Genomic DNA, 57,006 nt, shown 5'->3' on the forward strand with positions numbered 1-57,006 from the left:
TGAAGATCTCTTCGTCCAGATGGTAGTCGAGGTTCTCGAACGGCACCGACAGGATGTGGCGGTCCATCAGGTGCCGCAGTCCTTCGAGGTCGGCCTCGGCGGGCCGGGTCGCGCCGATACGGCGCAGGTACTCCTCCATGATGTCGTCCAACATCACTGTCTCCTTGTGTGTAAAGGGGGATCGGGGTGTGGGTGCGGGGTCGTGCGTGAGTAGCGGGGTCAGTGGGCCCGGCCGTGCTGCGGGCCCTGCCATGTGAGCAGTGACAGGCCCATCGCCATCCCGCCGCCGAACGCGGCGAGCAGGACGAGGTCGCCGTCGGCGAGCTCACCGGAGCGCGCGGCCAGGTCGAGGGTGACGGGCACCGAAGCCGCTCCGGTGTTGCCGAACTCCTCGTAGCTGACGCGCGTCCGTCCGTCCGGGACGCCGAGTGCGGCCGACATGTCGTCGAGCATCCGCCCGTTGGCCTGGTGCGGCACGAAGTGGGCCAGGTCCTCGACGCGGTGGCCGGCGTCCGTGACGAACGCGGAGATGGCCGGGACGACGTTGGTGTTCACGAAGTCGCGGACGCCGCGGCCGTTCATGGTGAAGTACTGAAGCCCCGCGGCGAGGGTCTCCGCGGTGGCCGGGAACCGGCTGCCGCCGCCGGCCACCTCGATCAGATCACGGTCGGCCGCGAAGCTGGCCAGCCGCCCGGCGACGAGGCCGCGTCCCTGACGTGCGGGGCCGATGACCACGGCGCCGGCGCCGTCGCCGAAGAGGACGGCGGTGCGCCGGTCCTCGGGGTTGAGGATGCGTGAGTAGATGTCCGCTCCGATGACCAGCGCGTACCGGGAATCGGCACCCTTGAGCATCTGCTCGGCGGTGTTGAGGGCGAAGAGGAAACCGCTGCAGACGGCGTTGACGTCGAACGCGGCGGTGCCGGCGGTCGCGCCTAGCCCGTCGGCGACCACACAGGCGGTGGGCGGCTGCGGGTAGTCCGGAGTCGAAGTCGCCACGATGACGAGTGCGAGCTCGGAGGCCCGGACCCCGGCTGCCTCGAGCGCCGCCCGGCCGGCCACCACGGCCAGGTCGGAGGTGGCCTCGTCGGGCTTGGCCCGGCGGCGGTTGCGGATGCCCGTCTTGCCGCGGATCCAGGAGTCGGTGACACCGGCCCCGGCCCCCACCTCCGTGTTGTTCACGACGTGGGACGGAAGGCAGGATCCTGTGCCCAGGATCGCTGTGCCGGAAGACGGCCGGCCGGACCGTGCAGTGCCCGTAGTGATCATTGTGTGACCCTTCCTTGAGAGCTCGGGTCTCCCCGCGCAGCAGATGCTTCCCGGGTCGGAACACACGGGCAAAGCACGGCCGGCGAACCCGTCAGGTAGTCGGGGAGTACGTCAGATAGGAGCCCTTCGCCTCCTGCGGAACGGCGAGCGGATCCGGGGTCAGCAGACCCGAGACGACGCCGGCGATGATCGGGACGCCGTTCTGGGTGAGCACCGACTCGGGGTGGAACTGCATGGACGCGAAGTGCTCTCCACGCAGCGCGTGCACCTCGCCGTTCTCGGGGTCGCGGGCGATCTCGACCATGCCCACGCCGGCTGCCTCGGCCCTGTCCTCCTCGCTGTGGGCGGCGAACGTGTTGTAGAAGCCGACGCGTTCGCGCCTGCCGAACAGGTCGATGTCACGCTGTACTCCCTGGTTGGGCACGGCCCTGCGGACCAGGTCGAGCCCGAGCTCCCGGCTGAGCACCTGGTGGCTGAGGCAGATCGCGAGGAACGGCAGCCGCTCGTCGAGCAGCCTGCGTACGGCGCTCCGCAGATGGGCGATCTTGGGATGATCCGGGTCGCGCGGATCGCCCGGTCCAGGGCCCATCACGACGAGGTCGTGGCCGGTGAGGTGGTACGCCTCGTCGTAGCGGCTGACCGTCACCTCCAGCCCCAGCGAGCGCAGTTGATGTCCGATCATGGAGGTGAAGGTGTCCTCCGCGTCGACCACGAGGACCTTGCGGCCGGTGAGTGCCTGCTGCTCCGGGGTGCGGGGCGCGTCCTCGTCCAGCCAGAATCCGGAGATCGTCTCGTTGCGCCGGCCGAGCGCGCCGAGGACGTCGGGGTGGGCGGCGAAGCGGGTGGGCCCGTCGGCCTCCAGGGCCGCGATGAGACCGGCAGCCTTGGCCCGCGTCTCCGCGACCTCGGACTGCGGGTCGGAGTGGCGGACCAGGGTGGCACCGACACCGATCCGCACCCGGCCGCCGGCGTCGATGTCGGCGGTGCGGATCAGGATGGAGGAGTCGAGGGTACGGCCGCCGTCACCGTCCCGGCCGATCAGCGCGAGAACACCGCTGTAGTAGCCGCGCCCACGTTCCTCGTACCGCCGAATGACCTGGCAGGCACTCTCCAGAGGAGAGCCCGTGACGGTCGGTGCGAACAGGGTCTCGCGCAGGATCTCCCGGGGATCGGCGTCGGTACGGCCCTCGATGAAGTACTCCGTGTGGGCGAGCCGGGCCATCTCCTTGAGGTACGGGCCCACCACCCGGCCGCCGCGCTCACAGATCCGGCCCATCATCTTGAGCTCTTCGTCCACGACCATGTACAGTTCGTCGGCTTCCTTGCGGTCGGCGAGGAAGTCCATCACCTCGGGCAGCACGGGTCCGGAAGCCGGGTACCGGTAGGTGCCGCTGATGGGGTTCATCACGGCGGTCCCGCCGTGCACGCTGATGTGGCGCTCGGGCGTGGCGCCCACGAGGGTGCGGTCGCCGGTGTGGACCAGGAACGTCCAGTACGCGCCCTTCTCCCGCTCGAGGAGCCGCTTGAAGAAGGTCAGTGCGCTGTGCGGGGTGTAGTCGGTGATGTCGAGCGTGAAGGTGCGCTTGATGACGAAGTTGGCGCCCTCGCCGGTGCCGATCTCGTCCGCGACGACCCGGCGCACGGTCTCGGCGTAGGCGTCGTCGGACACGTCGAAGTGACCACCGGTGGTGTGCAGCGGACCGTCCGGCATGCGCTCCCTGGCGGTGGCGAGGTCGACCGTGGACTGTCCGGTGATGCTCAGAGCCACCAGGTCGGCGTCGTCGTGGGTGCAGGCGTAGCCACGCTCGGCGATCTGCCGGAACGGCACGAGCGCGAGCACCTCGTGCCGGGGTGTGCCGTCCGGCTCGTCCGGCTCCGGGAGCGGTATGCCCGCCAGTGCGTCGGGCGTGGAGACGTCGCCGACGAGTACCTCCAGGACGTCGCCGTTTCGCTCAGGCCGGTGCAGCAGGGCGAAGGGCGGGGGCTCGGGGCGCAGGATCCGCTCGAACAGGTCGGCGGTGTCCGGCCCGTTCTCCGGGGTGCCGGTCATGCGAATACCTCCTTCGCGGTGGTGACCACCGCACAGCGCCGGGCCGCGTACTCGACGGCCGTCCGGTGGTGGCTCTCGTTGAAGTCGGCGACGGCGTCGGCGACGAGGAACGTCTCGATGTCGTGGCTGAAGGACTCGACGGCGGTGGCGAGTACGCCTACGTGGGCGTAGACGCCGCACAGGATCAGCTGGTCCCTGCCGTGGAAGCGCATCCGGGTGAGCAGGTCCGTCTGGAAGAACGCGCTGTAGCGCCACTTGGTGAGCAGCCAGTCGCCGGGGCCCGGCGTGAGCGGCTCGACCACCTCCCGGTCGGCGGGGGCCGGACGCATGCCGGGTCCCCAGAAGTCCTTGAGGAGGCCGCGCTGGTGCTCGCTCATGCCGCCCGGCTGCGCCGTGTAGGCGACGGGTACCCCGAGTTCGGCCGCGCCGCGCCGCAACACCGACGCGTTGTCGATGAGCTGCGTGCGCAGCGGTTCGGGGAAAGGCCCCAGGAAGTAGCGCTGCATGTCGTGCACGAGCAGCACCGCGCGAGCGGGGTCGACGTTCCACTGCGCCGTGTTGGCGGGGAGGTCTCCCGGCGTCGGCAGCGGATACGCCTCGATGGTCGGTAGGCCGGCCATGGTGTCCTCGTTTCCTCTCTCGGTACGTGTGCGTGCTGCGTGTCTGCTCGGTGGACGCGTCTCAAGCGCCCAGTCCGGCGCCGCCGTCGACGGTCAGCGTGTGCAGGGTGATGTGGGCCGCCTCGTCCGACAGCAGGAACGCCACGGCGTGCGCGACGTCCTCGGGGCGGGCGAGTTTCCGCAGCGGTATCCCCACGCGGAACGCGTCGGGGCGGCCGTCGATGGTGCCCCGTGGCCCGGAGGCGTCCCGCCACATCGAGGAGAGCATCGGGGTGTCGGTGGAACCGGGGGCGACGATGTTGCAGCGGATCCCGTACCGGGCGACCTCCAGGCCGAGGCTCTTGGTGAACATCTCGGCGGCCGCCTTGGACGCGGCGTAGGCCGCCATTTCGCTGCGCGGGGTGGCGGCCGCATTGGAAGCGACGGTGACGACGGCGCCGCGGGCACGCGGCACCATCCGGTTGACGACGGCCCGGGACAGATGGAAGACGCCGGTGGCGTTGACGGCGAAGGTACTGTTCCAGTCGTCGTCGGACAGGGTGCTGACCTCGCCGAGACGCAGTACGCCTGCGGCGTTGACCAGGAAGTCGATGGCGCCGAAACGCTCCTCGACGGCGCCTACGACCGACTCGACGTCCGCGCTGTCGGTCACGTCGGCGGGGAACGCGGCCGCGGGAAGCCCGTCGGCGGTGAGTTTCTCCACGCTCTCGCGCAGCCGCTCGGCGTCCCGGTCGACGGCGGCGACGGTCACACCGCGCTCGCCCAGGACCCGGGCCACCGCGGCGCCTATGCCGCCGGCGGCTCCGGTGACGACGGCCAGTTTGTTCTCCATTACGCAGTTCTCCTTAGGTTCGCGACGGAGGGAAGCCCGGGCAGGAGGACCGGTCGAGGTCACTCGCGCCAGGCGGAGACCACGGAGACGGCCTGTCCCGCGTTCAGCCGCGGGTCGCAGAAGGTCGCGTACGCGTCGCCCACGCGGTCGGCGGAGGCCTCGTTGGGCACGCACTCGGTGACGGCGTCGGGGGTGGTCTCCAGGTGCAGACCGCCGGCCGTACCGCCGTTGTCGGTGACCGCGTACTGGAAGGCGACGACCTCGCGCTCGATGGTCTCCACGAAGCGGGTCTTGAAGCCTGCGGGTGTCGAGACGGTGTTGCCGTGCATGGGGTCCGTGAGCCAGATGACCGGGTGTCCTGCGGCACGCACCGCCCGCACCAACGGGGGAAGCGCCTCGGCCACGGTGTCCGCGCCCATGCGGGCGATCAGGGTCAGCCGTCCCGGCTCCCGCCGCGGGTCGAGCCGCTCGCACAGGTCGAGCAGTTCGGCCGGTGACATCTTCGGGCCTACCTTGCACGCCACCGGGTTGACGGTCTCGGCGAGCAGCGCGACATGGGCGCCGTCGGCCCGCCGGGTACGCTCACCGATCCACGGCCAGTGGGTGGAGGAGAGCAGCAGACCGTCGCCCTCGCGCCGCAGCATCGGGATCTCGTAGTCGAGCAGCAGCGCTTCGTGGCTGGTCCAGACCACGGGGTCGATGGCGGTCTGCCCGTCCTGGCGGCGCCAGCCCAGATGGCGCATGATGTCGTCGGCCGCCATGTAGCCGGTGAGCAGCCGCAGCGGGTCGGGCCTGCGCCCCTCGGGAGTCGGTTCCGGGCTGTTCACCATGTGACCGCGGTAGACCGGCAGTTCCACACCGTCCACCTGCTCGGTGTTGTTGGAACGCGGTTTGCCGAACTGTCCGGCCACCCGGCCCACGCGCACCACCGGCTTCCCCGTGGCGAGGCGCAGTGCGCCGGCGAGCAGGTCGAGTACGGCGGCCTTGCGGGCGACCGCGCCGGGGTTGCAGTCGTCCGGGTCCTCGGCGCAGTCGCCGGCCTGCACCACCAGGGCCTCCCCCGCTGCGACGCGGGCGAGCTGGGAGCGCAGCGTCCGGACGCTGTCCGCGCTCACGAGCGCGGGCCGGTTGGCCAACTCGGCGCGGACACGCTGCACTTGGGGAAGGTCGTCCCACTGCGGCTGCTGCGGGGTCGGTCTGGCCTGAAGGTCCAGCAGGACGTTGTCCACGGTTGTCTCCTCCATACGGGTGCGGTGTGCGGATGTGGTCGTGCGGGGTCGGGAACACATCGAGGGGACCTCGAGCGCCGTACGGCGGTTCGAAGATGCCTCGGAGTGCCGTACGGGCGGTTCGTATGCGGCTCGGAGCGCCGTACGGCGGGCCCCGGGCCGGGTGGGGCGGGCTCACGCGCGCGGCAGCCGGCTGACGAAGTCCCAGAACCTCAGATGCTGGAGCTGCGGCGTGACGGTCGCGGTCACCGAAGGGCCGCCCAGGATCAGCGTGCTGGGACTCTCGGGTGTGAACCGGGGCCAGTCGGGGATGTTCCGCGTGCACGGACGGGAGGTGCGGGCGAAGGCCGCGACTGCGTCGACGAGGATGTCGGAGAGCAGCCGTTCGACCGGCCCGTCACCGAACACGGCGGCGAACTCCGGCAGTCGATGGGTGCCGAACAGGAACGGCGAGGTGGCCTCGTGCGGCGTGCCGAAGTGCGGCGCCCGTGCCGGGTGGGCGAACTCCATGGCGTACCACGGTGTCGTCCCCTCGCGGGCGTGCCGCTCCGCGAAGCGGACGATCTGGTGCCGGAACATCAGGTCGCCCCAGACCTCGGTCCACAGCGCTCGCGGGTCGGTCGGCAGTCCGGCGACGGCCGCGGCCTCCCGGTAGGCGGCGACACAGGAGTCGGCGAGGCCTCCGTCCGCCTCGGGCACCGCCAGCCGCATGACGTCAAGGACGGCCTTGCGCAGGGCGAGCGGGCCGTCGGGCGCGGGAGCGGGCTGCGGGGAGGCGGGTCCGGTGTAGAAGGACCCCTCGGTACGGGTGTGCACGGACAGCACGGGCAGGTTCACGGTCGGCAGTTCATGGGCGTAGTCCGGCATGGTGCGCCCGTCGACGACCGGCCCCCGGTACCAGCGGCCGCTGCCGACGATTCGGTCGTCCGGGTCGCCCGCGAAGATCTCGTGCCACGCTCGGCCGAGCGCGTCCGCCGGGACCGCGCGCAGTCCGGCCACCGTGCTGCCGAGTCGCCTCGCCAGGGTCTCGTAGACCGTGCGGGCATCGTCCGGTGTCAGCGAGGTGGCGGGAGCCAGCGCATGGCTGGGGCTGATCGGCACGATGCGCCGGACCAGTTCACGCACCTGCGGCAGCAGGGCCAGCTGCCAGGTGGAGGCGCCGCCCGCGGAGGTGCCGCACAGGGTGATGTTGCCGGGATCTCCGCCGAAGACCGCGGCGTTGCGGTGCACCCAGTGCAGGAGCGCCAGCTGGTCCTGGAGCCCCCAGTTGGCGAACTCGCCCGTCACGGGGTCGGTGAGGTCCTCGTGCAGCCCGAACCCGAAGACTCCCAGGCGGTAGTTGAAGGTGACGACGACAAGGTCGCCGCGGTCGGCGAGGCGGGTGGCGTCGTACGCCGGGAGGCTGCCCGCTCCGGTGGTCCAGCCGCCGCCGTGGACGTAGACCAGAACCGGACGCGAGCCCTGCGTGCTGGGGGTCCAGACGTTGGCGTACAGCGAGTTCTCGCCACTGGCGGGCGACGGGCGGTTCGGCAGGGGCTGCTGCCAGGAGGCGAGCGCCGGCCGTACGGCCTCCCGCACGCCTCGCCAGGGCACCGGCGGCCTGGGAGAGGCGAAGCGCAGCCGGCCGACCGGCGGCCTGGCGTACGGAACACCACGGAAGACCGTGACACCGTGACCGCGTTCGCCGGCGACGAGACCGGCCGAGGTGCGCACCACCGGACGGCCGCCGGCCGACGCCGGCGGCCGGGTCGCGGCCGCCTCACGGGCAGACCGCGGTCCAGCGGCGATCTGTAGCTTTCCAGCCATCGGAGCTCCTCGACACTCGGGCGGTTCGGTTTCCGCCGATCGTGTGTCGGGAGCTCTGAGGCAGCCAACGGAGCCCGGGCAATCCGTCAGATGGTGCCGTCAGTACGTCAGGTCCGGGATCCTCCGCTCCCCGGACCTGACGCAGCGACGTCGGCTCATCCGACGGGCAGGGTCATCAGTCCTAGAATGCGCCCGCGCCGGGGCGCTTGCCGCACCGGTTCAGGCAGTGGCCCGCGCCTCCTGGTCGTGAGTCGCCACCAGGGTGCTGCCGGCCGTTCCGGAGAGCACCTCGACCGCGTGAGCGGCCGAGGCGAGGGTGGCGTGGCGATGCCAGCCGCTGAAGGAGCGCCCGGAGAAGTCGCTGATGCCGACCTCCTCCGCGATCTGTGCGTAGTCCCGGTCGACCTGGCGGGTGAGCCGGGCCAGCCTCAGGAGCTGAGCCGGGTGGGCGCCCGCGATGTCGCTGAGCCAGAGCTCGGCCGGCCAGCGGCCCCCGCTCTCGCCGATGCCGAGCAGCACCATTTCCCGGGCGGGACGGCGCGCGGATCCGGGCCCCGCGGGCATCTCCACCCGGACGCAGGCGGCGAGTCCGGTGCGGGAGGCATCACTTCGGCCGCTCGCCTGCTGGATCACCGGATGGCGCAGCGGGCGTGCCACCGTCATGATCTGGTATGCCGTCAGGCCGGGCCTGATGCGCGGCAGGCCGGGGTCGGTCACGGTGAGGCGCTCCCCGGGGCCGATGCGCAGGAGCATCGGTGCCCCCGCTGCCGAGAGACGGCGTACGGTGCGCGCGAGATCCGCCTCCCGGGCGTCCATGACGACCGGCCGGGTCGGCAGTCCCCACCCCTTGGTGATGCCGATGTACGCCTCGACGGCGCACTGGTCGAGGGTCTCCGGCAGCGCCGTGTCGGGTATCGACGCCTGGCGCCGGCGCATCTCGTCCTCGAGCCAGGCATCGGGCAGGTGCAACCGCCAGTTGACCGGGGTGCTGCTCTCGTCGGACACGGCCCAGACACCCACGGCCTGCTGCGCGTTCATGATCTGGCCGCGGAGGGCGCAGAAGCGGCGGTCCACGCCCACCGAACTGTCCCCGGCCTTCGGGATGACCAGCGGCCTCAGCACGTGGGCCCGGGTCGGGGAGATCTCCTCCATGTGCCGGGCCAGAGCGCGGCGCACCGGGGCCCAGTCCCAGGTCGAGCCGCTGATGAAGTGGTGCAGGCTCTGCTCTGCCGACTCGCCCCCGAAGAGGGACGAGATGTTACGGATCGACTTGCGGCCCTTGACCCCGAGCAGGCCCTGGACGTACTCGACGCCCTTGCGGCGCTGGTCCCTGCGCGGCAGGGAGGCGAAGAGCACCGAGCCGAGCTCGGCCAGGACGGTGGCCCGGTTCTCCGTGTGCACGGTGCCGGGCCAGTCGCCGTCCGCCGTCCAGTTCTGCGGTCTCATCGTTCGCATCGCAATCCACCTCGCCGCTCATTCCGGTTATCGGCCTGCGTAACGCTCTTGCAGGAGCTTCGACCGGCCCGTCCAAGGAGCCGCCAAGCGGCGGGAAAGAGCCAGGTCAGGTGGTACTTCAGGGACTCTGTGAAGCCACCGGGAGGAAGCCGGTTGAAGACCTGGGGCGGAAGGCCTCCGATGGGACCGCACGCGAGGGGACGGACGAGGCCGCTCGCCGGCCGGCACCAGGCGTGACGGGGGCGGGGCGGACCGCGCCGGGTGCGGTGCCCGGCCGTGTCCTCCCGGCGGCGCGCCGGGCCGGGCCCGCGCCGGTACCCGGGACCGTCTCCGGGTCCCGTGCCGCAGCAGGGCGCTACCGCCCCGCGGGAATCCGAGGAGCCCTCAGTCGAGCTGCCGGGCCGGTGTCCGCCACCGGCCTCCCGGGCACCGGACCCTGCGGCTCGCCCGCGTCGATCCCGTCACGCCGCCTCGGTGTTGTGACGGAACCGGACTTGTTGCCCCGCACGCCCCAGGGCGGGCGGGATGCACCAGCCGAGACCGAGCACGGGGCGGTCGTCGGCGGCGTCGGTGGCCGTCTCCCGGGGCGCCGGCGGTTCGATCTCGATCCCCGCCGGCACCACCAGCCACGCCGGCGCGAGCTCCTCTTCTGCAGCACCCATTCCGTTTCCCCTCATCGGCTCGGTCGTGACCGGATGGGCCCGGTCACGGTCCCAGCGTCGGGCCGGCCGATCAAGGCAGGGCGAAGAGGCGGTCAAGCCCACGGCCACCGCACGCCCGTGCCTCACCCCGTGGCCGTGAACCGGCCGGAGCCGGAGCGTCCGGCCAGGGGCAGGACGCGGGCGTCCGACGTCTCCTCCCGCGCTGTCGCCATGCGGATGAGGTCGTGGACGCGGAAGGTCATGGCCGCGGCCGTCGCCGCCTCTTCCTGCTCCGTCGCTATCACCACATGACGGTCCAGCAGCCGGCCCACAACGGACTGCGCGCTCCAGGTGTCGCAGTCGAGCAGCTCGCCGGCCCGCGCGATGTCGAACGGGTCGGGTGCCGCTGCCGCGAGGAGGTGCAGCGCGCGGCGCAGCGGCGGGGCGAGCCGGGCGATGGCACCGGTCGCCCTGGCGAGCGCGTTGCAGGCGTCGTCGCGCAGTTCGGCCGCCAGCTGGTTCTCGTCGCGCAGGCCGAGGGCGAGATCGGGGAGCGTCCACATCGGACGGACCGCGAACTTCTCGCCCACCGCCCGCAGCGAGAGCGGGAAGTTGCCCATGAGCTGCACGACCTCCCGCAGCGCCTCCGTGTCCCCTCCGACCCGCGAGGCGCCGGCCACGCGGGTGAAGAGGGCGGCCGCGTCGTCGGTGGTCAGCGGCGCCAGTGACAGACCTCGGGCACCGGTCAGTCCGGGCAGCCTGATCCGGGACGTCACCAGGACCAGGCTCCGGGTGCCTCCCGGCAGCAGGGGCAGCACCTGGTCGGTGCCCGCGGCATCCTCCAGCAGCAGCAGCAGCGAGCGTTCCGAGCTCCAGTCGCGGAAGACGGCGGCGAGTTCGTCGACCGGCCCCTGGGGGTCCAGTTCTCCCGCCGCGCCGGCGGACTTGAGCAGCGCGCGCAGCACGGAGCCCGGTTCACGGGGTTCGTCCGCGCCGTCGTGCAGCCGGGCGTGCAGCTGGCCATCGGGAAAACGGTCGCGCAGCAGGTGTGCGGCGTGCACGGCCAGGGCGCTCTTGCCCACGCCGGCGGGGCCGAGCACGGTCAGCACCCGGGGGCCGGGCTCGTCAAGGCACTCGGTGATGAAATCGAGTTCGCTCTCGCGTCCTACGAAATCGGCGGTGGGCAGCGGCAGTTGGGACGCAACGGCGGGTGCGGTCCCGGCCCGGCGGGACGGCGCGGCGGACCGCGTGGGCACGGCCTCGACGGGCGCCTCCGCGCCGAGCACGGTCCGCTGCAACTCCTGGAGCCGTTCCGACGGCTCGATGCCCAGTTCGTCGACCAGGCTTCGGCGCAGCCGCGTGAAGGCGTCGAGGGCCGCCCCGCGCTGACCCGCCCGATACGCGGCCGTCATCAGCTGGGCGGTGAACCGCTCGTTGAGCGGATGGTCGGCGGTCAGCTTGCGCAACTCCCCCACCAGGGCCCGATGACGCCCGAGTTGCAGCTCCGCGTCGATGCGCAGCTCCAGTGCTCCCAGCCGGCTGTCTGCCAGATGGGCGATCTGCGCGGCGAGGAGCGGACCGGCCTCCAGGCCCGCGAACGGCTCGCCGCGCCACAGCCCGAGCCCTTCGCGCAGGAGTCTGGCGCCCTCTACGGCATCGCCTTCGCTCAGGGCGATGCGTGCCCGGGCCACCCGGTGCTCGAACTCCCACAGGTCCAGCTCACCGGGGCGCAGCACGAGCCGGTAGCCGCCGGAACCGGTCTCCAGGCGGTTGGTGCGGCGGGTGTCGGCGGAGTCGCCGGGCCTGAGGGCCTGGCGCATCTGGTAGACGTACGTCTGCACGGTCTTGCGGGCGAGCCTCGGCGGCTCGCCCTCCCACAGCTCCTCGATCAGGGCCGAGGTCGACACCAGCCGGTTGGCGTTCAGCAGCAGCGCCGCCAACGCCCGCCGGGCCATGGGCGCCGTCGGTGTGCGGTCCCGTCCCTCCGTGCGGACCTCCAGGGGGCCCAGTATCCCGATCCGCAGCGCCGCCGGTGCGGCGGCGGCCGAGGAGGCTCCGGGTGGAGTGGCCTCGTTCATGGTGTCTTCTCCCCTAGTCCTGTCCTGTTCCGTTCGTCGGCGGTGCCGGGTTCGGCGATGCCGGCACTTCGGGACTCGAACCACCGCCGCAGCCGCGATCGGCGGAGTTTCCCCGCGCCCGTCTTCGGAACGTCGTCCTTGGACAGCGGCACGACGTGGTCGACGCGCAGCCCGAGCCGGTCCGCCACCCGGTCCCTGATCGCGGCGGCGGCGAGCGAGGTGTCGAAACCGGACCCGCCGCCGTTCCGGGGGTGGAAGAACACGGCAAGCCCGTCCCGGCCCGCTACGGTGACCGTCGAGGCCACCGTGTACGAGGGCGTGACGAAGTCGAGTTCCTCGGCCACCGCCTCGATCTCGTGGCCGTGCCGGCTCGGCTCGCTGCCCGTCCCCCCGACGACGTCGTCGGCGCGACCGGTGACGGTGAGGACACCGTCCTCGACGTAGGCCAGATCACCGGTCCTGAACCAGCCGTCCGCGGTGAACGACCGGCGGTTCTGCGCCGCGTCGTCGTAGTAGCCGGGGGTGACCGACGCGCCGGTCACCTGCAGATGTCCCGGGGTGCCGAGGGGAACGGTGCGCCCCGCGGCGTCGACGCAGCGGACCGCTGTCCCGGCCTGCGGGCGCCCGGCGGGGACGTACCGCTCGTCCTCGGCGGCGGGCCCGGGGAACCGGCCCTCCACCACCCCGGCAGCGGTCTCCGACATGCCCCAGCCGGGGAACACCGCGTCCGCGGGCAGTCCGAACGGTGCGAGCAGTTCCAGGAAGCGGCGCACGACGGCTCCGCGCACCGCCTCACCGCCGTTGAGGACGTAGCGCAGTCGGCTCAGGTCCCAGCTTCGGCCGCCCAGGCGGTGTGCCTGGTCGTTGACGAGCCCGAAGGCGGAATCGGGCGCCCAGGTGGTGCAGACCCGGTGCCGGTCGGCCATGTCGAGCCAGCGCAGGGGGTCCTCCAGGACCCAGGCGCGCGACGCGTGCACCTGGTGGGCACCCACGAGGACGTCGCGGACGTGGAACAGCAGGAGTCCGCCCGCGTGGTCGAGCGGCATCCAGTTGAGACTTCTGGTGGCGCTGGTGAGCGCGTGGGCACGGGCGGTTGCGGTGCTGCGGCTGAGGATGTTCCGGTGGGTGAGGGTGACGGCCTTGGGCGCGCCGGTGGAGCCGGAGGTGAGCAGCACCAGGGCCAGGCCGTCGGGGCGCGCCGGATACCACGCGCGGTCGGCCCTCGCGCCGCGCAGCCGGTCCGGTGTGCCGAGCCAGGCACCGGCCCAGCGCGGGTCGGAGCGGGTGGCCGCGCCGATGCGCGCGCCGCGCCCGGTGATCGCCGGTGGTCTGCCGTACCGGGTCCAGACCGAGTCGAGGAGCCGGGGCGCGGCCTCGGGGTCCCCGGCCCCGACCAGGACGGGCACGAAGCCGCCCAGGACGCAGGCCCAGAAGGCGGCGACGAGGTCGGGGGGGTCCGCGATCTGCAGCAGGACCAGTTCCGCGGGGCGGACCCCGGCGGCCCGGATGCCGGCGAGCAGCCGCGCCGCCTCGTCGAGCAGTTCGGCATAGGTGCGGTGGGTCTCGCCGCCGTCGGCACCGACGAAGCGGAGACCCTCGGGGGCGCCTGCCACGGCCGCCCGGCGGAGCGCTTCGCCGAGGTTCGCGCAGTCGGGCTCCGGGGCGCGACCGCCGTCGAGGAGCGCGAGCCCCTGAGGGGGCCTCACAGTCCGGCCCTCTCCTTGCGGAACTCCCGTGGTGTGGTGCCGTACCGCTCGCGGAAGAGCCGGCTGAAACGGGACGCGCCGTAGAGGCCGGCCCGTTCACCGATCAGCGCGACGGGGAGGTGGTCCAGGGCCGGATCGGCCAGTTCCGAGCGACAGCGCGCCAGTCGTTCGTCCCTGACCCAGCGGGCCGGGCTGATGCCGAACTCCTGGAAGATCTTCTGCAGATACCGCAGCGAGATGTTGTGGCGGCGGGCGATGACGACCGGGCTGAGATCGGGTTCGGCGAGGCGCTCGCGCACATGTGCCTGGATCCGCAGCATGAGGGCCTGTCTGGCGACCTCGGAATCGGCCGCGACATCGCGCATGCGTTCGCTGAACAGGGCCGCTGCGAGTCCGACGACGCTGCCGCCGAGAAGGTCGACCGCGGTCTCGACCTCCTTGCCGTGCCGGCCGAGCCCGTCGAGGAGGGTGGACAGCAGCGCGGCGAGCCCCTGGTCGCCGGCCCAGGGCTGCGCGGTGAGGTTCTCGGCCTCCGTGCCGCTGATGCCCACCAGGCGGTGCGGCACCATCACGTCGACCATGCGGAAGTTCTCCGGCATGATCACTTTGTACGGTCGGGTGGAGTCGAAGCAGATGAGCTGGGGGCTGCGGACCACGCCGTGCCGGCCGTCCTGGAACACCCATATCTCGCCGGTCAGCGGACGGCAGACGCGCAGGTACCCGTCCCGCGCGGCGTCGATCCGACGGCTCGGGAGGACCAGTTCGCGCGGCCCGCCCCGCACCAGCGACACCGTCACCCCGCCGAACCGGTGGCGGGCGGTGGTGCCGTCGAGTGTCTCGCCGCGCGCCGTGGTGATCTGTACGCCGCCACGGTCGACGGGAGCCTTGCCGGCACCCGCGGCCGCCGTCTGGTCCTGTGGTGCCAGGGCATCCACGCGTGGCATCTCAACCCCTCCTCATGCATGAGGACCCGGGGAGCCGACCCGGTGGGACGGCTCCGGCAGATCCTCCCCATGAAAACATACCAGCATGCTGGTATTCAAACCTGATCGCACCTTTCGATGAAGAGGACCGAACGGGGCGTTCCGGCAGGGAGTGATCGGCTCATGCCACGTCCCGGTAGGCGCGGCGCTCACACAGCGCGGCCGCGACCGCTGCACGAGCCTCTTCGCTGCGCCGCCCGGACCGGACCAGTGCCCACCGCTCCAGCCCGGTGGCCAGTTCCCGGTAGCAGATGCCGAGTCCGGGCAGGGCGGCCAGCACCTCCCAGGCCGCACGCTCGGTCAGAGGCCCCTCTTCGGCACGGGTCGCGGCCCGTGCCCCGACGGGCGCCGGCACCGCCCGGAGCGCGTCCCACGCGACCAGGCCCAGATCGCCCCCGGACGGCCGCGCACCGTAACCGGCCCTGCGCTCCGACCCGTTGCCGTACGGCGGGGCGAACGGCGTGCCCCACAGCAGCCGCGGCGCCCGGGCGCCGTGCCGGGCCAGGCCGGCCCAGCGGGCGCTGCCGAGGAGCCGACCGTGGAGTTCGCGCACGATCCGTGCGCTCGCCACCGCCACCCGGCCCCGCACCGCGCCGGCCGCGCCGCCGTCCGCCTCTCCCAGCCGCCGTTCGACCGCGGCGTCCAGGCCGTCGACGGCGAACGACAGGACCGGAGCCACGCGGGAGGGGTCCCGCCCCGCCCTGACGGCACGCTCCAGTCCGGCGAAGCAGGACTCGACGACACGGACGTACCGCTCCACGGAGTAGACGTGCGTGGCATGCACGCCGATCCCCGCCGCCAGGCACTCCTCGACCACCCCGAGGCCCCGCAGGGTCGCGGGGATCGCGACCAGCACATTGCTCCGGCCGACGGCGCGCCCCAGCCGCCGCGCGGCGGCCACCGAGGCGACCGGGTCGTGCGCGAGACGGGGGTCGAGCGCGACGCTGACCTGCCCGTCCGCCCCGCCGGAGGCCTCGTGCAGCGGCCGCAGCAGGTCGGCCGCCCAGCGTGCGTCGTAGGCCAGCAGCTCCGCGAGCGCCGCGCCGGGGGACAGGTCGCGCCACGCCAGGACGGCGAGATGGGGTGCGTACGCCGACGGGCCCGCACTCCCGTCGGCGGCCGGGACGCAGCAGACGCCGCGGACCCCGTGCTCCCGCACCAGCCGGCCGAGAGTCCCGTCGTACAGCTCCTGGCGGCCGATCCCGTCCAACCAGAGCCCAGCGCCCGCCGACCTCACCGCACGGCCCTCCGCGCGGCGCGGAGCAGGCTGCTGCGCGCGGCCGCGGCCACCCGCTCGGGGGTGAGCCCGAACTGCTCGTACAGCCGCTGGTAGGGCATGCTCGCCCCGAACTGCTCGATGCCGACGGCCTCCCCGGCCGACCCGAGGAGCACGTACCAGCCGAGCGCCGAACCGGCCTCGACCGAGACCCGGGCCTCGACGTCCGGCGGCAGCACCGCATCGCGGTACGCCGAGTCCTGCTCGGCGAACCACTCCAGGCACGGCATGGACACCACGCGGGTGGCGACGGACTCCTCCTGGAGGATGCGTCGGGCCTCCAGAGCGATCGGAACCTCGCTGCCGGTCGCGATGAGGACGACGTCGGGGGCTTCGCCGGTGGCCTCTGCGAGGACGTAGCCGCCGCGCACGGCGCCCTCGGCGGAAGCGAGCCCGGAGGCCGGGGAGCGGTCGAGCACGGGCAGGTTCTGCCGGCTGAGGGCGAGCCCGGCGGGCCGGTCGGTGCGCTCGAGGATGCCGCGCCACACCGCGACCGTCTCGTTGGCGTCCGCCGGGCGCACCACATCCAGTCCGGGGATGGCGCGCAGCGACCACAGGTGCTCGACGGGCTGGTGTGTCGGACCGTCCTCGCCCAGGCCGATCGAGTCGTGCGTCCAGACGTACGTCACGGGCAGCCTCATCATCGCGGCGAGCCGGACTGCGGGACGCATGTAGTCGGAGAACACCAGGAACGTCCCGCCGTAGGGACGGGTACCGCCGTGCAGCGCGATGCCGTTGAGGATCGCGCCCATCGCGTGCTCCCGGATGCCGAAATGCAGAGTGCGGCCGTACCGGTGACCCGGGAAGGCGGCGGTGGCGTGCTCCTCGGGAACGAAGGACGGCTCGCCCCTCATCGTGGTGAGGTTGGAGTCGGCGAGGTCGGCGGACCCGCCCCACAGTTCGGGAAGGGCACCGGCCAGGGCGGTCAGCACCTCGCCCGACGCCTTGCGGGTGGCGATCTGCTCACCGGCGGGGAAATCGGGCAGTGCCCGCTGCCAGCCGTCCGGGAGCCGGCGCGCGCTGATCCGGTCGAACTCGGCGGCCCGCTCCGGCTGGGCGGTCCGCCAGTCCCGGAACCGCTTGTCCCACTCCTCGTGCGCGATCCGGCCGCGCTCGGCCGCGCCGCGGGTGTGCGCGAGGACGCCGTCGGGCACCTGGAAGGTGAGCTCGGGGTCGAGCCCGAGTTCGCTCTTGAGGGCTGCCAGTTCGGCGGCGCCGAGCGCGGCGCCATGGATCTTGCCGGAGTTCCGCTTGCCGGGAGAGGGCCACCCGATCACGGTGCGCAGGGCGACCAGCGACGGCCGGCCGCTCTCGCCGCGGGCGGCGGTCAGCGCATCCTGCAGTGCCGGGACGTCCTCGGCATAGCCCTCTCCCTCGGTCCAGTCCACCCGCTGCACATGCCAGCCGTACGCCCGGTAGCGGGCCAGCACGTCCTCGGAGACGGCGATGGACGTGTCGTCCTCGATCGAGATCCGGTTGTCGTCCCAGAGCACAACCAGGTTGCCGAGTTTCTGGTGCCCGGCCAGCGAACTCGCCTCATGGCTGATGCCTTCCTCCAGGTCCCCGTCCGAGGCGAAGGCCCAGATCGTGTGATCGAAGGGGGAGTCGCCGGGCGCGGCGTCGGGGTCGAACAGGCCACGTTCGCGGCGGGCGGCCATCGCCATGCCGACCGCGTTGGCCAGACCCTGCCCGAGCGGCCCCGTGGTGGTCTCCACACCCGGAGTGTGCCCGTACTCGGGGTGGGCCGGGGTCGAACTCCCCTCGGTCCGCAGCGCCTTGAGGTCGTCGAGGCAGAGCCCGTAGCCGCTCAGGTACAGCTGGGTGTAGAGGGTCAGGCTGGAGTGTCCGCAGGAGAGGACGAAACGGTCCCGACCCGCCCACGTCGGGTCGGCCGGGTCGTGCCGCAGCAGCCGCTGGAACAGCAGGTGGGCGGCCGGGGCCAGGCTGATCGCGGTGCCCGGATGGCCGTGCCCGGCGCGCTCCACCGCGTCGGCGGCGAGGGCGCGTGCGACATCGACGGCCTTGCGGTCGATCTCCGTCCAAGGCGGCGTGGTCGTTCTCGGGTGGTGGTGCCCGGTCGAAGCGGTGGTCATGGTTTCCTCTTTCGGTCAGGCCGGCGCTCAGCAGGCGATGCCGGTTCGGGAGGCGTCCTCGGTGCGGGCGGGAAGCAGCAGTGCCGCCGTGTGGGCGACGGAGGCGAGCGTGGTGTGCCGGTGCCAGCCGGCGAAGGAGCGGCCCGCGAAGTCGTACAGACCGACCCGGCGCCCGGTACCGGCCGCTTCCCCGGCCACGAGGCCGGGGGCACGGGTGAGCCGGACCAGGGCGCCGATGGGGTGGTCGGTCAGATCGGTGAGCCAGAACGCGGCGCGCCGGGGATGGCGCGGATCCTTGTCGACGAGCAGCACCGACTGCCGCGGCGCTCCGGCACCCGGCACCCGGCAGACGAACCGGCTCACCTCATGGGGCGCGCCGGTCGGGCCGGTCGTGGCGAGACGGGTGGCTGCGGAGGCGTCCGCGGCCAGTTGCTCCGCCGTGACGGCCGCTCGGGTGCGCCGCGGGGGCTCCCCCGCCGGAACGAGCAGTTGCGACGCACTGACGCGGAGCAGATGGGGCAGGCCGCGCGCACCGAGAGCGGCCACAGTCCGGGCTGCACAGATGCGCCGGGCGTCGAGCAGTACCGGTGCATGCCCCCGGGCGCCGTACTGCGGAGACCCGGGGAGCATGTCGAGCCCGGCACCGACCGCGTCCAGCGGGCGGGCGTCCTGCGGGATACCGACCCGCGCGCGCAGCCGGGGGTCGTCCAGCCAGCGCCGCGGGAGCAGCAACCGCCAGTCTGCCGGGAAGCCGCCGAGCGGCGTGACCGCCCAGAGCCCCACGGAGCGCTGCCCGTTGACGCGGACTCCGGCGCGGGGGGCCGCACCGGAGTCGGCCCGGGCGGGGGCGCGGCCGGTGCACGGGGCGGCGACAGCCCGCACCACCCACGCCGACGGCTGCACGTCGCGCGCCAGCCGGTCGGCCAGGGCCCGCCGCACCGGAACCCAGTCCCAGGTCGACTCGCTGATGAAATGGTGCAGCCGTTGGGCATCGGCGGTCCTGCCGGTGGGTGAGGCGACATTGCGGATCGTCTTGCGCCCCTGGGCGGCGAGGAGCCCTCTGATGTAGAGCTCGCCGCTGCGCCGCTGGTCGCTTCGGGGCAGCGAGTGCAGCACCTGCCGCGCCAGTTCGGCCACCAGGTCGGAGCCGCCGGCGGTACCGGCCCGGCGCGGGCCGGTTCCTCGGGCCGGCTCCCTCGCGGCCGCCGCCGGCCGGCCCGTTCGGTGTCCGAGAACGAGCCCACGGGAACTCACGTGCCGATCCGGGTGAACGCCTCGGTCAGCAGCGCCTCTTCGGGGTCCTCCAGCAGCACCGGTCGGCCCGGTGCCTCCAGGACGACGAGACGGAGCCGGTGGCCTCGGGGCCCGTTGTCCACGGCGAACGCCGGACGCAGCCGCTCCCATGCCTCGCGCGGATAGCCGGTGGGCAGTCCGACGGAGACGAGCAGCTCGCGCTGGCGCTCGACGTGCTCGGGGTCCAGCCGGCCGTCGAGCGCGGCGAGTTCGGCGGCGAAACTCATCCCGATGGCAAGGGCGTGGCCGTGCCGGATCCGGTAGCGCTCCGCATGTTCCACGGCATGGGCGAGAGTGTGGCCGTAGTCGAGGAACTCGCGGCGTCCGTGACCGTGCGGCGGCTCGGCGACGAAGCCGGCCTTGACCCGCACGGCACGCTCGACGAGCTCGGCGGTGACCGGACCGCGGGGGTCGGTGGCCGCGCGCGGGTCGGCCTCGACGAGATCGAGGATGCCCGGGTCACCGGTCAGCCCCGCCTTGATGACCCCGGCGACCCCGCTGGCGTAGTCCGCGGGTTTCATCCCCTGGAGCAGGTCGAGGTCGCAGATCACGTGGTCCGGGGTGTGAAAGGCCCCCACAAGGTCCTTCCCCCGGGGGATGTTGATGGCCGTCCGGCCGCCGATCGCGGCGTCGACCATGCCGAGCAGGGTGCTGGGGACCAGGGTCAGCGGCACTCCTCGCAGCCAGCTCGCCGCGAGGAACCCGGCGAGATCGGTCGTCGCCCCGCCGCCCACTGCGACGATGGCATCGGACCGGGTGAACCCCTCTTCCGCAAGGCGCGACCACAGGTACACCAGCACGCCCGCGTCCTTGGCGGCCTCACCGGGCGGTACGACGAGCGGCAGCACCTTGCGTCCGCTCTGCTCCAGCTCCTCCGCGATCCGCCTGGCGTGGACGGCCACGACCGGCGGATGCACGAGGGCCACCCGCACCGCCGTGCTGTCGAGCAGGTGCCCGGTCTTCAGGGAGACACCGGCCCCGATGACGACGGAACAGGAGGCCGTACCGGAGACGGTCAGACGGGCGGGGGGTGTCGCGGCGGACGGGGGACGGGCCGCGGGGGCCGCGGGGGACATGGATTCGCTGAGTGTGGGAGGCATGAGTTCCGTCATCCGGGAGCGAGGTGGGTGAGGTAGGAGCGGAAGTTGCGGGCGGTTTCCGGGACGCTGTCGCCGCCGAACTTCTCCAGGGCTGCGTCCGCGAGCACCAGCGCCGTCATGGCCTGCGCGACCACGGCCGCGGCGGGCACCGCGCAGACGTCGGAACGCTGGTGGTGAGCGGTGGCGCTTTCGCCGGTGGCGACGTCCACTGTGGCGAGGGCGCGCGGGACGGTGGCGATCGGTTTCATCGCGGCCCGGACGCGCAGGAGTTCGCCGGTGGACATGCCGCCCTCGACCCCACCTGAGTGCGCCGTCCTGCGGCCGATCCGCCCGTCGATGGAAACGATCTCGTCGTGCGCGCGGGACCCGGGAACGCCCGCGAGGGCGAACCCGTCACCGAGTTCGACGCCCTTGATGGCCTGGATACCCATCAGCGCTCCGGCGAGACGCGCGTCCAGCCGGCGATCCCCGTGGACGTGGGACCCGAGGCCCGGCGGCAGGCCGTGCCCGACCACCTCCACCACCCCGCCGAGGGTGTCCCCCGCGCGCCGCGCGCGATCCACCTCGGCCACCATCGCGGCAGAGACCTCGGGGTCGAGACAGCGGACGGGGTCCGCGTCGAGCCGTTCGGTGTCACCGGGACCCGGCAGTACTCCGGTGTCGGAGTGTGCTCCACCCAACGCCACGACATGGCAGACGAGTTCGATGCCGAAGGCCTGCCGGAGGAACGCCTCGGCGAGAGCGCCCAGCGCCACTCGGGCCGCCGTCTCACGGGCACTGGCCCTCTCCAGGACCGGCCGGGCGTCGTCGAACCCGTACTTCTGCATTCCGGCGAGATCCGCGTGGCCCGGCCGCGGCCGGGTCAGTGGTGCGTTGCGCGCCTGCCGGGACAGGATCTCCGGCGCGACGGGGTCCGCGGCCATGACGGTCTGCCACTTGGGCCATTCGGCGTTGCCGACCTGGACGGCGATGGGGCCGCCGAGGGTTCGGCCGTGGCGTACTCCGCCGAGGAAGGCCACCTCGTCACGCTCGAACGTCATCCGGGCACCACGGCCGTGACCGAGGCGGCGGCGGGCCAACGCGTCGACCAGGTGGCCGGTGGAGATCTCCACCCCGGCCGGCAGCCCTTCGAGCACGGCGGTCAGTGCCGGTCCGTGCGACTCACCCGCGGTGAGCCATCGCAACGTAGCCAAAGCAGTTCCTTCGTTGTGTTCCGGGTGTGAGGTCCTAGGGCGTGTCGCGAAGGTCCCGTCTGGGCGGGGGCGGACGACGCTACTTTCGCAACACGCCCTCCCGCGTCAGGTGAGGTTTGCCCGTCAAGGAGCGGCGTCCGGTGCACGGGGTCTCCCCGGGCCCTCCGGCCGGTGGGGTCTCCCCGGGCCCTCCGGCCGGTGGGGTCTTCCCGGGTCCTCCGGGCCGAGGGGGTGGGGTCTCCCCAGGCCCTCCCGGGCCGAGGGGAAGATCGCAAGGCCCCGGATCGACCTCGTAGTGGGCCTACTCGGTTGATCCGGCAACGCCGCGAGTCGCCGTGCCGGGCGCCGCGACGGGGCGAACGTCGCCCGATGCGGCACTAGGGGGGCCGGGTGCGGGAGGGCCCGGGCCGGGGCAGCCGGCGCGGGGTGCCGAGGCCGTCAGGGGCTATTCGTGGAGCAGGTCGGGCTGCTCGGCGGTGATCTCGTCCCAGAGCAGCTGAAAACTGAACCGCCCCAGCTGCTCGTCGCCGAAACCCGCGCCCGCAGAGACGGCCTGCTCATGGGAGAAGGTCTGCGGGGTACCCGCCGCCCGGGCGAGCAACTGCACCTGGGCGCAGCTTTCGTAGGTGAGGAACCAGTGCACCGCCTCCTCCAGGGAGCCCCCCACCGTGATCAGCCCGTGGTGGCGCAGCAGGATCGCGCGGTTGCCGCCGAGGCTCTCGGCGATGTCCCGGCCCTGCTCGACGGAGACGGACGGGCCCTGGTAGTCGCCGTAGAGCACCTGCCGACCGTAGAAAGCGGCGGACTCCTGGTCGATGGGGTCGAGGAGTCTGCCGAGGGCGCCCAGGGCACGGGCGTGCGGGGTGTGGCCGTGGGCGGCGGCCTCGGCACCCGGCAGGAGTTCATGGATCTGGGAGTGGATCACGAAGGCACTCGGATTGACCTGGTGGCTGCCGGCGACCACGCGCCCCGCGGCATCGACGCAGATCAGGTCGGCGACTCTCACCCGGCGGAAGGAGACGCCGAACGGGTTGACCCAGAAGCGGTCCGGGTACTCGGGGTCGCGCACCGATATGTGGCCGGAGATGCCTTCGCCGAAGCCGTGCCTGCCGAAGAGGCGCAGCGCGGCGGCGAGCCGCTGCTTGCGGTGCCTGCGGGCCTCGTCCGGTCCGGAGGGGTCCGGCTCGCCGGGGATCGGCAGTCCGGTGGCGGTGTCCGCGAGAAAGGGCGGGCGGGGCTGGGGGGCTGGGGGTCTCATGGCGCGTGGCACTCCTTTCGGGGCGGGCGGTGCGGCGGTGCGGGCCGTCGGGACCGGGCTCAGGCGGCGGCTTCGGCGCCGCCTCGGGCATGGCCCACGGTCCCGGCGTGCTCGCGGATCGCGGCCACGATGTCCTGGCTGCGGTCGACCAGGGAGGGGATGCCGAAGGTGAAGAACAGCGCTCCGGCGGCGATGTTGCCGAGGCCGTAGAGGCGCGGGTCGGGGCGACCGTTGCGGGTCAGCCGACTGGTGGCGCGGGCGAGTTGGACACCTCCGTGCGGATGGCGGCTGGCGGCGCGCGTCCGGATCAGGGAGGTCACGAGAGGCTGGGCGTCGCGCGGGATGCGGCCCTCGGAGGCGTTGACGGCGTTGACGACCCGGTCGGCGTGGAACCGTGTGCCGTCGGCCGCGATGACGTCGAAGCCGGCGTCCGCGGCCGGGGTGATGTCCTGCAGTCCGGAGAACATCTCCAACTGGTCTGACCGGACGAGGTCGAGGAGGACCGACGCGCTGCTGGGCGGCATGGGGCAGCACATGCTCATGATGGTGCGGTAGTGGGCTCGCAGGAGTCGCACCTTCTGCTCCTCGCGCAGCAGCGGCCAGATGTCGGGGCCGGTCTCCGGTACGGCGCGCTGGAGGATGCGCAGGCCCATGTTGGGCGAGTCGACCTCGTCGATCTGGCGGCGCAGCCGGTCCACCGGCTCCTCGAGGTCCACCCGGAGCATGTCGTGGACCACCGTGTCAAGGTCGGCCCCGGCGTCCCGGAACTCGGCACGCAGCACGGTGGCGAGGCTCTCGATGCTCACGCCGTCGCCGCTGAGGGCCAGTTCGGCCACCCGCTCCGGGACGAGGTGGCGCAACGAGAAGGAGGCGGGCCGCTGCCGGACGCCTGGCAGCACACCGCGCCGGGAGAGCAGGCTGATCCGGCCCCGGTGCCCCTGGGCGGCGAGCGCGAGCACCACGTCGACGGCGGTCAGGCCGGAGCCGATGACGGCTACCTCGTCGTGGTCATCGATGTCCCGAAGCTTGCCGGCGACCGGGTACGGGTCGGCGATGAAACCGGGGGCCCCGCTGAGCCCGTACATGTCCTTGGGACCGTCGCCGCCTACGTTCAGGACGACGTAGTCGAAGGCACGGGCGCGACCCCGGCGGGTGTGCAGCAGCACATGGCCGGACAGCCGGTCGGCGGCGGTGACCGCTCCGCCGATGATGTCCACCCGCCAGCCGTCGCGGCGCAGACCGCGCAGGGCCTCGTGGGCGGACTGCTCCAGGTACTCGCCGTAGACGGTCCGCGGCGGGAAGCGGGCGCCGGACAGCCGGTCGACGCCCTGGGCGATCCCGGTGATACGGTCCCGGGCCTTCAGCCAGCGCGCGAAGTGGCCGGGGTCTCCCGCCCGTACGGACATGTCGTCCGGGGTCGAGTTGACCCGCAGGATCTCGGTGTCCACCTGGTAGGCCCGGCCGCGCCACAGGTGCGGTGAGGGCTCGAAGACGGTGAGACGGCCGGGCTCGCCCGTACTCCGGGCCAGTGCGTCGATCAGGCAGACAGCGGCGGCACCGCCCCCGACGACGCCGATCGAAATTCCACGGGACATCTGTCAGTCACCAATCAGTATGCGGGCGGCGGCTCTGGTGCGACCACGCAGAGCGGCGCCTCGGGGAACACGGGTGTCCAGGTCTCACGGACACGGTCCGACGACCGTGACTCTACGAACCGGCGCGACCGCGCAGTTGCCGTGCCGCGCACCGGCATTTGCCGAATCACGCGCGGCCTGATCCGCGCCGGCACGGCGGCGAGCGGGCACGACCGGCACCCTGGCGGGCCGGCCGTGCCGGGGGCCGGGCACGGTGCCGGAGGTGCCTCGGTGCCGTGCGCCCCGTGCGCTCAGGCCGGGATGCGTCGCGCAGCCGGCCGCGGGCAGCCGGCTTCCTTCGCACGTGCCACGTCGCGGTGGGCGGCCTCGGTGATCTCGATGATGCGCTCGGCGTGCGGCAGGAGCCGCAGACCGGCTTCGGTGAGGGCGAGTTGGCGTCGGCTGCGGTCGAACAGCACTGCGCCCATGGCCTCTTCAAGGCTCTTGATCTGGGCGGTGACGCTCGACTGCGCGTAGTGGAGGTTCCTCGCAGCGCGGGTGAAGCTCAGTTCCCTCGCCACCTCGCGGAACGCGCGCAACTGCTGGATCTGCACGTCACAGCCCCTTCCTGCGGCCACGAACCGCCCCCACTCCAAATAACATACCAGCATGGATGTATTTTTCCAGTGCCGCGAGACGACTCACCGGATGCCGCCCGGTTCAGTCGGACATCGCGGCCGGCGACATCAGGTCGCGCGCGACCTGCGGCAGCACCTGGTCGAGCAGCAGGTCCTCACGCACCGCACCCTCGGCGGAGCGTGGTATGCCGTCCTGGGCGACCGCGTGCGAGAACAGCCCGGGCAGGCGGCGCTCACAGGCGGCGAGCACGGCCCGGCGCCCGGCGATCTCCAGTTCGGGTGAGAGCGGGACGTACACCGCGAGTACCGCCTCGCCCACCTCGGGCAGATCGGTGCAGACGATCGCGGACTCCTGGATGCAGGGCAGTTCGAGCAGATCCAGTTCCAGAGCGAAGAAGCCGTCGTCGAGACCACGGGCGCCGACGGTGTCGAACAGGTCGGCGGCGTCGGCCTCGTAGGCATGGCCGTCGTACGCGTCGGCCTCGTACGCGTAGTCGTCGTACGCGAAGTCGTCCACGTCGAACGGTTCGCGACCGTAGGTGTCACTCATGCGGAAATCTCCTGGTGCTCCGACTGCTCGAGCTGCAGTTTCAGGGTGATGATCGGGACGACCGCCTCGAGCAGCTCCGCCGTCCTGATCCGGCCGGTGGGGCTGTAGGGAATGGTGTCGACGGCGATGACGTGCGCCGGGATCGACGGCACCCTGCGGGCACAGGCCTCGCTCAGAGCGCGGTAGCCGGTGGTCTCGCGGCCGACGGCCACCGCGGTGAAGGGCACGACGAGCGAGTCGCCGAGCGCGGGTAGATCGACCCGCAGGACTGCGGTGTCCCGCAGGCAGGGCAGGTTGAGCAGATCGGACTCGAGCCGGAACAGCGCCGCGTCGACGGCGCTGTCACGCGGCGGCCGGGGCGCCCCACCGCCGCGCCCCGTCAGCGTCAGCAGCCCGTGGCCGTCCAGCACGCCGCGGTCCTCCGTCACGAAGAACCGCTGCGCACCCCGGCCGGTGTCGACCATGGCGAAGGGCCGCTCGCCGTCGAGATAGCGGTCCATCAGCCGATGGCCCGCGACCGCGACCCGGCCTGGCGTTCCCGCCGCCACCGGCCGGCCCTTCCGGTCGAGGACCACAAGGGTGCTGCCGAGTGCCGCCCGGCCCGATCGCATCCGGGCCACCAGGGACTCGTCCGGCCCCATGACCGCCGCAAGTCCGGTCTCGGGCGGCGCGTACGCGAGGTGCAGCACCGGACCGAGCCGCTCCCATGCCGAGTTGACCACCCAGCGACCCAGGTCCCGGCCGGAGGCGACCACGCAGCGGAGCGGGCCGGATCGGGCGTGCCCGGCGGAGGCCGGGTGCGCGAGCAGCCGGGTGAGGACCGCCGGTGCGATCACCGCGGTGGTGACCCCCTCGCCCTCGAGCAGCGCGCAGAGCCGCTCGGGGATCCCGGCCCGGTCGAGAACGACCGTGGCGCCCACGGTCAGCAGCGTCCGGGTCATGCTCTGCGCCAGCGGTTGCCACAGCGGAGCGGACGTCAGCTGGACGTCGCTCGCGTCGAATCCGAACTCCTCGACATGGTCGATGAGTTCCCGATCCTCGGCACCGGCCGGCCGGACCGCGACCCTTGGCACCGCGCCACGGGGAACCACGATGAACGACTCCTGGTCCGGCGGCGCGGGCAGTTCCCGCAGCGGCCGGGCCGCGAGGAGGTCGGCGAACGGGCTCTCGCCCGGTTCGGCCGCCTCGACGCCGTCCAGCAGGACGCGCAGCGCCCGCTCGCCGGCGGGCCAGGAGCACGATCCGAGCAGAGTCCGGTACTCCTCGGCGACGAGAACCACGACGGGGTCGATCTCTCGCAGCGCGTGCGTCAGGGCGTCGGGGTGCTGGGCCGGGTCGAGCCCCGTACAGGAGACCCCGAGGGTACGGCAGGCCGCCATCGCGACCGCGAGCTCCCATCCGGTGTCCGCGAGGAACGCGGCACGGACCGGGCGGCCCTGGGGCAGCAGAGCCGCCAGCCCCGCGGTGAACCGGTCCACGACGTCGGCGAACCGAGCCCAGGACAGCCGGTTCTCGCCGTCCACGACGGCGGACCTGTCCGGGCGGTCGGCGGCGTGCCGACGGATGTCGTCAAGTTTGATCATCTGGCTTCTCCACTCCTGGACACGGAAGCTGCGGGCCCCGCGGAGCCAGGAGAAGAAAAACAAACCGGCATGCGGGTATGCAACTGCCATCGGAAAGAGCGATTCGAGACAGCGGCAAGTTCGCCACCGTGTGTCAGGTAGGGGTTCCGGAGTCCGTCGGTGCGCCGCAGGATCGACCACCTGACCGGCCGGGGCCGGCCGACCCCATGAGGCGGGATCCCGGCGCACGCCACCGAGTCGCCGGTCTGGTCGCCGCGCCCGGTGGAGCGGTCGCCGCCCCGCGCGCCCTCCGGTGCTCGGCGCCGGGGCGGCGACTCGCGCCTCACCTGCACCTCTGTACATCCCGGGAGGCGACAGCCCACCCGATTCACACGGAACCGCTCCCGGCCATTGAAAAACAAACCCGCATGCACGTATCTTACGGGGCACGGGGGTGGGACCAGCCAACCCGTCATGCACCTTCACAGCAGCAGAGAAGGAAGAGCAATGACTCCGAGCACCGCAACGGCAAGGCCCAGAGGTTCCCATGGGGGGAGACACCAGGCGCTTCTTCCGGCCATCACACCCGAGCCCGCCACTCACCGCACGGTCGAGGCCGTGGCCAGGAAGCTCGTCCACCGGACCTATCCGCGCGATGTTCTACCGACCGGCATCACCCGGCACACGGACGAACACTTCACCGTCTCCGTGCGCTGGCCGGCCACGCACCCGCTGTACCTGCGGGACGGGCGCTACACCCCTTCGCTCGTCATCGAAACGGTCCGCCAGGCCGGCCTGCTGACGTCGCACGCGGAGCTCGGCGTGCCGCTCGGCCATCAGTTCGTGGTCTGGGAGATCAGCCAGCACTTCGATCCGCGGTTCCTGGAGAAGGCGCACGCACCCACGGATCTCGAACTCGATGTACACGTCAGTGAGATGCGCACGCGGGGAAGGATCCCCGCGGAGGTCTCCCTGCAGATGGCGATCCGGATCGACGGCCGGGTCGTCGGCAAGGGATCCACCCGCTACGGCATCGTCTCACCCGGCGCGTACCGACGGCTTCGCGGCGAACGGCACGACATCGAGTGGCCGCCCACGGACATCACGCTGCCCGAACCGGTGGAACCCGCCGCCGTCCGCCGCACCAGGGAGTGCGACGTCGCACTCTCACCGGACAAGCGACCCGGACGGTGGCAGCTACGGGCCGACACCGCCAACGAGCTCCTCTTCGACCACAGCAACAACCACGTGCCCGCGATGGTGCTGCTCGAAGCGGCCCTGCAGGCCGGGTATCCCCTCTTCGGCGGACGGCCGTTCACGGCGTCGTCCTGCGAAGTGACCTGCACCCGGTACGTGGAGTTCGACTCCCCCTGCTGGATACAGGCGGACCTCGCCACAGGACCGGACGGCTCACCGTCCCTCCGCGTCACCGGCGAGCAGGCTCAACAGCCCGCCTTCGCCGTACAGTTCCACCAGGCAACCCCGCTCTGACAGGCTGCGCCAGACCGGAGTCCCCCTCGAGACCGATGCCGCACCTTCCCGCCGCATCCGAACTCCTCCGGTTCCGGACCGCTGCCGCCGTGCCGGTCCGACGCATCGCAGCACTTCCACTCGCTCGATCGCACCTCCCGACCACACCGTTCCCGAGGTCCAGCGCATCGGCTCACCACCGGCACGAGCCCGGTCGACCGCCCGCAACGGGCCCCACCCCGTTCGGCGTCCCCCGCTCGACCACCCTGCACCACCGCGACATCGAGCGACCCGGCCCGCCGGCGCAATGCGCGAGCCGTCGCCATCGCCCCCGACGGAACGGGCTGCTCGCTCTCACCACCGCACGCCTGACGATGCATCCCTGTCCGGGATGCATCGTCAGGGACGTCCGGCGGGTGCGGAGTCGTTTCAGCGGACCGTCCAGCCGCCGTCCACCGGCACCGTGGCGCCCACCACGAACGACGAACGGTCGCTGCCGAGCCAGGCCGCGGCTTCGGCGATCTCCTCGGCCTCGGCGATCCTGGGCAGCAGCGCCGTCCGCAGCAGCCGGCCCTCGGCCTCGGGGTCGCTTGCGATCCAGCCGTCGATCATCTCACTGTGCGTTGTTCCCGGAGTGATTGCGTTGACCCGGATGCCCTGCGCGGCGTATTCGGCCGCGGCGGCTTTCGTCAAACCGAGTACGGCATGTTTGGAGGCGATATAGGGCGCTGCGACAGGGGTGGCGACAAGGCCCGCCGTACTGCTGGTGTTCACGATGGATCCACCATGCTCAAGCATTGCGGAGATCTCATGACGCATACAGTTCCAGACACCTCTCACATTGGTGTCCATAATCATGTCGTAGATTTCTTCCGACATGCGGTGCATCGGAATTTGCGCGGCGCCGGCACCGGCATTATTGAAAGCGACATCAAGTCTTCCGAAGCGTCGCACCACGTGCTGCACGGCCGCGGCCACTTCGACGTCGCACGCAACGTCGGCAACCGCGTAGTCGGCCTCATGCCCCTGCTCACGGAGTTCAGCGACGAGCGCGGCGAGCTTGTCCTCGCGCCGGGCCACCAGCGTGACGGTCGCCCCCTCCTTGCAGAAGACCTTGGCGGCCGCAGCACCGATTCCGCTGCTGGCACCGGTGATAAGCGTGTTCTTGCCTGCCAGAATTCCATCTCTTGCCATGTCGGAACGCTACCAGAATTTCCACCTCCGGCATGTCGCGCCGGAATGCAGGAGCAGGTTCCCGGGCCCTGGCCGGTATAGCGCAGGAAAGGCAGGCAGGAATGACTCGCAGACGCATACTCATAACCGGAGCGACGGGATTCGTCGGCTCCCGCGTCGCCGCCCTCCTCTCGACCGGCGACGCGACGGGCTCCTCGCCGGCGATCCGACTGCTCGCCCATCGAAGACGGCCCCGGCTCGGCCCCGGCGTCCGGACCGAGGTCCGTACCGGGAGTCTGGACCGGCCCGACTCCCTGCGCGGCATCTGCGACGGGGTGGACACCGTGCTGCATCTGGCCTCGAAGATCGGCGGCACGCTTCGGACCTGTACGGAGGTCAACGACGGGGGTACGGCGGCGCTGCTCGCGGAAGCCGAGCGGGCCGGGGTCCGGCGGGTGATTCAGCTGGGGACCACCGCCGTGTACCGGGACGGTCGCCATCTCTGCGCACGAGAAGGCGAGTTGACGGTCGGACCGACGACGGCGACCAGTGTGACGCGGCTGGCGGGCGAGGAGCGCGTACTGGCCTCCGGTGGGCTCGTGCTGCGGCCCCACCTCGTCTACGGGAGCGGTGACACCTGGGTGGTGCCCGCGCTCGCCGAGTTCATCAGGGTGGTGCCGCACTGGGTGGCGGGCGGGCTGGCGCGCGTATCGGTGATCGGGGTGGCCGACCTGGCCCGGGTGATAGCGGCGCTCGCAGTGCGGGATTCCCTGCCGGTCGGCGAGGTGCTGCATGCGAGCCGACCCGAGCCGGTGCGGGTGCGCGCTCTGATCGAGGCGACCGCGGCCGCCCTCGACCTGCCGCTTCCGCAGGGTGAGCTGACACGGGCGCAGGCGGCCGAGCAGCTCGGCGCGGCACGCGACGCGACGTGGCGGCGAAGGCTGTCCCTGCTCACGGTCGATCACTGGTACGACAGCTCCCACCTGTGGAATCTCCTCGGCACCGGCCCTGCCCTGGAATTCGCCGCGGACTTCGCCGAGAGCGTGCCCTGGTACCGGGCGTCGGCCGGCCTGTCGCCGCGCCGGGCTGCCGGCCCGGGTGGTGGGCTCGCCGGACCGTGAAACCCCCACCGTCGCCGGTGCGCCGGTGCCCTCGGCCCGGTGGCCCGCGCACCGGCTCACCCGACGATACCGACGCTGTAAGGGTTGTGCGGGGTGCCACCGAGCAGCTGGGCACCCACGGACTGGACGACCTGGTCCTGCGCGATGACGTGCTGGCACATGGTGTTGAGGTCGCGCAGCCAGCGGTCCAGGGGTGACGGCCGGTAGACGGCGGCGGTGGCCATCAGGTCGAAGAGCCGGGCCACGACGGACCGGGCGGTCCGGAACGCGCCCACGCGGGCGAGGACCGTCGCGGCCCGCTGGTCCGGGGTCGCGGTGCCGCCGTGCCGCAGGATCCTTCCCTGGTCGCGCAAGCTCCCGTATACGGCGTACCGCGCGGCCGAGAGATCCATCTCGGCCTCGGCGACGGTCATGTGGACGCGGTAGCTCTCCGACCACGGTGTCCCCGTCGGCCGGTCCCGGCGGGTGGGCACCAGTTCGCGCACATGGTCCAGGGCGGCCCGCGCCACCCCGAGCGGCACACCGGGCATGTTGCGCAGAACCGCGTCGGGACCCGGGGCCACACCGCCGGGCCGCTGTTCGGCGAAGCTGAATGTGTGCTCCTCGGGGACGAAGAGGTTCTCGGCCCGGTAGTCGTGGCTGCCGCTGCCGGCCAGTCCGGTGCTGTGCCAGGTGTCCATGATCTCGAAGGCCGTCACGGGTGCCACGACGATCCGCCAGTGCTCGGAGGTGCCGCGCGGACCCGGCTCGGGCTCGCCGTCACGGGTCACCAGGACACCGCCCACGACCCAGGTGCTGTGGGTGATGCCGCTGCCGAAGTGCCAGTGGCCGCTGACCCGGAAGCCACCGGGTACCCGCTCGGCCCGTCCCATCGGCATGATGGCGCCCGCGGTGATGGCGTCGGGGTCGGTGAACAGGCCGCGGGCGACGTCCTCGTCGAGGTATCCGGCGTAGATGGGGGTGTCCATACCGATCATGGCGCACCAGGCGGCCGAGGCGTCCCCGTGCGCCAGTGCCTCTATCACCTCGGTCTGCTGGACCGCGTCGAGTTCGGGCCCTCCCCGGGACCTGGGCAGGGCCATCCGGAACACGCCGGTCGTACGCAGCATCTCCACGACGTCAGAAGGCAGCCGGCGTATCCGCTCGATCTCTTCGGCTCGCTCGCGGAGCCTCGGTGCGGCCTGCTTCGCCCGCACCAGGATCTCCTCTGCGGTGAGGGGGTCCACCACCCGTCCGGTCGCGGCGTTCTGGACATCGGGGACGTCCGGGATGTGAGGCAGACTCATTTCGGGACTCTCCCAGCGTGAGCACGGGCACGGGCGGTGGTGCGCAACGGGTCAGGCGTAGCGGCCGGGCGCGATGGCACAGTGCGGGTCGACCAGCTCCTTCAGGCGCCGGGCGAAGGCCCGCGCCTCGGGGTCGGGGGCCGGCCGGTCGGCCCGGTCGGCGTCTTCGATCCCGAGCCGGTAGGGGGTGAAGCCGTCCGCGGCGAACAACTCGTGGAGCCGGTCGTGCGCCCGATGGGCTCGCTCGACCGCCGCACCGTCGTCGCGGTCGAACCTGATCGTGATGACGCAGTCGACGACATCGGCGTCGAGGGCGTTGGCGGTGGATCCGCAGCGGATCCCGGTCTCGGCCCGCACCTGGGCGAGCAGCTCGTCTGCCCGGGCGAGGGCGGGGCCGGTGAAGGGCACCAGGGGCAGGAAGAAGAGGAATCCGCCGTCCTGATCGAGGCGGGCCGCCGAAGCCCCCGTCTTGGCCTCGAACAGGACGTCGGCGGCGTCGGGTTCGCCGGCGTAGGCCCGCTCGACGAGCCGGGCGACCTCGTGGCGCGGGCTGTCGGGATCGGTGGCGTCGGTCGAGGAGACGTCCTGGAAGAGGCCGGAGCCGGCGGCCTCCTCCGTGACGATGCGGGTCAGCGCGTCGACCGCCCGCCGGCTTCCGTCGACGCACACGTGCGCCAGATGGAGCCCGGGGGGACTGCCGTACGCCCGCGCCGCCGCCTCGTTGTACATCTTCACCACACCCCTGGCCAGCCCCTGGCTCACCCAGCTGCGGATCTCGGCCGCGACCTGCCCGAGCACCTCGGGCCGGAAGTCGAGCCGGACGACCCGCAGGGCTTCGGGGCGGGGAAGCAGACGTACGGCCGCAGCGGTCACCACTGCGAGGTTCGACTGGACGAACAGCGGCAGCAGCGAGGGGCCGAGCCCATGGGCGTACACGGGGGTGGTCATGTGCGGGACGGGCCACCAGCCCACCCGTATCAACTCTCCACTGGGCAGGGCCACTTCCAGTCCTGCCAGATCGTCGACCCGCTGACGCCGCAGACCGACGCCGCGGTCGAGGGCGTTGCCCACGACGCTGGTGTGAGCGGACGAGGCCGTGAGGTTGAGCATCCGCCCGGTACCCGCGAGCCGTTCGGCGAGAGAGGCCTGGGTCACTCCGGGCTCGAGCACGGCCCAGCCCCCGGCTGTGTCGAGGGCGCGGATCCGGTCGAGTCCGGCGAGGTCCACTGCCACGGCTCCGTCCCGCGCCGGCTCGCGCGAGCCCAGGCCCCAGTTGCCGCCGGTACTGAAGGCATGCAGCGGCGCCAGGTCGTCGTCGGCGAACAGTTCGACGAGGCGGCGGACCTCTTCGGCCGTACGCGGCCGGACGACACCGGCGACCGCGCGGGAGCGGTATCGGCTCACGTTCGGCCCGAGCCCCGCCGGCAGCGGGGTGACCCGGTCGGCTCCGACCACCTCCGCCGCGATCTGCAGGTCCGGCCCGAGGCGGCGTGCGGACGGCGCTTCGCGCTCGGTCTCTTCGGTGCGCAGGACAGTCATGGGAGCACCTCGGGGCACCTTCGTCGGTGGTTTGAAGCCTTCCGGGGCCGGCAGCTCTCCGCGTGAACGGGGCATCCGGCCGCGGCGGGCCCACCCGGACGGTGCGCTCTCGCTCCGCACCGAGGTCCCGCGCCGTCGCCGACTCTAGACGGCGGAGAGGCCCCGGTCTGGCGTGGTCGCGCACGTCCTCTGCGCACTTCGCGCACCGGCCGCCGGTGTGGGGACCGGAACCGCGTCGGGCGGGGTTCGCCCCGTCGCGGCGCCCGGGACGGCGACTCGCGGCGTTGCCGAATCAACCGATCAGGCCCACTGCGAGGTCGATCCGGCGCCCTGCGATCTTCCCCTCGGCCCGGAGGGCCTGGGGAGACCCCACCCCCTCGACCGGAGGGCCCGGGGAGACCCCGTGCACCGGACGCCGCTCCCCGACACGGGCACGTCCTGCCTGACGCGGCACTAGTACTGCAACCGCATGTGGCGTGACGGAGTGTCGTGTTGGTCGTTGGGCTGACTGTGTGATGAATCGCTGACGGTCGCGCAGATCGAGGACTGGTCCGACGGGATAGCTGGTCTCCATGCCCGGTTCGCAGGACGTTTTGGCAGGTCGGAGCCGCGTGAGCGGGCGCTGGACTACCTGTCCACCTTGCTCTCGCCGCTGGAGAAGAAGAACGGGTGGACGCTGGCGGAGCAGGCCGGCCAGCGTCGGCCGGACGGTTTCCAGAGACTGCTGAACTTCGCCGACTGGGACGAGCACGCGGTCCGTGACGACATCCGTGACTTCGTCGTCGAGACGATCGGAGCGAAGGATGCGGTCCTGATCGGGGACGACACCGGGTTTTTGAAGAAGGGCGTCAAGTCAGCCGGAGTCCAGCGGCAGTACTCCGGCACGGCCGGACGCACGGAGAACTGCCAGATCGGCACGTTCCTGGCCTATGCCTCCGCCGCGGGCCGGGCCTTGATCGACCGCGAGCTGTACATCCCGGTCTCCTGGACGGACGACCGCGAGCGGTGCCGGGCGGCCGGGATCGGTGACGAGGTCCCGTTCGCCACGAAGATCGAGCACTTCAAGTGGATGCTGCAACGCGCGATCGACGCACGCGTCCCCTTCGCCTGGGTCACCGCAGATGAGGCATACGGCCAGGTCAAGCACCTGCGGGCCTGGCTGGAGGAACGGCACGTCGCCTACGTGCTGGCCACCAAAGTCAATGACACAGTGACCACCGCCGACGGCACCGACGCCGAGGTCCGTGCGCTGATCACCCGCCTGCCCCGGCAGGCATGGAAGCGGATCTCCGCCGGTGCGGGCGCGCACGGCCAGCGATTCCACGACTGGGCCCGGATCGCGATCCGGGCCCAGTGGGTGGACGGTTTCGGGCACTGGGTCCTGGCCCGCCGCAACATCAGCGACCCCACCGAGATCGCCTACTACGTCTGCTACGGGCCCGTCACCTCGCGGCTGAAAGACCTGGTCAGGACCGCCGGAGCGCGATGGCAGGTAGAGGAATGCTTCCAGACCGCCAAGGGAGAATGCGGCCTGGACCACTACCAGGTCCGTCTCTACCGGGCCTGGTACCGGCACATCACCCTCGCGATGGCCGCCCTCGCCTACCTGACCGCCATCCGCGCCACAGAAGCCGCAAAAGGGGCAGCCCAGACGACGAGCGAGGCCTCATACCCCTCAGCGTCCCGGAGATCCGCCGGATGATCGGGCACGTCGTCATCACACCCCAACGCCACACCAACGAGCATCGTCTGCGCTGGTCACACTTCCGACGCCGTAGCCAAGCCCGAGCCCGCCGCTGCCACTACCAACGCCGAGGCCACGACCCACACATGCGGTTGCAGTACTAGGCCTCGCGCTCCGCCATCAGACGCCGGCCGAGGTCCGGGGAGATGTCCAGTTCCGCGAGAGTCTCCGGCGTGGCGATCAAGGGCATCAGGATCGAGTACAGGTTCGCGATGCGCTCCTCCAGGTCGTCCCACCCCGTCATCACTCCGGACATGATCTGGACGCCGGAGAAGACACCGACGAGGAGTTCGCCGTACATCCTCACATCCACGTCCGGCAGCAGCTCGCCGCGCTCCTTCGCCTCGCCGAGCACCTCGGTCTGGAAGTCGACCCAGGCCTGGTACGGCGGCCGGCGGTCCAGGTCGCTGCCCTGGTCGATGGAGAGCCGGATGCTGCCCTGCAGCAGGCTGTCGAAGTGGAGCCGGTGGGCGACCAGCAGAGCCGAGTCCACCGCCTCCTGCAGCTTCACCTCACGTGCGTACCCCGGCAGATGACCGGTCTGACTCACCATCTGCGTGTCCAGGACTTCCTGGGCCAGCTGCTCCTTCGAACTGAAGTGGAAGTAGAAGGCCCCCTTCGTCATCCCTGCTCGCTGGTAGACGTCGGAGATCCTCGTCGATCCGTATCCCCGCTCCGCGAAGACCGCGCCTGCGGCCTCGAGAATCGCCTGCCTCGTCCTGACCGCACGCTCCTGCTGCGCCATACGGACTCCCCTCTTGCCTGCCGCCGCCTGGTTCCGGCGGACCGTGCTGTTTCCAGGAGGCCAAAAACAAACCCGCAGGCACGTATCTTACTGCGTGCTACCACCTTGGGGCCAGTCGAGCGAAGGTGGACATTCCTCGATCCGTGCAACCGCTGACCTACGGCCGTTTCGCCGGGTGAATCCGCCCCGCACAAGGCGATGGCGATCACGTCACAACCACACACCGTCACAATTTCTTCGCGAACAGCACACTCTCCCGACCGTCCCATCGGCGTCCCCGCGGTCGCATGGGGATTCCGGTTCGCCTGACCAGACTGACTACCGGGCGGCGGCCCGGGGCGACCGCATTTCACGGCAAAGCGCCCGGCCGCATGCGTTCCGAGTCCGATGCCCGCAGCACCGTTCCCACCACGTCCCCGGGACTCCGTCCTCGAGGGGTGGAGACGCCTGCCCCGCCCCCACGGCAGGCGTCCATTCGCGTCAGTCGTGCAGGAGCCCCGCGGCCGTCGGCGCCTGCGAAGGGGCCGTCCCGTAGACCCGTCCGTACGCGGCGGAGAAGGTACCCGGGTCGCCCCAGCCCCAGCGTGCGGCGACGGTCTCGACCGATTCGCCCTCCCCCGGCTCCGCCGCCCGGAGTTCGCGGTGCGCGCGCTCCAGGCGCACCCGGCGCAGGTAGCCCATGGGGGTCGTGTCGTGGAAGTGGCGGAAGCCGTCGTGGAGGGTCCTGGCGGAGACTCCCGCCGCGGCGGCCAGGTCCGTGAGCGTGATCGGACGGTCGGCGTGGTCGTGGATGTACTGTGCCGCCCGGTCCACCGTCGCCTCACCGACGTTGCCGGTGCCGGAGGCCAGTGGGTCGTGCTCGGTGTAGCTGTTCGGGAACATCGACAGGGCCACCGCCGCGACCATGCGGGCCGCCGCGTCGCGCGAGAGCGGGGTACCGGCGGCGCTGTCCTCGCCGAGCAGATCCCACGCCCGGCGCGTCGCGGCCTGCCAGACCGCAGCCTGCTCGGCCGGCGCGGGCACCTGGGACCGTGGCATCCGCATCGGCTCGCGCGGCTCCTCCTCACCCAGGCCCGCGACGTCGCGCAGCAGTTCCGGCTCCATCCGCGCGGTGCGTGCCTCGACGTGGTCGGCGTGCGTGCGGTGGGGAACGTCGGGCCGGCCGGCGGGCATCACGTCCCCCGGCAGCCATCTGGTGTCGGTGCCGGCGCAGTCGACATCCTGGCGCCCGGAGAGGAGTTGCGTCATCAGCAGGTGCCGCGCGGGTTCCAGGAAGTAGCGGGCCTCCGCCGGAACGCGCACCGCGTCCAGGGCCAGTTCGGGCGTCGCACGCCGCTCGTGCCGGAACGGCGCGCGGAAGGACGGCGTCGGCACTCCCATTCGGATGTCCGCGCCGTAGGCGGAGGCCAGATACGCCCTGCCCCGTTCCGCATCGGTCGTGGAGAAGACACTGCGGACCACGTCGTCACGACTGCTGGCACTCATCGCGTTTCGCCTCACTTCACCGGGCTGCCCTCCCCCGCCTCGGCCGCGGCAGACGGAGAGGCGAGCCCGTACGCCCTCGCTTTCGACGTTACGCCGACGCCCCGTGCCGGGCGATCCGGGGCCGTTGGACGACTGGGCCGGTGGCCCTTCGCCGGATGCGGTCAGGTGGAGAGCACCGAGTCGTCCTCCGGGCGCGCGCCCGGGAGATGGAAGCGCGCGGCGATCAGTGCCGCGTCGACGTCGCTCGTTCCCGTGGACACGCACAGGGTGTACGCCACGTCCTCCATGCGGCGGCGGACGGGCTCGCTGCCGTTCTCGGCGTGCAGGAGCCGGAGCGTCTCGTACTGTTCCACGAGGTTGTCCAGGACCGCAGGGTGTGCCATCAACATCGAAAGTCGCCTCGCTTCGGCCGGAGGACCACCACCCGGGGTGCCGCGGTTGGTACCTGCCGCGTCCTGCGCCCTGAACGGCGTGCCGAAAGCGGGCTCGACCAGTGGCCTCCGCGGTCACCGGCTGCACGCGGCAAGCGGTTCCCTTTACCGTACAACCGCTGCCCGCCGACCGTACGGTCGTCGCTGCCCGTGTCACCCGGGGCACGGACGGGGACGCCCCGGTGGGGCGGCCCGTCCCCGCGGAGGCCGCGCCCGAGGGTCGGCCGTTGTGGAAGATCGCCCCGCTGCGACTGGGGCTCACGGTCGTCCTGATGGTGCTCGGCGTGGTCAGCGGCGCGATCGTCGTGTTCACGGGCGGTCTGGCCCGCAGGACCGGCGAGGCGCTCGGCATCGGGGGGACCACGGTCACGGTGTGGTCGATCGCCAAGTGGCCGGTGCTCGTCGTCCTGGTCACGCTGATGATCGCGCTCCTCTACCGGGCGGCGCCGAACGCCCGCGGCCACGGCTTCAAGTGGGTCACCTGGGGCAGCGCCCTCGCCGTGCTCATCCGGCTGGCGGCCTCGGGCGGGTTCGCGCTGTACGCGTCCCGACTCGGCTCCTGCAACAGGATCTACGGGACCCTCGCCGGCGTCATCATCTTCCTGGTGTGGCTGTGGATCACCGCCCTAGAAGCTGCCGTAGTTGACCTGCCAGGTCGGCAGGCCCATACGCCGCCAGACGGCCACGACACGGTCGCGGTCGTCGAGCGAGACGCGTACCGCGAAACGGCTGCGGACGTGGCGGTCGAAGAGTTCGGCCTTGACGACGTCGTCGCGCCGGTGGTCGCCCGCCGCGCGCATCCACAGCTCGTCGTAGGGCACGTCGTGCCGCTCCAGCCATGCCTCCGTCCGCTCCCTGTGCTCCTCACCGCGGCCCGAGAGCAGCACGATCACATCGCCGTCGGCACGGCGGAAGGAGCCGAGGGCGTCGCGCACCGCCACGTTGAGGAAGTCCTCCTCGCAGCGGGTGAAGTCGTAGGGCCCCCGGTCGCCCCGGAGGGCGAGGGTGCCGTCGATGTCGCACATCACCGCCGCCGGCAGCGCGGGGTCGGCGGCGTACGGCTCGACCGCGGGCTCGTCGTTCAGCCACTCCGCCGTCAGCCGCCAACCGCCCCTGGTGGCCTTGACGTGCTTCTCGGCGAGGATCCGGATGATCTCCTCGCCCACCGCACGCTCCCGTCCGGCGTCGCGCCGGACGCACTCCTCCACGGGTACACCGGTGAAGTCGTGCACGACGAAGGTCGCCTGCCCGGCGACCGCCGCCTTCAACCGCTTCGGGATGTGGGGCGTGAGGTGGGTGTTGTCCACGACGACGTCGAAGCCGCCCTCCACGGCCGCCCGCACCGCGGCGTCCTGGATCGCCAGAACGGTCTGCTCGTGGGCGTGCGACCGGCCGCGCTCGGGTGCCGGCACGTCGAGCATCCGCCGCAGGTCGTCGAGGTTGACGCGGCGCATCCTGCCCTCGGCACCGGCCTGCAGTTCGCGGGCGGCGGTGGTCTTGCCCGAGGCCGGCAGGCCGGTCATGACGTGTACTACGGGCACTTTCAGTTCTCCTCGTCGGATGTGAACGGATCGGACGCCTCGGGCCGGACGGACCGGTAGGTCATCAGCTCGGTGGAACGGCCGTCCAGTCTCTGGAACATGGCGGGCCGCACCGCTGGGTCGGGCAACGCCTTCGCGGCATGCGCGAACGCGCCCCGGTCCCCGGCAAGATGGGCGATGGAGCGGTACGCCTCGTCGATGGCGCGCTCGCGCTCCGCCACCTCGGTGTCGATCCGCGCGATCACCTCCCGCACCCAGGCGTCGAACTCGTCGGGCACCTGCTCCAGCAGCGCGTCCAGGGGCCTGCCGCCGGACGCCTCGATCTCGGCTGCGGAGCAGTTGAGTGCCTGGGCCAGCTGCTTGACGGGACGGCCGGCGAAGCGCTGGATGCCGTGGCCGCGCCAGATGTCCCGCTCCGTCACGCCCGTGAGCACCTTGTGGAGCCGTACGTACTCGGCGAGTTTGGCCTTGGCACGGACTCCGGAGGCGAATCGCAGCACGAATCCCTCGGCCTCGGTACCGGTGGCCGTCCGGCCGCCGGGCAGCCGGTTGGACTCGGCCAGCGCCAGGAGTTCGGCGAGCGGCACGGCGGGCCACACGGTCACGACGGAGCCGATGGCCTTCCAGCCGACGGCGGCCTCGTCCAGCGGGACTTCGCGGCCGTCCCTGGCGAAGGCGGCGAGCAGCACCAGGTCGCGGCGGTCCCCGTAGTCGACGACGATCCGGTTCTGCGGGTAAAGGATCTCGGCGAGGTAGGTCACTCCGGGCACCAGCGAGGACGTGTCCCTGCCGTCGAGCAGCCGCTGCGCCCAGGTGGCCTGGGTGCTGATGAACGACCCCTTGGACGCGACGTGCCAGCGGCCCGCGTAGTGGAACACCACGGCCAGGCTTCCGTCGACCTTGTCGTACACCTCGAACGGCTCGTCCGGGAGGGCGGGCGCATGGGGCAGACCGGCCTCGTGCTCGCCGACGTTGAAGAACTTCGGCAGCGGCAGGGCCACGACCTCGCCGGTCTCGTCGTCGGCGACGAGACCGCGGCAGCGAGTGGTCACCCGGTTCCACACCCGCTCGTACTGGCACGTCCTCGTGTACGTGTAGATCGACAGCGGCAGCCGGGGGTGGCCCTTTCGGGTCACGTGCCCCGCGTCGACGGCCGCCGCCAGTTCCTGCGGCGGCAGCAGCTCATGGAGAGTCAGGTTCGCCCGGCTCATTGCGTCCTCCCGTTCGTGAGCCTTGATTCTCGGCCGCGGAAGGCGTACTTGCGTACTGAATTTGCGCACACGGCCTTCGCGGAGACACAGGTCACGGCCCCGTCGGCGTGGGCGGGGCCGGGTCCCTGGGACGTCTTCCGCGGGGCGGTCGTCGAATGGGCGCGACCCACGACCCGGTCGCCTCCCCGTCCCGGCGCGGGTGCTCCGGACCCCGGGCTCCGCGCGCGCCGGCCACGTCGGTGTCCGGGGACCTCCGGGGCCGCGGGCCCGGGTGTGCCGCCCGAGTCGGGCTCCGCCGCCCCCCTGTTCGCGGCGCCGGCACCACCGTGCGGCGTTCTCCGCCCGCGTCCTCCAACCCGAGTCCGTCGCCGCCGCGATGCGCGTGCGATACATTTTGCCGCGCCTTGACCACGATCATTCTCGGACGACGGAGACTGCCTTCCCCATGACGGACATAGTCAACGGACTCGGCCGGGCCACCGCTTACGGTGCCCTCGGCGTCGTGCTGTTGGTCCTCGGCATCGTGCTGGTGGACGTACTGACGCCCGGAAAGCTCGGCCGCCTCATCTGGGAGGAGCGCAACCGGAACGCCTCGGTTCTGCTGAGTTCGGCGCTGCTGGGGATCGGCGGGATCGTCTTCACCTCGATCTGGACGACGTACGACGACTTCGCCAAGGGGCTGGCGTCGACGGCCGCGTTCGGCGTGCTGGGGCTGGTGCTGATGGCCGTGGCCTTCCTGGTGGTCGACCTGGTGACCCCGGGCAAACTCGGGGCGACGCTGGTGGAGCCGGAACCGCACCCGGCGGTCTGGGTCACGGCGTCGTGCAACCTGGCGGTGGCCGCGATCGTCTCGGCCTCGATCGCCTGACGCCCGGCCGACGGCGGGGACACACGTCCGGCGATCGGGCCCGGGGGGACCCACCTCGCGCTGCCCGACCCGGGTGGGGAGCCGCTTCGCGGCCGCCCGGACGCCTCACGCCGCCGGGCCGGTACGGTCCCGGCGGGAGCGGGGACGGACCTCCCTCGGACCGGACCGCGCGCCACCCTTTGCGCGGTGTGACCGTCCGCTCACAACGGGCCGCATTCCCGGCTGGTTTCGCCTGCCGGGCTGCACCGCGCCGGATACCGCGTGATGCTGGTACTCAGTCCCCAGCTACGGGATTCGCCCGGAGGCAGATCATGAAGCAGGACAACACAGGAGAGCAGCAGCCCGAGAGCAGGCAGCGGCCGGTCCAGCTCTTCACCGGATCGGAACGGCCCTTCGATCCCGAGGACCTGGTGATGGCGTCCGGCCGTGAGTGCACGCCCGAAAACGTGGCCCGTGCCCGCAAGGAGATCGCGGAGAAGGGTGCCGCCGCGCTGGAGCGTTACCTGCCCTGACGACGGGCCGCGTTCACCTCACCCGCCGCCACGTACGGTCGGCGAACGCTGACCGCACGTAGGCGGATCACCCTCTCTCGGACGTTCACGGCATCCCATCGGCGACGCCCGAACGCCGAATGCGTCAAATAGGTACATTTGGGTATCAGGCCGACAGAGCCCGACCGACGGTCCCGCCACATCCGGTGGCGCCGGCCCCCTTCCGTCGAAGGACGCTCATGTCCAGCTTCCCGATCACCCGTGACCCCGACGTCGGTGCCGCCCGGCCGGGCCGGCCGGCGGCGCTCGACGATCTGCCGGAGATCCCGGATTTCCGGACCGTCAGCGCGCTCGACGCGCGTGCCCTGTCCCTCGCCCTGTTCCAGCGGCTCCGTACGCTGGACGAGGGCTCGGCGGAGTACTCGTACGTCCGCAACACGCTGGTGGAACTCAATCTGAGCCTCGTGAAGTACGCCGCGGCCCGGTTCCGGGGCCGCAGCGAGCCGATGGAGGACATCGTGCAGGTCGGCACGGTCGGCCTGATCAAGGCGATCAACCGCTTCGACGTCGAGCGTGAGGTCGAGTTCACCTCCTTCGCGCTGCCCACCGTCGTCGGCGAGATCAAGCGCTTCTTCCGCGACACCAGCTGGGCGGTACGCGTGCCGAGGCGGCTCCAGGAGCTCCGGCTGGACCTCGCCAAGGCGTACGACGCGCTGGAACAGGACCTGGGCCGTGCCCCCACGGCGGCGGAACTGGCCGCCCACCTCGAACTCACCGAGGAGGAGGTCGTCGAGGGCCAGCAGGCCGCCAACGGCTATGTCGCCCGCTCGATAGAGCCGCTCGAGGACGACGAGAACGAGAGCCCGCTCGCCCGCCGTCTCGGCCACGAGGATCCGGCCCTGGACGTCGTCGAGTGCCTGGAGTGCCTCAAGCCGCTGATCGCCCGGCTACCGGATCGCGAACGCACCATCCTGTCCCTGCGGTTCGGGGAGGACCTGACCCAGTCCGAGATCGGCGAACGACTGGGCATCTCGCAGATGCACGTGTCCCGGCTCCTGGCCCGCGTCCTGACCGAGCTCCGCGCGGCGCTGCTCGCCGAGGACGGCGCACCGGAGCACGGAAGACCGCGACACTGAGGCCCCGTTGCCGAGGTGGCGCCGTCGCACGCACGGGCCGTCCGTCGGCCGTGCGCTCCGCAGGACCCTGCGGGGCACGGGCACTCCTGCCGTGACTTGCACCCCGGAGAAGGGACGACGCCATGGGCGCAGGCATGTGGGGCTTCCCTGAGGGTTCGGGACACGCACCGGGCGCGGAACTCGTCGGTTACCGCGTCGAGGCCACCGACGGGTCCATCGGCAGGATCGACAAGCACTCGGAGGACGTGGGGCGTTGCTACATCGTCGTGGACACCGGCCCCTGGGTCTTCGGCCACCACAGGCTGATCCCGGCCGGCGTGGTGTCGCGCATCGACCGGGCGCGGGAAGTGGTGTACCTGGACTGCTCCCAGGAGCAGATCAAGGATGCCCCGGACTTCGAGCGGGGGCGGTACGACGGCGACGCGGCCACCGTCCGGCTCATCGAGCAGCATTACGCGAACTGGCACCTGTGACGCACGAGTTCGGCCGGGTGGCGCCCGTGAAGCCGGGATCCGCGGGGCGCCCGTGAAACCGGGATCCGCGGGGCGCCCGTGAAACCGGGGTCCGCGGGTGGCCCGAAGTCGCCGGCCCGGACGGCTCCGAGGGCGGCGGAACGGCGAGGCTCCTCTCCGCGGCGGGCGGCTCGCAGGCGGAACGGCCCCGGCCCGGTACCGTGGGCGCCGGGCCGGGCTGCTCCCCTACGTCCTCGGCTCTCCGTCCCCGGTTGCCACACCGCCGCCGGTACGGGGTCCCTGCCGACGCGGCACCTGCGCCGGGCCGGGCCCGCGGTTCCCCGACCACTTGGTTCAGGCGCCGCTGTTCGGCGGCGCGGCACTGATGCCGGCGAGGGCGGAACCCGGTTCACGCGCCCTCGCGAGGTCGCCCAGACTGACGACGCCGACCGGATGGCCGTCGTCCTCCACCACCGCGAGCCGGCGCACCCCGTGATCTCTCATGACCCTCATCGCCTGTGAGGCGTCCGTTTCCGGGCGGACCGTGAGAACGTCCGGAGTGCAGACGGACCGGACCGGCATGATGTGCGGGTTGTGCCCCATGGCCACCGACCGCACCGCGATGTCCCGGTCGGTCAGCATCCCGAGCAACCGGTCCCTGTCCGCGACGAGGACATCCCCGACGTCCATGTCACGCATCAGCCGGGCCGCCTCGACGAGCGACGCCTCGGGCGGGAGCGTCAGCACTCCGGCCGTCATCACGTCCTTCACCAGCTGTGTCATGACCCAGCTCCCTTCCCTGACACACCGCGCCTGCCCGGGTTCCTCCCGGATATCCCGGAAAGCGCCGGAAGGGAGGTCCACGGCCTGCCGACGGGACCGCCGTTCGCAGGGGCCCGCGCGCACGAGACCTGGGCGCGGGCACCGGGCACCGAGCAGGGCAGGGCAGGGCAGCGACATCGTGCGTACGGGCTCCTCCTCCGTCCCGGACGGCTGCCGGCCGGGACGGAGGAGGAACACCCCGGCAGGAAGGCCGTTCGTCACGCTGGGTGACGATGTGCGGATGCGCCGGCGGCCCCGCCGTGTTTGCCTGGCAGGTGGCCCCTGGCCCGGCGGCGTCAGGCGTCCGGGCCCGGAAGGAGGAGCCATGAGCACAGCACGCGAACCGGTCAGGACGTCGGAGGAGCTCCGGTTCATGGCCGACGAGCTCACCCGCGGCGCGGAGCGCTGCAAGGACCCAGAACACCGTGAACGACTGCACCGCAGGGCGGAGGAGTTGCGCCGCCAGTGCGACACCGGCGAAGGCTCGGAGGAGAGGCCGCCGGCGCACGCGAGGCAGGAGACGTACCGACCCCAGCAGCACGGCTCCAGAAGGCCGCAGAGCCGGCGGTCCGAGCGGCCGCGTGACACCTGACCGTCGAGGCGACGGCCGCCGGACCCGTCACCGGGTTCGGCGGCCGTACGCCGGCCGGCGGCCCGGAGCCCGGGGCTGTACACGGGTAGAATCCGGTTCGTCACGCTGGAGACGACATGACCATGTCCGAGCAGGGACCGGTCGAGCCGGGGCCCGACCCGCTGGCCGATGCAGTCACGCAGCTCACCGCCGAACTCGCCGCGCTGCGCCGCGATGTCGCCCGCCGTCATCTCCTGGACCTGGCCTGCGGTGTGCTCGTCGCGCGGCACTCCCTCAGCCCCGGCGAGGCGATGGACCACCTGGCCCAGCTGGCCGAGGCCATGAACGTCGGCGCGGAGGACATCGCCGCCGACATCGTCAACGGCGCCACCCGCCCGTCCGGGGCGGCCGGCGGTCCGGTGTCCGAGCGGAGCGCCGACCCGCGGACGGCGGACGGCGCCGCACCGGCCGAGGCCGACGAGGAGCGGACCGAGGGCCGCAAGGCGCGGTTCGTCGAGGCCGCCGCCGAGGCGGCGGCGCAGACGGGAGGCACGGTCGACGAGATCGCGGCGACCCTGCTGAACGGCGGAATGCGCCCGCTCGGCGCCCGCGCACTGTGGTTGTTCCGCCGCACGGAGACGGACTGCCTGCGACTGGCGGGCCAGGCCGGGGCGAACTCGCTGGAGGCGGCCCACTGGCGCTGGGTGCCGCCGGCCGCGGGCAGCGCCCTGCACCGGGTGCTGAACGACGGAACGCCCCTGTGGCTGCCCGACGGCACGTCCGCGGCCGAAGCGCTGCCGGGCCCCGCGCCCGGCTCCGCGCGGGCGGTGCTGCCGCTGCGGCAGCGCGGTGTCGTGACGGGGCTCGCCCTGGTCGACTGGCCGGGCCCCGCGGATCTGGACGAGTCCGTCCGGCGGTCGCTGACCGGGCTGGCCGTACCGGCCGCCCGGATCCTGGACGCGGGCGCTCCCGGCACCCCCGACCCCGGGGTACTCGCCCCGCTGCTCGATCTACTGACGCATCCCGCCATGGCCCTGCGCGCGGACCCGGAGAGCGGCACCCTGCACATCGAGCACCTGAACCGGCCGGCGCTGGACTCGGCCCGCCATGTGCACGGTCCCGCCGGCCGCCCACTCGCCCAGGTGTTCCCGGCCGTGCACGCCGACCTCGTACGGCTCGCACGGACGGCCCGGGAGTCGGCGGCGCCGCAGCGGGTGGCGCGGGTGCCCGTCGAGCACCGGCCCGGCGGCCCCGACCCGCTGCACGACGTACGGGTGCTCCCGGTCGGCCCCGACCGTACGGTGGTGTTCTGGCACGGTGCCACGAATCCCGAACTCTCCCTCAGCCGGGTGCTGGGCCGGCTGGAGAACCTGGCCGCGTTCGAGGACGACCTGATCACGGGGAAGTCCCGGTGGAGCGAGCAGGCGTTCCGGATCTTCGGGCTCGAGCCGGGCAGTTCCCCGGTGCCCCTGCGGCGGCTCGCCCCGCATCTGCACCGCGAGGACACCGGCAAGCTCAACGACCTGCTGATGGAGCTGACACAGCGCCGGGAGGGCACCGACACCGTGGTGCGGGCGGTCCGCGAGGACGGCGGGCTGAGACATCTGCGGATCGCCGCGGAACCGCTGCTGACGGGCGGCGTCCTCACCGGGATCACGGGCGTGTACCAGGACGTCTCGGCGCAGCACCACACCGAGATCGCGCTGAGCGCCACCTTCGACCGGCTGACCGCCGCACAGACCCAGGCGGCGCTGCGGCACCAGCTCGTGCTCCAGCTCCAGCAGGCGATCGTCCCCGAGGTGCCGGAACTCCAGCGGCTGCCCGGTCTGCAGGTGGCGGCCCGCTACCGGCCGGCCGCCGAGGAGTACCGGGTGGGCGGCGACTGGTACGACGTACTGCCGCTGCCCGACGGCCGGGTGCTCGTCGTCACCGGGGACATCGCGGGGCACGGCATCGACTCGGTGACGGGGATGGTGGCGCTGCGCAACGCCCTGCGCGGGCTTGCGTTCACCGGGCACACCCCGGGCCGGCTGATGGCCTGGCTCAACGAGGTCACGCTGCAGACGCACGGGCATCCGACCGCCACCGCCGTCTGCGGCCTGTACGACCCGTCGGACCGCTCGCTGTGCTGGGCCAGCGCCGGTCACCTGCCGCCGGTGCTGCTCCGCGAGGGAGCCGCCGACCTGCTCGAACCGCCGAGGAGCATCCTTCTCGGCGCGGTCCCGGCGGCCGCGTACCAGGAGACGGTGACGCGGCTGGAACCCGGGGACACCCTGATGCTGTACACGGACGGGCTGGTGGAGAGCCGCCGCACCGGTATCGACGAGGGCCTGGACACGCTGCGGAGGGCGGTGGAGCGGCTCGCCCCCGCCGGTCTGGACGAGCAGGCGGACGCGCTGCTGGCGGCGGTCACCGGAGACACCGACGACGACACGAGCCTGGTGGTCGTCCGGGTGTCCTGAGACTCCGGAGGCGCCGCCCGGCGGCTCGCGGGCGGCTCGCGGGCGGCTCGGTCCGCAGCGCCGGCCGGACCCGAACCGCTTCAGTCGCGGTCGAGCCAGTGGTGCACGCGTTCGACCAGGTCGTGGGCGTCGACGGGTTTGGTGATGTAGTCGTTCGCCCCGGACTCCAGGCTCTTGGCCCGGTCTCCGGGCATCGCCTTCGCGGTGACCGTGATGATCGGCACGTCGGCGAAGCCCGGCATGTCGCGGATCGCGGCGGTGGCCGTGTGGCCGTCCATGCCGGACATCATCACGTCCATCACGATGAGGTCCACCTCCCGGTGGGCGGTGAGCAGCTCGATACCGGAGCGCCCGTCGGCGGCGGTGAGCACATGCACCCCTTCCGCCTCCAGGATCTCGGTGAGGGCGTACACGTTCCGTACGTCGTCGTCGACGATGAGCACCACGCGTCCGGCGAGCGATCCGCGGTGGGCGGCCGAGGTGTCGCCGCCGGGCTCGAGGGGTCCCTCCGGGGCGCCGGAGTCCGGGCCGCGCGGCAGGCTGACGCCGATGGGGACGTAGAAGGTGAACTCGCTGCCCTCGCCCAGCCGGCTCTCGGCGACGATCACCCCGCCCAGGAGCTGGGCGACCTCACGGCTGATGGAGAGACCCAGTCCGGTACCGCCGTAGCGTCGGCCGGTGGCGAGGGCGCCTTGCTGGAACGCTCCGAAGATGGTGTCCAGGTGCTCGGGCGCGATGCCGACGCCGGTGTCCCGCACCCGGAAGGCGACCACCGACATGCCGCGCATCCGCTCGGGGAGTTCGTCGTCGGCAGCCTTCTGGACCCGCAGTTCGACCCCGCCGCGCTCGGTGAACTTCAGGGCGTTGGACAGCAGATTGCGCAGCACCTGCCGCAGCCGCGGCTCGTCCGTGGTGATCTCCGCGGGCACCCCGGGCGCGGTGACGACCCGGAACTCCAGCTCGCGTTCGGACGCCAGGGGCCGGAAGGTCATCTCGACGTACTCCAGCAACTGGCCCAGCGCGAAAGGCTCGCGGTGGATGTCCATCTTCCCCGCCTCGACCTTCGACAGGTCGAGGATGTCGTTGATCAGCTGGAGCAGGTCCGAGCCGGCGGAGTGGATGACCTCCGCGTAGTCGACCTGCTTCTCCGTCAGGTTCCCCTCGGGGTTCTGTGCGAGCAACTGGGCCAGGATGAGCAGGCTGTTGAGCGGGGTGCGCAGCTCATGGCTCATGTTGGCGAGGAACTCGGACTTGTACATCGACGTACGGGAGAGCTGCTTGGCCCGTTCCTCGAGCTCCTGCCGGGCCTGCTCGATCTCCAGGTTCTTGCGCTCGATGTCGCGGTTGCGGTCGGCCAGCAGGGCCGCCTTCTCGCCGAGTTCGGCGTTGGAACTCTGCAACTCCTCCTGCCGCACCTGGAGTTCCTGCGAGCGGGCGCGGAGTTCCGCGGTGAGCAGCTGGGACTGCTCCAGCAGTTCATCGGTCCGGGCGTGTGCGATCAGAGAGCTCACGATGACTCCGACCGTCTCGATGAACCGGTCGAGGAAGTCGCGGTGGAGGCCGGAGAAGGGCCGCAGCGAGGCGAGTTCCACGGCGCCGAGCACCTGGCCCTCGACGAGGATCGGCAGCACGATCAGCGCCCCCGGCGGTCCGGCCCCGAGTCCGGAGGAGATCGTGAGATAGCCCGGCGGCAGGTCGTCGACCGCGATGGTGCGGCGGCTGAGCGCCGCCTGGCCGACCAGGGACTCACCGAACCGGAACCGCGTCGGCGGTTCGGACGGGCCGGCGGGCGGTGCCCCGTAGGAGGCGATCCTGACGAGCTCGGTACCGGCCGCCCCCTCGCCTGCGCCCGTGCCTTCGCCTTCCCCGGTCCGCTCTGTGCCGTCCGCGCGCTCGCCCGTCCCCGCTCCGGACCCCGTCCTCCCGCCCGCGCCCTCGCCCGCCGGCGCCGCCAGGAAGAACGCCCCGTACTGGGCCGCGACCAACGGCGGCAGCTCCTCCATGATCACGTGGGCCACCTGGACGGGGTCGCGGCTGCTCTGCATCAGCCCGGCGAGCCGTGCCAGATTGGTCTTGAGCCAGTCCTGCTCCTCGTTGGCGCGGGTGGTGGCGCGCAGGGACTCCACCATCATGTTGATGTTGTCCTTGAGGTCGCCCACCTCCCCCGGCGCCTCGACCGTGATCGACCGGGTGAGATCGCCCTCGGCGACGGCGCTGGTGACGCCGGCGATGGCGCGGACCTGGCGGGTGAGGTTCCCGGCCAGCTCGTTCACGTTCTCCGTGAGCCGCTTCCAGGTGCCGGAGACGCCCTCGACCTCGGCCTGGCCGCCCAGCCGCCCCTCGCTGCCCACCTCACGGGCGACCCGGGTCACCTCGGCGGCGAACGACGACAGCTGGTCGACCATCGTGTTGATGGTCGTCTTCAGCTCCAGGATCTCCCCCCGCGCGTCCACATCGATCTTCCGGGTGAGGTCGCCCTGGGCGACGGCCGTGGTCACCTGGGCGATGTTGCGCACCTGGTTGGTCAGGTTGTTCGCCATGGAGTTGACGTTGTCGGTGAGGTCCTTCCACGTGCCGGACACCCCGCTGACGGTGGCCTGACCGCCCAGATCCCCCTCGGTGCCCACCTCGCGGGCCACCCGGGTGACCTCCTCGGCGAACGACGACAGCCGCTCGACCATGGTGTTGATGGTGTCCTTGAGCTCCAGGATCTCGCCCCGTGCGTCGACCCGGATCTTCTGCGTCAGGTCGCCCCGGGCGACCGCGGAGGCGACCTGGGCGATCGACCGCACCTGCGAGGTGAGGTTGTCGGCCATGGTGTTCACACCGGTGGTCAGCTCCTGCCAGACCCCGCTCACGCCCTTCACCCGGGCGTGCCCGCCGAGACGTCCCTCTCCGCCGACCTCGCTGGCGACCCTGGTGACCTCGGAGGTGACCAGCGACAACTGGTCGGCCATGCCGTTGTAGACGGCGGCGATCTCGCCCATGATCCCGTCGGCTTCCTCGGGGAGCCGCGCGGAGAAGTCGCCGTCGCGCACAGCCGTGAGCCCGGCCAGGAGCTTCCTGAGCCCTTCCTCGCTCAGTTCCGCCGGCGGCCGGACCGCTTCCAGCGCCTCGCGCCCCGTGGTGGGCCGGGTGTGTCCGGATTCATCCATGGCCGACCTCGTGTGCCCAATCGTCCTGCGTCCCGTGGCCAGGGTCCCGCCCGGCGGGCAGTGCGCCCGGCCCCCTTACCGACTGTCGCACGGGGAGACCGGGACGGCGCCCCGTGCCGCTCACGGCCGGCGGGGGGCCGTGACCTCCGCCCACACCGTCTTCCCGGAGTCCCGGGGCACCGAGCCCCACGCCCGGGCGAGCCGGCCCAGCACCACGAGTCCGTGCCCGCCGGGTACGGCGGGGTCGGCGTGCGGACGCGGCCGGGGCGGCACGGGGCTGCCGTCGCTGACCTCGATGCGAAGCCGCTCGGGGGTGCAGTTGAGGACGAGCTCCAACGGCCCTCCGGCATGCAGACAGGCGTTGGTGACCAGCTCGGACACCACCATCAGGACGTCCTCGGAAATCGCCCGCCGTTCGTCGTCCCAGTCCGGTTCGGTGTCGGTGCTCGTGTCCCAGGCGTACGGGTCTTCCCCCGGGAACTCCTCCGGGGGCCTGGCGAGACCGCCGGGCGGCAGCCATTCCCAATCGGCGAGGGCCGTCGCGCTGAAGTCCCGGCAGCGGCCGACCACGCCCCTCGTCCCCGAGATCCCGAGACGGCGGGTCTGGCCCTGCTGCGGAAGCGCCGCGCTCACGGTCACTCCTGTCGTGGGCCCGCGAGCGCCTCGCCGAGGCTCGCGTACCGGGGGAAGACCGCCCCCGCACCGGTGATGGTGAGCATGCGGGCCACCTGCGGCCGCAGCGCCGCGAGCTCCACGCGGGCCTCGCTCTCCTGCGCGGCGAGTCTCGCGCGCAGCAGCACGTTCAACCCGGTGGAGTCGCAGAACAGCAGCTCCGCGCAGTCGACGAGGATCCGCCGCGCCCCGCCGGCGATCGCGTCGTCCAGGGCCGTACGCAGCGGTTCCGCCGTGTCGTGGTCGAGCTCGCCGGTGAGTGCGACCACCACGATGCCCGGTTCCGGGCCGGGCCGGGCCGTGACCGTGAACCGGCCACCACCGCTGCTGTCGCTACCGGCCCAACCGTCCTGTGCTGACACCATGCGCGGTTCTCCGTCCGTCTCTGCCGGTTCTCCGTGCGCCGGCCCCACCACCCGCCGTTGCTCCGTCCGTCCCCACCGGGACTCGGCGCGTCGACCCCATCGGATACCCGCGCCTTTCCGCCGGTGACAACCCCGGCTCCGGTGACAACCCCGACTATGGCACCGCCTCCGCCACACCGCCCCCGCTCCGCGGACTCGCGACGGCGCGGCGCTCCCGGTCCGGCCCTGGTCCCGGGTCCGGGTCCGGGTCCGGGGCCGGTCACCGTAGGCCGCTGAGGAGCCTCACGCGGCGACTACCCAGCGCTCGCATGACTAGGCTGAAATACCCGTCGATTCTTCACACGAGCGGCGAAAGCTGGCGCATGCGATGAACGTAGTCTCCGACTTCGAACTGCTGGGCGTGACGATCCAGGTGGAGGGGCGCCCCGACATGCCCGTACGTCTGGCGCCCGCCCAGGGACACGGCGCCGGGCCGCCGCCCGCACCGCTGGTGCTGCGGGAGGGGTCGGAGTTCCGGGTGCGGCTGGAATTCGCCGTGGGGGCCGGTAGAGACCTGGAGGGGTTGCGGTTCATCGACGAGCGCACCCGCCAGGGCATGACGGTCGGCCATCAGGAGATCCTGCTCGGCGACTACCGACGCGGGGGGCCGTACGAGATCGTGCTGCCGCCGGAGCGACTGCCGGTCGGCCATATGGCCCGGGACGTCTACCAGGTGATCGGCACCTTCGTGGACAAGGAGGGCCGGGTCCTCGGCTGCGAGTCCCACAGCTTCGAGATCACCAAGGACTGGCCCCACTGATCCCGCCCGGCGCCCGACCCCGCCCGTGTCGGCCGCACTCCCGCAGTCGTCACGGCGCACCCGTCGCGGTGCGGAGCGGCCGCACGGCTCGGCCGCACCCCGTTCGCCGTCGCCCGGCAGATGGCGCCCGGAGCAGGAGGCCGGCCCGGCGTCGCTCGAACGGGTCGGCAGGGGCGTGCGGCCCCCGGCGGCCGGACTGCTGCCGGGCACGCCCCGGCGACGGCCACCGGTCCGTGCGCAGGACTCCGGCCGGAGCTTCCCGGATCAAGCCGTGCATTCGGCGCCCGGACGGCTCACGATGGGCTTGAGGCGAACGGAGGCACAGCGATGAGCAGCTCTTCGATACGGATCACGGCCGCACTGTCCACGGAGCACCGCGGCCGGCTGATGGAAATGGCCAAGGACGTCAAGTTCCCGGAAGGGGCCCGTGTCTTCGAGGAGGGCCGCCTCGCCGACCGGTTCTGGATCATCCGGTCGGGGACCGTCACGCTGGACATCCGTGTTCCCGGCCGGCGCCCCGCCGTGATCGAGAACCTCGGCTTCGGTGAACTCGTGGGGTGGTCGTGGCTGTTCCCGCCGTACGTCTGGCAGCTGGGCGCCGAGGCCATGACCCCGGTACGCGCCCAGGAGTTCGACGCGGTGCCCGTCCGCATGCTGATGGACGCCGATCCCGCGTTCGGCTCGGCGATCGGCCAGTGGGTGGGCCGCGTCCTGGCCCACCGGCTGCACTCGGCCCGGGTGCGGCTGCTCGATCTGTACGCCCCGTACGGCAGCGGTCTCACACCGTGAACCGAGCACCGTATCCTGGCTCCGGGCGACGGACCGCGATCACCGCTCCCGGGTCCGCTTCCGGGGTGTCTCCCCGGTATGCGCTCCCCCGGGAACCCGGCCCGGCGCGTGCCGTCGTCACGCCCCTGTACCGCCGTCGTCGTCCGGAGGAGTTGGGAAGTGCACCATGAGCTATGAGGTCCGTGGCGGTCCGGCGGTGCCCGCTGGGGCCCGTGCGGGCAACAGCGGCCGGGGCAGCGGCCCCAGGCTCGTGGCCGTCAGCGATCTGCACGTCCGCTACGCCGAGAACCGCTCCGTCGTCGAGCGGTTGCGCCCGGAGTCGGACGAGGACTGGCTGCTGGTCGCCGGTGACGTCGGCGAGTACGTGGCCGACGTGCGCTGGGCGCTGGACCTGCTGGCCGGGCGGTTCGCCAAGGTGGTCTGGACGCCGGGCAACCATGAGCTGTGGACGCCTCCCGACGACCCGGTGCAGTTGCGCGGCGAGGAGCGCTACGAGCACCTGGTGCGGCTCTGCCGGGAGCTGGGTGTGGTCACTCCCGAGGACCCGTTCCCGCTGTGGGAGGGGCCCGGCGGACCGGTGGCGATCGCCCCGCTCTTCGTGCTGTACGACTACTCGTTCCGGCCCGCCGGAGCACGCTCCAAGGAGTCGGCCCTCGAGATCGCCGAGCAGGCCGGAGTGGTGTGCACGGACGAGTTCCTGCTGCACCCGGACCCCCATCCGTCGAGGGACGCCTGGTGCCGCGCCCGGCTTCGGACCACGGAGGCGAGGCTGGCCGAGGTACCGGCGGAGCTGCCCACCGTCCTCGTCAACCACTATCCGCTGGTGCGCGAGCCCACCAGGGTGCTGTGGCACCCCGAGTTCGCCCTCTGGTGCGGGACCGAGGCGACGGCCGACTGGCCACGCCGGTTCCGTGCGTCCGCCGTCGTGTACGGCCATCTGCACATCCCGCGGCTGGTGTGGTGGGAGGGCGTACCCCACCAGGAGGTGTCCCTCGGGTATCCGCGCGAGTGGCGCAGTCGCCCGGGGACGCCCGGCCGCCCCGTGGAGGTCTTCCCGTTGGTTCCGGACGGAGCGTGCGCGTGATCGGCAAGCTGCTGCCCCCGCCGATCGCGGTCTGCGAAGTCTTCGCCGACCCCCCGGTGTTGGAGATGTACCCCGAGGAGCGCGCCGTCGTGGCGAACGCCGTGCACGAACGCCGGCGGGAGTTCGGCACGGTCCGGGCGTGCGCCCGCAAGGCGCTCGGAGAACTCGGCTACGCACCCGGGCCGATCCTGCCGGGAGCCGCGAGGGCCCCGCAGTGGCCGCCCGGCGCGGTCGGCGCCATGACCCACTGCCGGGGTTACCGTGCGGCGGCCGTGGCACACGCTGCCGACGTCGTGACGATCGGCCTGGACGCGGAGCCCCATCTGCCCTTGCCCGACAAGGGAGTCCGCGAGCTGGTCACTCTCCCCGAGGAGCGCACGGCGCTGGACCGGCTGAGCGCCCTGCGCCCGGAAGTCTGCTGGGACCGGCTGCTCTTCAGCGCCAAGGAGAGCGTCTACAAGGCCTGGTACCCGCTGGCCCGGCGATGGCTGGACTTCGAGGAGGCCGCCCTCACGATCGACCCCGACGACGCCACCTTCCACGCCCGGCTGCTCGTGGACGGCCCGGTTGTGGACGGCCGCCCGCTGACGGGATTCGACGGGCGCTGGCTCGTCGAGTCAGGGCTGGTGGTCACGGCGATCGCGGTGGTGCGCTGAGGGGCGAGCGCTCGGGGTGTACGGCGATGGCGGCCACGCCGCTCGGCACGGGGACGACCGGGGCGCGTAGCCGTGGCCGGCCGGTCCGGGGCGTCCCGCCCATCGTGCGGCCGACCCCGGCGAGCCGCCGAATCCCCTTCGAGCGGGGCGCCGCGTGGTGCCTGCGGTCGCCATCGAGCTGACGTCTGAGCTCATGCAAGCAGTGGGAAGCACGGTAGTGCGAGACCTGGGTGTCGGTCAGTCTGCGTACGGCACAGTCGCCACACTTGCTGCACCAGCCGAAGGCCTCCCTGGCGAGCAAGTCAGTGACGGTCGGGAGATCGTCGTTGGATGCGACGCCATGTCTCCCGGGCACTGGTTCATCGGCAGGCCCACGCTGTGTTCCACCGGTGCCCGCGCCGCGGAGAGCGCGCGGTTGACGGTTCGCTGGGTTGGTGTGAGGTCGCGGCCTGGCGGGCGACTGAGAGCGGCCGTCACCCACGGGCCGGCTCCCATGTGGGCGCGGTCGGCGAGGACGGGGATACCCTGGCATTCGCAGATCCGGATGATCCGGTGGGTGCGGGCCGCGGTGAGGCCGTGGGCACGGCCGGCAGCGCGGGCGAGATATGACGACCACTCACCTGAAGCCCGGGGGTCGGGGTAGAGTCGGAATGTGCGTCTTGGGCCAATCAGATCGCGCGTGTTGCCCGGGAGCAGCATTCGGGTGCGCATGCATGCGGGGGAATGCTTTGAAGGAACGCTCGCGGAGATCGACGAGGACTGCCTCGTCATCCGTACCGCGGACGCGGAGATCATCCTGGAGGCGGAAGCCATCCAGCTGGTCGAACGCCGCTCACTCGGACCCACCTCCACTGGCGAGGACGTAACCGACGCCCCTACGGGAGCAGTTCGGCGGCCTGAGCCCCAAGCGCCGCCAATGCCCGATCCCCCCGTCGAGGTCGTGCTCCCGCCCGCCGCCCTGCTCGCCCTGGCGGAGCTGGAACAGCGGGTCCGCAGCCTCCCGCTGCGGATTGCGGAACCGGATTTCGCCGTATACACCGATGACCTGAACGACGAGACCCGCATCCAGCTGGACCGCGACATGCTGAGCATCCGGAACAGCTACAGCTACGCCCTGAGAGTCAGGGACACGGCCAAGATCCTCCAGTGCGCTGGCCGTCTCCGAAGGGTCTCGGACCGCTACGACGCCGCCGACTGCCTGCAGATCGCGGGACGGATGGTCTGGCTGCTCGGCGAACGCGGCAAGGCCCTCGAACTGTTCGCCGACGCTGCAGACGCCCTGAACGACAGTTCCTCCTGCTTCGATCTGGCGGTGGCCCAGCGACACGCTGGTGAACTCGCCTACGCCACCACCTTGCGGAACTGTCTCGACCAGGACGTCCCCGCGAACGACCCCGCTCTGACGGCACTCGTCGCCTGTGTACTCGTCGACGGCGTCGGCGCCGCCGAACTCGCCGGTCTCGTCCAGGACGCCGCCGGATGGGAGCCCGGCCCGGCCCGGCTGAGCGTCCTGCACGGCGGCCTGCTGTGCGCTCCCCGGGAAGGGTTGACCGGTTTCCCGGTCGACGACTGGAACTCGCCCGGTGCCCCCGCCGACGCGTTCGCCGTGGTCGCCGCGAAGCTGCACCCGGAGCCCGCTCCCGCCGCCCCCGTACGGACCGCGAGGCGGACGCCGATGCCCCCGCCACCACGTCCGGTGCCGCGTACCGCACCGACCGGTCCGCCGCGTCCCATT

48 protein-coding genes and 2 pseudogenes (2 of these 50 running past the window's edge) are annotated in these 57,006 nt (G+C 72.1%); 15 read left to right on the plus strand and 35 right to left on the minus strand.

What is annotated here, in order from left to right; translation table 11 throughout:
• From FEF34_RS03925 to FEF34_RS04030, 22 genes are all read right to left on the minus strand, one after another.
• A protein-coding gene (locus FEF34_RS03925) for an arylamine N-acetyltransferase family protein (protein WP_138051873.1) crosses the window boundary here: on the minus strand, window positions 1–154 show its 5' end (the start). It extends 647 nt beyond the left edge of the window; 154 of the gene's 801 nt are visible here — the first part of the coding sequence; the start codon lies at window positions 152–154; its stop codon lies off the left edge, out of view.
• A 65-nt stretch (window positions 155–219) separates the two neighbouring features.
• Entirely contained in the window at window positions 220–1,266 is a 1,047-nt protein-coding gene (locus FEF34_RS03930; RefSeq protein WP_138051874.1) for a 3-oxoacyl-ACP synthase III family protein, read from the minus strand.
• A 91-nt stretch (window positions 1,267–1,357) separates the two neighbouring features.
• A complete protein-coding gene (locus FEF34_RS03935; protein WP_138051875.1) occupies window positions 1,358–3,316 on the minus strand; it encodes an anthranilate synthase family protein in 1,959 nt (652 codons plus the stop codon).
• Window positions 3,313–3,936, minus strand: a complete 624-nt coding sequence (locus tag FEF34_RS03940) for an isochorismatase family protein (protein WP_138051876.1) — start codon at window positions 3,934–3,936, stop codon at window positions 3,313–3,315. Before FEF34_RS03940 ends, FEF34_RS03935 begins: the two co-directional genes overlap by 4 nt.
• 61 nt (window positions 3,937–3,997) lie before the next feature.
• Entirely contained in the window at window positions 3,998–4,768 is a 771-nt protein-coding gene (locus tag FEF34_RS03945) for a 2,3-dihydro-2,3-dihydroxybenzoate dehydrogenase (RefSeq protein ID WP_138051877.1), read from the minus strand.
• 59 nt (window positions 4,769–4,827) lie between these two features.
• Window positions 4,828–5,997 carry a 3-deoxy-7-phosphoheptulonate synthase gene (locus FEF34_RS03950; protein ID WP_138057270.1) on the minus strand — a complete coding sequence of 390 codons (1,170 nt, stop codon included), beginning with the start codon at window positions 5,995–5,997 and terminating at the stop codon, window positions 4,828–4,830.
• Between the two features lie 174 nt (window positions 5,998–6,171).
• Window positions 6,172–7,803 carry a carboxylesterase/lipase family protein gene (locus FEF34_RS03955; protein WP_138051878.1) on the minus strand — a complete coding sequence of 544 codons (1,632 nt, stop codon included), beginning with the start codon at window positions 7,801–7,803 and terminating at the stop codon, window positions 6,172–6,174.
• Window positions 7,804–8,022: 219 nt separating this feature from the next.
• On the minus strand, window positions 8,023–9,258 hold the full coding sequence (locus tag FEF34_RS03960; RefSeq protein ID WP_234042264.1) for an IS701 family transposase: 1,236 nt from the start codon (window positions 9,256–9,258) through the stop codon (window positions 8,023–8,025).
• Between the two features lie 461 nt (window positions 9,259–9,719).
• Entirely contained in the window at window positions 9,720–9,920 is a 201-nt protein-coding gene (locus tag FEF34_RS03965) for a hypothetical protein (protein ID WP_138051879.1), read from the minus strand.
• A 122-nt stretch (window positions 9,921–10,042) separates the two neighbouring features.
• Window positions 10,043–11,977, minus strand: a complete 1,935-nt coding sequence (locus FEF34_RS03970; RefSeq protein ID WP_138051880.1) for an AfsR/SARP family transcriptional regulator — start codon at window positions 11,975–11,977, stop codon at window positions 10,043–10,045.
• Window positions 11,974–13,683, minus strand: coding sequence for an AMP-binding protein (locus FEF34_RS03975; protein ID WP_138051881.1), 1,710 nt, complete (start codon window positions 13,681–13,683; stop codon window positions 11,974–11,976). Before FEF34_RS03975 ends, FEF34_RS03970 begins: the two co-directional genes overlap by 4 nt.
• Window positions 13,680–14,627, minus strand: a complete 948-nt coding sequence (locus tag FEF34_RS03980; RefSeq protein WP_138051882.1) for a helix-turn-helix domain-containing protein — start codon at window positions 14,625–14,627, stop codon at window positions 13,680–13,682. The genes FEF34_RS03975 and FEF34_RS03980 overlap by 4 nt, the downstream gene beginning before the upstream one ends.
• 160 nt (window positions 14,628–14,787) lie before the next feature.
• Window positions 14,788–15,903: a transaldolase family protein gene (locus FEF34_RS03985; RefSeq protein ID WP_138051883.1), complete on the minus strand. Its 1,116-nt coding sequence runs from the start codon at window positions 15,901–15,903 to the stop codon at window positions 14,788–14,790.
• Entirely contained in the window at window positions 15,900–18,035 is a 2,136-nt protein-coding gene (gene tkt / locus FEF34_RS03990) for a transketolase (RefSeq protein WP_138051884.1), read from the minus strand. Before tkt ends, FEF34_RS03985 begins: the two co-directional genes overlap by 4 nt.
• Window positions 18,036–18,062: 27 nt before the next feature.
• Entirely contained in the window at window positions 18,063–19,289 is a 1,227-nt protein-coding gene (locus FEF34_RS03995) for an IS701 family transposase (protein WP_138051885.1), read from the minus strand.
• Window positions 19,286–20,428, minus strand: a complete 1,143-nt coding sequence (locus FEF34_RS04000; protein ID WP_234042265.1) for a 3-dehydroquinate synthase family protein — start codon at window positions 20,426–20,428, stop codon at window positions 19,286–19,288. Before FEF34_RS04000 ends, FEF34_RS03995 begins: the two co-directional genes overlap by 4 nt.
• An 8-nt stretch (window positions 20,429–20,436) precedes the next feature.
• Window positions 20,437–21,621: a chorismate synthase gene (gene aroC, locus FEF34_RS04005; protein ID WP_138051886.1), complete on the minus strand. Its 1,185-nt coding sequence runs from the start codon at window positions 21,619–21,621 to the stop codon at window positions 20,437–20,439.
• Window positions 21,622–22,066: 445 nt separating this feature from the next.
• Window positions 22,067–22,879, minus strand: coding sequence for a class II aldolase/adducin family protein (locus FEF34_RS04010; RefSeq protein WP_138051887.1), 813 nt, complete (start codon window positions 22,877–22,879; stop codon window positions 22,067–22,069).
• A gap of 59 nt (window positions 22,880–22,938) precedes the next feature.
• The gene (locus FEF34_RS04015) at window positions 22,939–24,474 is read right to left on the minus strand and encodes an FAD/NAD(P)-binding protein (RefSeq protein WP_138051888.1); all 1,536 of its coding nucleotides are present in this window, start codon (window positions 24,472–24,474) and stop codon (window positions 22,939–22,941) included.
• A 290-nt stretch (window positions 24,475–24,764) separates the two neighbouring features.
• Window positions 24,765–25,067, minus strand: a complete 303-nt coding sequence (locus tag FEF34_RS04020; RefSeq protein ID WP_138051889.1) for a LysR family transcriptional regulator — start codon at window positions 25,065–25,067, stop codon at window positions 24,765–24,767.
• A gap of 106 nt (window positions 25,068–25,173) precedes the next feature.
• Complete coding sequence (locus tag FEF34_RS04025) at window positions 25,174–25,641, minus strand: hypothetical protein (protein WP_138051890.1); 468 nt, start codon at window positions 25,639–25,641, stop codon at window positions 25,174–25,176.
• On the minus strand, window positions 25,638–27,224 hold the full coding sequence (locus FEF34_RS04030) for a class I adenylate-forming enzyme family protein (RefSeq protein WP_171052805.1): 1,587 nt from the start codon (window positions 27,222–27,224) through the stop codon (window positions 25,638–25,640). The genes FEF34_RS04025 and FEF34_RS04030 overlap by 4 nt, the downstream gene beginning before the upstream one ends.
• 597 nt (window positions 27,225–27,821) lie before the next feature.
• On the opposite strand from FEF34_RS04030, the gene FEF34_RS04035 reads away from it, so the two are divergent.
• Window positions 27,822–28,694, plus strand: a complete 873-nt coding sequence (locus FEF34_RS04035; RefSeq protein WP_171052806.1) for a ScbA/BarX family gamma-butyrolactone biosynthesis protein — start codon at window positions 27,822–27,824, stop codon at window positions 28,692–28,694.
• 408 nt (window positions 28,695–29,102) lie between these two features.
• On the opposite strand, the gene FEF34_RS04040 is transcribed toward FEF34_RS04035, so the two are convergent.
• Window positions 29,103–29,867 (minus strand): SDR family NAD(P)-dependent oxidoreductase, encoded by a 765-nt coding sequence (locus FEF34_RS04040; protein WP_138051893.1) that lies wholly within the window; start codon window positions 29,865–29,867, stop codon window positions 29,103–29,105.
• A 101-nt stretch (window positions 29,868–29,968) separates the two neighbouring features.
• Between FEF34_RS04040 and FEF34_RS04045 the strand changes: the two genes are divergently transcribed.
• On the plus strand, window positions 29,969–30,967 hold the full coding sequence (locus FEF34_RS04045; protein WP_171052807.1) for an NAD-dependent epimerase/dehydratase family protein: 999 nt from the start codon (window positions 29,969–29,971) through the stop codon (window positions 30,965–30,967).
• Between the two features lie 56 nt (window positions 30,968–31,023).
• On the opposite strand, the gene FEF34_RS04050 is transcribed toward FEF34_RS04045, so the two are convergent.
• Window positions 31,024–32,253 (minus strand): acyl-CoA dehydrogenase family protein, encoded by a 1,230-nt coding sequence (locus FEF34_RS04050; RefSeq protein WP_138051895.1) that lies wholly within the window; start codon window positions 32,251–32,253, stop codon window positions 31,024–31,026.
• Window positions 32,254–32,304: 51 nt separating this feature from the next.
• Complete coding sequence (locus FEF34_RS41955; protein ID WP_199800637.1) at window positions 32,305–33,792, minus strand: FAD-binding oxidoreductase; 1,488 nt, start codon at window positions 33,790–33,792, stop codon at window positions 32,305–32,307.
• Between the two features lie 538 nt (window positions 33,793–34,330).
• Between FEF34_RS41955 and FEF34_RS04060 the strand changes: the two genes are divergently transcribed.
• Window positions 34,331–35,494, plus strand: a complete 1,164-nt coding sequence (locus FEF34_RS04060; protein ID WP_138051846.1) for an IS701 family transposase — start codon at window positions 34,331–34,333, stop codon at window positions 35,492–35,494.
• A 142-nt stretch (window positions 35,495–35,636) separates the two neighbouring features.
• Here FEF34_RS04060 and FEF34_RS04065 read toward each other — a convergent pair whose 3' ends face one another.
• The 3 genes from FEF34_RS04065 to FEF34_RS04075 form a co-directional block, all read right to left on the minus strand.
• Window positions 35,637–36,281 (minus strand): ScbR family autoregulator-binding transcription factor, encoded by a 645-nt coding sequence (locus FEF34_RS04065; protein WP_138051896.1) that lies wholly within the window; start codon window positions 36,279–36,281, stop codon window positions 35,637–35,639.
• 480 nt (window positions 36,282–36,761) lie between these two features.
• Window positions 36,762–37,766 carry a helix-turn-helix transcriptional regulator gene (locus tag FEF34_RS04070; RefSeq protein ID WP_138051897.1) on the minus strand — a complete coding sequence of 335 codons (1,005 nt, stop codon included), beginning with the start codon at window positions 37,764–37,766 and terminating at the stop codon, window positions 36,762–36,764.
• 161 nt (window positions 37,767–37,927) lie between these two features.
• On the minus strand, window positions 37,928–38,155 hold the full coding sequence (locus tag FEF34_RS04075) for a DUF5133 domain-containing protein (protein WP_138051898.1): 228 nt from the start codon (window positions 38,153–38,155) through the stop codon (window positions 37,928–37,930).
• Window positions 38,156–38,409: 254 nt separating this feature from the next.
• Between FEF34_RS04075 and FEF34_RS04080 the strand changes: the two are divergent.
• Window positions 38,410–38,826 (plus strand): annotated as a pseudogene (locus tag FEF34_RS04080) (YihY/virulence factor BrkB family protein); the annotation flags it as partial.
• On the opposite strand, the gene FEF34_RS04085 reads toward FEF34_RS04080, so the two are convergent.
• Both FEF34_RS04085 and FEF34_RS04090 read right to left on the minus strand, forming a co-directional pair.
• Window positions 38,824–39,738 carry a phosphatase domain-containing protein gene (locus tag FEF34_RS04085; protein ID WP_138051899.1) on the minus strand — a complete coding sequence of 305 codons (915 nt, stop codon included), beginning with the start codon at window positions 39,736–39,738 and terminating at the stop codon, window positions 38,824–38,826. The pseudogene FEF34_RS04080 and the gene FEF34_RS04085 sit on opposite strands and share 3 nt — an antisense overlap.
• Before the next feature lie 2 nt (window positions 39,739–39,740).
• The gene (locus tag FEF34_RS04090) at window positions 39,741–40,949 is read right to left on the minus strand and encodes an RNA ligase (protein WP_138051900.1); all 1,209 of its coding nucleotides are present in this window, start codon (window positions 40,947–40,949) and stop codon (window positions 39,741–39,743) included.
• 445 nt (window positions 40,950–41,394) lie between these two features.
• Here FEF34_RS04090 and FEF34_RS04095 point away from each other — a divergent pair, with 445 nt between their 5' ends.
• The 4 genes from FEF34_RS04095 (at window position 41,395) to FEF34_RS04110 (ending at window position 43,917) form a co-directional block, all read left to right on the plus strand.
• Window positions 41,395–41,817: a DUF350 domain-containing protein gene (locus FEF34_RS04095; protein WP_138051901.1), complete on the plus strand. Its 423-nt coding sequence runs from the start codon at window positions 41,395–41,397 to the stop codon at window positions 41,815–41,817.
• A gap of 311 nt (window positions 41,818–42,128) precedes the next feature.
• Window positions 42,129–42,329 carry a hypothetical protein gene (locus FEF34_RS04100; protein ID WP_093661412.1) on the plus strand — a complete coding sequence of 67 codons (201 nt, stop codon included), beginning with the start codon at window positions 42,129–42,131 and terminating at the stop codon, window positions 42,327–42,329.
• A gap of 218 nt (window positions 42,330–42,547) precedes the next feature.
• The gene (locus tag FEF34_RS04105; RefSeq protein WP_138051902.1) at window positions 42,548–43,444 is read left to right on the plus strand and encodes a SigB/SigF/SigG family RNA polymerase sigma factor; all 897 of its coding nucleotides are present in this window, start codon (window positions 42,548–42,550) and stop codon (window positions 43,442–43,444) included.
• A gap of 122 nt (window positions 43,445–43,566) precedes the next feature.
• Window positions 43,567–43,917, plus strand: a complete 351-nt coding sequence (locus FEF34_RS04110) for a PRC-barrel domain containing protein (protein ID WP_138051903.1) — start codon at window positions 43,567–43,569, stop codon at window positions 43,915–43,917.
• A gap of 333 nt (window positions 43,918–44,250) precedes the next feature.
• Here FEF34_RS04110 and FEF34_RS04115 read toward each other — a convergent pair whose 3' ends face one another.
• On the minus strand, window positions 44,251–44,679 hold the full coding sequence (locus tag FEF34_RS04115; RefSeq protein ID WP_138051904.1) for a CBS domain-containing protein: 429 nt from the start codon (window positions 44,677–44,679) through the stop codon (window positions 44,251–44,253).
• A gap of 364 nt (window positions 44,680–45,043) precedes the next feature.
• Here FEF34_RS04115 and FEF34_RS04120 point away from each other — a divergent pair, with 364 nt between their 5' ends.
• Both FEF34_RS04120 and FEF34_RS04125 read left to right on the plus strand, forming a co-directional pair.
• Window positions 45,044–45,310 carry a DUF6381 family protein gene (locus FEF34_RS04120; RefSeq protein ID WP_138051905.1) on the plus strand — a complete coding sequence of 89 codons (267 nt, stop codon included), beginning with the start codon at window positions 45,044–45,046 and terminating at the stop codon, window positions 45,308–45,310.
• 116 nt (window positions 45,311–45,426) lie between these two features.
• Entirely contained in the window at window positions 45,427–47,751 is a 2,325-nt protein-coding gene (locus FEF34_RS04125; RefSeq protein ID WP_138051906.1) for a SpoIIE family protein phosphatase, read from the plus strand.
• 80 nt (window positions 47,752–47,831) lie between these two features.
• Here the strand turns inward: FEF34_RS04125 and FEF34_RS04130 are convergent, their stop codons facing one another.
• From FEF34_RS04130 to FEF34_RS04140, 3 genes are all read right to left on the minus strand, one after another.
• Window positions 47,832–50,906: a HAMP domain-containing protein gene (locus tag FEF34_RS04130; protein ID WP_138051907.1), complete on the minus strand. Its 3,075-nt coding sequence runs from the start codon at window positions 50,904–50,906 to the stop codon at window positions 47,832–47,834.
• A 120-nt stretch (window positions 50,907–51,026) separates the two neighbouring features.
• A complete protein-coding gene (locus FEF34_RS04135) occupies window positions 51,027–51,545 on the minus strand; it encodes an ATP-binding protein (protein ID WP_407698251.1) in 519 nt (172 codons plus the stop codon).
• Window positions 51,542–51,943, minus strand: coding sequence for an STAS domain-containing protein (locus FEF34_RS04140; RefSeq protein WP_138051908.1), 402 nt, complete (start codon window positions 51,941–51,943; stop codon window positions 51,542–51,544). The genes FEF34_RS04135 and FEF34_RS04140 overlap by 4 nt, the downstream gene beginning before the upstream one ends.
• A gap of 367 nt (window positions 51,944–52,310) precedes the next feature.
• Between FEF34_RS04140 and FEF34_RS04145 the strand changes: the two genes are divergently transcribed.
• From FEF34_RS04145 to FEF34_RS04160, 4 genes are all read left to right on the plus strand, one after another.
• A complete protein-coding gene (locus FEF34_RS04145) occupies window positions 52,311–52,742 on the plus strand; it encodes a rho GDP-dissociation inhibitor (protein WP_138051909.1) in 432 nt (143 codons plus the stop codon).
• 327 nt (window positions 52,743–53,069) lie between these two features.
• Window positions 53,070–53,531 carry a cyclic nucleotide-binding domain-containing protein gene (locus FEF34_RS04150; RefSeq protein ID WP_138051910.1) on the plus strand — a complete coding sequence of 154 codons (462 nt, stop codon included), beginning with the start codon at window positions 53,070–53,072 and terminating at the stop codon, window positions 53,529–53,531.
• Window positions 53,532–53,697: 166 nt separating this feature from the next.
• Window positions 53,698–54,615 carry a metallophosphoesterase family protein gene (locus FEF34_RS04155; protein ID WP_138051911.1) on the plus strand — a complete coding sequence of 306 codons (918 nt, stop codon included), beginning with the start codon at window positions 53,698–53,700 and terminating at the stop codon, window positions 54,613–54,615.
• Window positions 54,612–55,271, plus strand: coding sequence for a 4'-phosphopantetheinyl transferase family protein (locus FEF34_RS04160; protein WP_138051912.1), 660 nt, complete (start codon window positions 54,612–54,614; stop codon window positions 55,269–55,271). The genes FEF34_RS04155 and FEF34_RS04160 overlap by 4 nt, the downstream gene beginning before the upstream one ends.
• 372 nt (window positions 55,272–55,643) lie before the next feature.
• On the opposite strand, the pseudogene FEF34_RS44135 reads toward FEF34_RS04160, so the two are convergent.
• Window positions 55,644–55,876: pseudogene (locus FEF34_RS44135) on the minus strand (transposase family protein); the annotation flags it as partial.
• 104 nt (window positions 55,877–55,980) lie between these two features.
• Here FEF34_RS44135 and FEF34_RS04170 point away from each other — a divergent pair.
• Window positions 55,981–57,006: the 5' end (the start) of a tetratricopeptide repeat protein gene (locus tag FEF34_RS04170; RefSeq protein ID WP_138051913.1), read on the plus strand. The gene runs 3,459 nt beyond the window's last position; the window shows 1,026 of its 4,485 coding nt (coding positions 1–1,026); its start codon is at window positions 55,981–55,983; its stop codon lies beyond the right edge, outside the window.

The organism is Streptomyces marianii (assembly GCF_005795905.1).
Classification (GTDB): Bacteria; Actinomycetota; Actinomycetes; order Streptomycetales; family Streptomycetaceae; genus Streptomyces; species Streptomyces marianii.

What these genes read in the sequence shown, in the direction of transcription:
- FEF34_RS03930 (WP_138051874.1), bottom strand. Translation starts at nt 1,266, where the DNA reads ATGATCACTACGGGCACTGCACGGTCCGGCCGGCCGTCTTCCGGCACA.
- FEF34_RS03935 (WP_138051875.1), bottom strand. Translation starts at nt 3,316, where the DNA reads ATGACCGGCACCCCGGAGAACGGGCCGGACACCGCCGACCTGTTCGAG.
- FEF34_RS03940 (WP_138051876.1), bottom strand. Translation starts at nt 3,936, where the DNA reads ATGGCCGGCCTACCGACCATCGAGGCGTATCCGCTGCCGACGCCGGGA.
- FEF34_RS03945 (WP_138051877.1), bottom strand. Translation starts at nt 4,768, where the DNA reads ATGGAGAACAAACTGGCCGTCGTCACCGGAGCCGCCGGCGGCATAGGC.
- FEF34_RS03955 (WP_138051878.1), bottom strand. Translation starts at nt 7,803, where the DNA reads ATGGCTGGAAAGCTACAGATCGCCGCTGGACCGCGGTCTGCCCGTGAG.
- FEF34_RS03960 (WP_234042264.1), bottom strand. Translation starts at nt 9,258, where the DNA reads ATGCGAACGATGAGACCGCAGAACTGGACGGCGGACGGCGACTGGCCC.
- FEF34_RS03965 (WP_138051879.1), bottom strand. Translation starts at nt 9,920, where the DNA reads ATGGGTGCTGCAGAAGAGGAGCTCGCGCCGGCGTGGCTGGTGGTGCCG.
- FEF34_RS03970 (WP_138051880.1), bottom strand. Translation starts at nt 11,977, where the DNA reads ATGAACGAGGCCACTCCACCCGGAGCCTCCTCGGCCGCCGCCGCACCG.
- FEF34_RS03980 (WP_138051882.1), bottom strand. Translation starts at nt 14,627, where the DNA reads ATGCCACGCGTGGATGCCCTGGCACCACAGGACCAGACGGCGGCCGCG.
- tkt (WP_138051884.1), bottom strand. Translation starts at nt 18,035, where the DNA reads ATGACCACCGCTTCGACCGGGCACCACCACCCGAGAACGACCACGCCG.
- FEF34_RS04000 (WP_234042265.1), bottom strand. Translation starts at nt 20,428, where the DNA reads ATGCCTCCCACACTCAGCGAATCCATGTCCCCCGCGGCCCCCGCGGCC.
- FEF34_RS04010 (WP_138051887.1), bottom strand. Translation starts at nt 22,879, where the DNA reads ATGAGACCCCCAGCCCCCCAGCCCCGCCCGCCCTTTCTCGCGGACACC.
- FEF34_RS04015 (WP_138051888.1), bottom strand. Translation starts at nt 24,474, where the DNA reads ATGTCCCGTGGAATTTCGATCGGCGTCGTCGGGGGCGGTGCCGCCGCT.
- FEF34_RS04025 (WP_138051890.1), bottom strand. Translation starts at nt 25,641, where the DNA reads ATGAGTGACACCTACGGTCGCGAACCGTTCGACGTGGACGACTTCGCG.
- FEF34_RS04030 (WP_171052805.1), bottom strand. Translation starts at nt 27,224, where the DNA reads ATGATCAAACTTGACGACATCCGTCGGCACGCCGCCGACCGCCCGGAC.
- FEF34_RS04040 (WP_138051893.1), bottom strand. Translation starts at nt 29,867, where the DNA reads ATGGCAAGAGATGGAATTCTGGCAGGCAAGAACACGCTTATCACCGGT.
- FEF34_RS04045 (WP_171052807.1), top strand. Translation starts at nt 29,969, where the DNA reads ATGACTCGCAGACGCATACTCATAACCGGAGCGACGGGATTCGTCGGC.
- FEF34_RS04050 (WP_138051895.1), bottom strand. Translation starts at nt 32,253, where the DNA reads ATGAGTCTGCCTCACATCCCGGACGTCCCCGATGTCCAGAACGCCGCG.
- FEF34_RS41955 (WP_199800637.1), bottom strand. Translation starts at nt 33,792, where the DNA reads ATGACTGTCCTGCGCACCGAAGAGACCGAGCGCGAAGCGCCGTCCGCA.
- FEF34_RS04065 (WP_138051896.1), bottom strand. Translation starts at nt 36,281, where the DNA reads ATGGCGCAGCAGGAGCGTGCGGTCAGGACGAGGCAGGCGATTCTCGAG.
- FEF34_RS04070 (WP_138051897.1), bottom strand. Translation starts at nt 37,766, where the DNA reads ATGAGTGCCAGCAGTCGTGACGACGTGGTCCGCAGTGTCTTCTCCACG.
- FEF34_RS04075 (WP_138051898.1), bottom strand. Translation starts at nt 38,155, where the DNA reads ATGTTGATGGCACACCCTGCGGTCCTGGACAACCTCGTGGAACAGTAC.
- FEF34_RS04090 (WP_138051900.1), bottom strand. Translation starts at nt 40,949, where the DNA reads ATGAGCCGGGCGAACCTGACTCTCCATGAGCTGCTGCCGCCGCAGGAA.
- FEF34_RS04095 (WP_138051901.1), top strand. Translation starts at nt 41,395, where the DNA reads ATGACGGACATAGTCAACGGACTCGGCCGGGCCACCGCTTACGGTGCC.
- FEF34_RS04100 (WP_093661412.1), top strand. Translation starts at nt 42,129, where the DNA reads ATGAAGCAGGACAACACAGGAGAGCAGCAGCCCGAGAGCAGGCAGCGG.
- FEF34_RS04105 (WP_138051902.1), top strand. Translation starts at nt 42,548, where the DNA reads ATGTCCAGCTTCCCGATCACCCGTGACCCCGACGTCGGTGCCGCCCGG.
- FEF34_RS04110 (WP_138051903.1), top strand. Translation starts at nt 43,567, where the DNA reads ATGGGCGCAGGCATGTGGGGCTTCCCTGAGGGTTCGGGACACGCACCG.
- FEF34_RS04115 (WP_138051904.1), bottom strand. Translation starts at nt 44,679, where the DNA reads ATGACACAGCTGGTGAAGGACGTGATGACGGCCGGAGTGCTGACGCTC.
- FEF34_RS04120 (WP_138051905.1), top strand. Translation starts at nt 45,044, where the DNA reads ATGAGCACAGCACGCGAACCGGTCAGGACGTCGGAGGAGCTCCGGTTC.
- FEF34_RS04125 (WP_138051906.1), top strand. Translation starts at nt 45,427, where the DNA reads ATGACCATGTCCGAGCAGGGACCGGTCGAGCCGGGGCCCGACCCGCTG.
- FEF34_RS04130 (WP_138051907.1), bottom strand. Translation starts at nt 50,906, where the DNA reads ATGGATGAATCCGGACACACCCGGCCCACCACGGGGCGCGAGGCGCTG.
- FEF34_RS04140 (WP_138051908.1), bottom strand. Translation starts at nt 51,943, where the DNA reads ATGGTGTCAGCACAGGACGGTTGGGCCGGTAGCGACAGCAGCGGTGGT.
- FEF34_RS04145 (WP_138051909.1), top strand. Translation starts at nt 52,311, where the DNA reads ATGAACGTAGTCTCCGACTTCGAACTGCTGGGCGTGACGATCCAGGTG.
- FEF34_RS04150 (WP_138051910.1), top strand. Translation starts at nt 53,070, where the DNA reads ATGAGCAGCTCTTCGATACGGATCACGGCCGCACTGTCCACGGAGCAC.
- FEF34_RS04155 (WP_138051911.1), top strand. Translation starts at nt 53,698, where the DNA reads ATGAGCTATGAGGTCCGTGGCGGTCCGGCGGTGCCCGCTGGGGCCCGT.